A 51227-nucleotide genomic window follows, 5' to 3' on the forward strand; every position below is an offset into this window, starting at 1 on the left:
TGCGACCAAAGCGTTTTTTCTCTTTGGACCGTGCACGGCCCGTTTCTCTTTTGGCAAGACCAAAAGAGAAATGGGGGGTGCATTGCCCAGCTATCAACATAGCTGATTCCCGCGTCCAATGGGACGCACCCCTACCCAGGCGCAGTTCGGCGCCCTCAGAACTCCCTTGAAAGGGATCGGAAAGGAACTCCATTTATGGAAACAAAAGAACTGAAATTCGATGCCAACGGCCTGATCCCCGCCATCGTCCAGGACCACTACACCAAGGAGGTCCTGACCTTGGCCTACATGAACGCCGAGAGCCTGGCCATCACCATCGACGAGGGACGGACCTGCTTCTTCTCCCGCAGCCGCCAGGAGCTCTGGCGCAAAGGCGAGACCAGCGGCAACGTCCAGCATGTGGTGTCCATCACCGCCGACTGCGACGCCGACGCCCTGGTGGTGGAGGTGGTGAAGGACGGCCCTGCCTGCCACACCGGGGCGGAGAGCTGCTTCTTCCAGCCGGTCTACCTGTCTGAAGAGCTGAAAGCCTTCAGCTACGAGGGCCTGTACCGTCTGATCCAGGGCCGCAAGACCGAGCCCAAGGAGGGCAGCTACACCTCCTACCTCTTTGAAAAGGGCCTGGACAAGATCCTGAAAAAGGTGGGCGAGGAGTGCACCGAGGTCATCATCGGCGGCCGCAAGGAAGACAAGGAGGAGACCATCTATGAGATCGCCGACCTGACCTACCACGTCATGGTGCTGATGGTCCAGATGGGCATCTCCCTGGAGGATGTGACCCGGGAGCTGGAGAAGCGCCACGTCATCGACCACAAGGTGAAGCAGGAGCGGATGCAATGAGACTGACACCGGAATGCGGCTCCGTCCACACCCACTCCGTCCTCTGTGACGGCAAGGGGACCCTGGCGGAGATGGCCTCCGCCGCCTTCGGGGCGGGGGTCCGGTACTTCGGCGCCTCCGGCCACAGCCACACGGAGATCCCCCACGACGCGGGCAACGTCCTGCCGGCGGACCTCTCGGACTACCGCAGCCAGCTCCTGGCGCTGCGGGATGCATACGCCGGGCGGATGGAGATTTTGCTGGGCATCGAGCAGGACAGCCGGTCTTCTCAGCCGGTGCCGGACTGGACGGACTACTGGATCGGCTCCGTCCACAATCTGTATGATCCCCGGACGGGAAAGCACCACTGCGTGGACTGGGACCGGGAGAAGCTGTCGGCCTGCCGGGACGAGCTGTTCGGCGGCGACATGCTGGCTTTGACAGAGGGCTATTACCGGGACGTGGCCGCCATGGCGGAGCGGAAGCCTGTCATCCTGGGCCACATCGACCTGGTGACCAAGCTGAACCGGGGGAACGCCCTGTTTGACGAGGAGGCGCCCCGCTACCGGGCGGCGGCGCTGGAGGCTCTGCACCACGCGGACCCGGACGCCACCCTGCTGGAGATCAATACCGGCGCAATTTCCCGGGGCTGCCGGGACACGCCGTATCCGGCGGCGTTCCTCCTGCGGGAGTGGCGGGCCATGGGGGGACAGGTCATCCTCACCGCCGACGCCCACAGCCCGGAGACGGTGATCTTCGGCTACCGCCAGGCGGCGGCGCTGGCAAGGGCGGCGGGATACCGGGAGAGCGTGCTGCTGACGGGCCGGGGCTGGGAGCCCTGCCTGCTGTGAGGGGCGGAGACGCCGGAAAACTTCCATAAAAAAGGCGCGGCAGCTGCCGCGCCTTTCTGTCTGAATGACACTTGTGGGATCCTGTAAAAGTTTGATAAAATATAGGCAAAATACAAGGGAAAACAGGGGAGGAAACCCGCATGTACCAACATGTGATCTTTGACCTGGACGGCACGCTGCTGGACACCATCCAGGATCTGGCGGACGCCGGCAACTGGGTGTGCCGCCGGAACGGCTGGCCGGAGCACTCTGTGGAGGAATTCAAGCGGATGGTGGGCAATGGGATCCCCAATCTGGTGCGGCGATTCTCACCGGAGGGGAGCCGGAGCTCCCTGCTGCTGGCCAGCACCATCGCCCAGTTCTCGGAGTATTACGGCGCCCACAATCTGGACAAGACCCGGCCCTATGCCGGCATCCCGGAGCTCCTGGCCCGCCTGAAGGAACAGGGTGTTACCCTGGCGGTCTACTCCAACAAGGCAGACGGCTTCAGCCGGGAGATCGTGGAGCACTTTTTCCCCGGTGTGTTCCAGCTGGTGCGGGGACAGATCAAGGGGATCCCGGTGAAGCCGGACCCGGCGGGCATCCACGCCCTGCTGCGGGATCTGGCGGTGGAGCCGGCGGAGACGCTGTTCGTAGGGGACAGCGACGTGGACGTGTACACCGGCCACAACGGCGGCCTGAGCGTCTGCGGCGTCACCTGGGGCTTCCGGGGCCGGCAGGAGCTGGAGGCCGCCGGGGCGGACCATCTGGCGGATACGCCGGAGGCGCTGGGAGACTATATCCTGGCATGAGCGCATAAAAGAAGGAGACGGGGCAGCCCGTCTCCTTTTGCATTTACTGGATCTCCAGGGTGCAGCTCTCCGGCAGGGCGGCGGACAGCAGCTGCTCCACACCGGAGACGGCCTTGGCCCGCGCCTCCTCCAGCAGCCCGCTGGACAGGGCCCGCTCCTCCATGGCCGCCTTCTGGTCCGCCTGGAAGGCAGTGAAATCCTCCACCGTGAAGGGGTTGAAGATGGAGGTCTTCTCGTCAAACACCTCCACGCTGTCCTCGTCGATCTCGTGGGAGAGGATCTCCGCCTCCGGCAGCGTGACGGTGACGGTGTCACCGCTGATGAAGACCTCTGCCGCCTCCAGATCTACGCCGGCCTTGATGGTGCCGTCGTAGGTGAGGATGAAGGACTTGGTGGTGAAGGGGATCTTCACGCCGTAAAAGTCGTTGCTGTTCTCGAACTGGGCCATGTTGGTGTAGGCGTATGTAACGGTGGCCAGCTCCCGGATCTCCGTCAGCTGGTTCTGCAGCACCACGGCATCGATTTGCGTGGTGCCGGACTGCCCGGCGGACCAGCGGCCCCCCAGGAAGCAGACGCCGCCCACCAGGGCGCACAGCAGAACGCCCAGCCACAGAGAGCGGGCGGTCTTCAATGGGTGCAGGGGTTCTTTTACAGTGCTCATGGGCCCCCTTTCCGCGGCCGCTGCCGGCTGTGCAGGGCCGCCTGCGGACACGGCGCGCGGACATCCCAGGGGAAGGGGCCGGCGCCGATGTGTTTCCGGTCGATCCCATTGTACCATGTTCTGCTGAAAAGGCAAGGGCCATTCCTGTACAGACCGGAAAGACGGGCAGGGCCGCAGCTTCTGCCGCAGCCCTGCGCATGGAAAAGCTCCCGGCCTGCCGGGAAATCCCGCAGCGCCGCCTTACAGGGCGTCGGGACTGACGGCGTTTTCTCCGTCCTTCAGAAAGCCGTCCGTGTCGTGGACCCGGGCGTTCCGAAGCATCTGCCCGTAGCTCACGCCGATCCGGCCGCTCTGCTTGGTGACGGCATCCTCCACGGTGGGATCTCCACCGGTGAGGGCGTCGTCCTCATGCCGGTCTGCCGGATCCCGGCCGCTGTCGGCGTGATCCTTGTCATTGGGATCCAGGATATCCTCTCCGGCGTCCAGAATGTCGTCGCCGGCGTCCTGAATGGCATCGCCGGCGTCTTCCAGGCTGTCGCCGGCCGTGTTCTGATCACCGCTGTCGTGGCTGGTGTCCTTGTCGTCGCCGCCGCAGGCGGTCAGGGCAAACACCAGCAGGACAGAGGCCAGCAAGAGCCCAAACTGTCTTTTCATGGGTCGACCTCCCTTTGCGCGGTCTTTGATGTGCGATACCCAGGTGCTATTGTCTCCGGCATATGCGGATTTAGCAGCGGAAGTTTCTGCCGGACCACCGCGCAGCTACAGAGAAAAAATGAAAAACCCTCTTGATTTTTCAGGAATACTGTGATATAAAAATAATAATAATTATTATTGTTAAGGAAGAGAGCCTATGCCGCAGCGTTTTTCCCACCAGCGGGAGCGGATCTATCAGGCCGTGCTGGAGAGCCGGGACCACCCCACGGCGGAGATGGTCTACCAGCAGCTGAAGCCGGAGCTGCCCCGCCTGAGCCTGGGGACGGTCTACCGCAATCTCCAGCAGATGGCCCGGGAGGGCCGCCTGGCGGAGCTGGACGGTCCGGCGGCCCGCTATGACGCGGTGACCCGCCCCCACACCCATTTCCGCTGCCGCGGCTGCGGCGCCCTGATGGACCTGGAGACCGTGCCCTATGACGAGACCCTGGACCGGGCAGCCGCAGCCCAGGGCTATGCGGTCGCCGGACATTCCCTGGTATTCACCGGATGCTGTCCCCGCTGTGCGGGGCGGCAGGAGCCGGCCTGAGTATAGACACGCGGAAAAAAGAGAGATCTTGATTATTTTGAAAGGAGCCAGACACATGGAACTGAAAGGCAGCAAGACGGAGGCCAATCTGTGGATCGCATTCGCCGGGGAGTCCCAGGCCCGGAACAAGTATGACTATTTTGCCAGCAAGGCCAAGAAGGAGGGCTACGAGCAGATCGCGGCCATCTTCCAGGAGACCGCGCTGAATGAGAAGGAGCACGCCAAGCTGTGGTTCAAGGCCCTGGACGGCATCGGCTCCACGGAGGAGAACCTGGTGGCCGCCGCCGCAGGGGAGAACGAGGAGTGGACCAAGATGTACGCCGAGATGGCCAAGACCGCCGAGGAGGAGGGCTTCCTGGCCCTGGCGGCCCAGTTCGAGGGCGTGGCCAAGATCGAGAAGACCCATGAGGAGCGGTACTTAAAGCTGCTGGACAACCTGAAGAAGGGCGAGGTCTTCAAAAAGGGCGAGAAGGTCATGTGGTTCTGCCGCAACTGCGGCCACGTGGAGATCGCCGAGAGCGCCCCGGCGGTGTGCCCGGTGTGCAAGCATCCCCAGGCCTATTTTCAGATCAAGGCGGAAAATTACTGAGCCGGTCTGCGGCAGGAGGGACCTCCGAGAGGAGGTCCCTCTTTTCACTGCCCCGCGTCCCGCTCCAGGCGGGCAGCGCTCCGGGCCGCCTGCGCAGAGTTGGAGAAATGGACGAAAAGCCGATGGAAGCTGTTGAAAAATTGTGAAAAATGTGCTAAAAGACGAAAAGACCGTGAACGGTTTCGGTGAAATTTTAAAATGTTTGTGAAAAACGCCGTTGACTGTCTTCCAAAAACCGGGTATGATGATATCAGAAAAATCATCGGTCGTTATCAGAAGCAGTTGGAACTGACTTGGTTGACTTGGTATAGAAAAGGAGAGCTGTATCATGTATACGCAGGAGATCACTGTCAATAATGAGGTGGGTCTGCACGCGCGGCCGGCCACGTTTTTTATCCAGAAGGCAAATGAGTTCAAGAGCGGCATCTGGGTCGAGAAGGAAGACCGCCGTGTCAATGCAAAGAGCCTGCTGGGCGTTCTGTCCCTGGGCATCGTGAAGGGGACCACCATCACCCTGATCGCCGACGGCGCTGATGAGAAAGAGGCTGTCGAGGCTCTGGTGGAGCTGGTCAAGGACAATTTCGGCGAATAAGCGGACATCCGATATGAAGTGACGGACACGGCCCTGCGGCGCGCAAGGCCGTGTATCTTTTATGCAGGGAGGCGGAAGCGGTGACAAGGGAAGAGCTGCGGGAGAAGGCCAACGACCTGCCCCTGGCCCCCGGCGTCTATCTGATGATGGACAAGACGGGCAAGGTCATCTATGTGGGCAAGGCCAAGAAGCTGAAAAACCGGGTGAGCCAGTATTTTCAGGACAGCGCCTCCCACACCGCCAAGACGCGGAACATGGTGTCCCAGGTGGACCGGTTCGACACCATCTTCGTCACCAGCGAGTTCGAGGCCCTGGTGCTGGAGAACTCCCTCATCAAGCGGCACATGCCCCGCTACAACATCCTGCTGAAGGACGACAAGGGCTACCCCTTTGTCCGCCTGTCCAGGGAGGCGTATCCCCGCTTCACCCTGGTGAACAAGATGGCCCAGGACGCCGCCCGGTATTTCGGCCCCTTCGGCGGCCGGTTCGAGACCCGGCAGGCCCTGGACGCGGTGCTGTCCGCCCTGCGGCTGCCCACCTGCAATCGCAAATTCCCCCGGGACATCGGGGCGGAGCGGCCCTGCCTGAACTTCCACATGGGCCGGTGCGACGGGTTCTGCCGCCCGGAGATGACGGCGGAGGAGTACAATCGCCGGATCGAGCAGGCGGTGCAGCTGCTGGAGGGAAAGAGCAAGCAGCTCCTCCGGGACATGACCGCCGAGATGGAGGCGGAGGCGGAGGAACTCCACTTCGAGCAGGCGGCCATGCTCCGGGACCGGATCAATGCCATCGGCGCCCTGGGGAAGAAGCAGACCGTCATCGCCGGCCTCTGCGCGGACACGGACATCTGGGGGCTGTACCGGGGCTCCGGCAAGTGCTGCTACGCCATCCTCCACATGGAGGAGGGCAATCTGGCGGGCCGGGAGACAGAGCTCTTCACCGCTCCCAACGAGGAGACGGAGGCGGAGATGCTCTCCGCCCTGACGGCCCAGTACTACCTGCCCCGGTCCATCCTGCCCCACGAGATCCTGCTGCCCTTTGAGACGGAGGACTGCGCCGAGCTCTCCGAGGTCCTGACCCGCCGGGCGGGCCACAAGGTGTGGGTCCACGTGCCCCAGCGGGGGGAGAAGGCGGAGCTGCGGGCCATGGCGGAGCGGAACGCCCGGGAGGAGGCAGAGCGGGCCACCACCGCCGAGGAGCGGACCGCCTACACCCTGGAGCTGCTGGGGAAGATGCTGAACCTGCCGTCGCCCCCAAAGCGGATGGAGTCCTTCGACATCTCCAACACCGGCAAGAGCGACATCGTGGCCTCCATGGTGGTGTACAGCGGCACCCGGCCGTTGAAATCCGCCTACCGCCGGTTCCGCATCCAGTCCCTGGAGGGGCACCCGGACGACTACGCCTCCATGCAGGAGGTGCTGCGCCGCCGGCTCCAGCGGGCGGCGGACGGGGACGAAAAGTTCCTGCCCCTGCCGGATGTGTTTCTCATCGACGGCGGCGAGACCCACGCCCGGGCGGCCCAGGCGGTGGCCCGGGAGTTCGGGGTGGAGGTGCCCATCTTCGGCATGGTGAAGGACGACCGCCACCGCACCCGGGCCCTGGTGACGCCGGAGGGCCGGGAGATCGGCATCGTCACCCAGCAGGCGGTGTTCTCCCTCATCGGCCAGATCCAGGAGGAGACCCACCGCTTCGCCATCACCTACCACCACGAGAGCCACAGCAAAAGCGCCACCCGCTCCGCCCTGGACGACATCCCCGGCGTGGGCCCCAAGCGTCGGGCGGAGCTGCGGAAGCACTTCGGCACCATCAAGGCCATCCGGGAGGCGGACGTGGAGACCCTTGCCGCCGTGGTGCCCCGCTCCGCCGCCCAGGCGGTGTGGGACCACTTCCACCGGTTGGAGGACCAAAAGAAATAGGCATACCACGGAAAAAAGAACCGCCCGGAGCCATCGGCTCCGGGCGGGTTGCTTGTCAGTAGTTGATTTTACGGAGGACCCAGGCGACAGCAGCCGCCAGGGCCACCCCGAACAGCATTCCCTGGTAACATATGATGAGGTAGAGCAGCAGAAAGCCGATGTACTCACTGTTGTGATAGCCGGTGACCGCCGCCACCAGATGGAAGGTGGTGTTCGAGTTCAGAGCCGAAAGGAGGAGCAGACCCAGCCAGACCGCCAGGACCAGCACCCAGGGCCAAATCCGCCGACCCCGCCGGGCCCACAGGAAAAACGGCACCCCCGTCACCAGGGCCGAGATACAGGCGTAGAGGAACAGGGACAGGAGTGTCGATATGAGGGGAACTGTCCCAAAGAAAAGAAACATCAGATCCCCCCACTAAGGTGCAGCCGGCGCCGCGAAGATCACCAGCACCGCCAGGGCCAGTTCCCGTTTGGACCAGGACTTCACGCAGCTCACATCCTTCCTGATGATGGGGCTTTTTTTCATTGTATCAAGACGGGCCGGGCCCGTCAAGAGCGGAACAGCCCCCGGCGGACCATGGTCCGCCGGGGGCTGGTTTCAGTCGATCTCCTTGTACATCAGCTTGTAGTAGCTCCACTGGCGCCATTTGAGGACCTGTGCCGCCTGCTCCGCTGTCAGCTGGTCCGTCAGGGTGCCGTCCGCCGGCAGATAGGCCTGCTTCTGCACCACCGGCAGCTCCCGCCGCAGCTGGTTCAGGAAGTCGAACCAGGGGCTCTCCTCAGTCCGGCCGGAGAGCTCCAGCACCGCGGCTCCCAGGAAGGCGGCGGAGAGGTCGCCGTCTGCCGGCAGGTCCAGGGACGCCGCAGCGGCCTCCCAGTCCAGAGCCTCCGCCCCGGCGTCGTTGGTCCAGATCACATAGGGCGTCTCATAGGAGGTCAGCGGGTCCCACTCCGGCCGGGCGGTGAAGCCCAGCTCCGCGTAGGCCAGCTGGTTGTCCCCCAGATAGGGCAGGTGGTCCCCGAAGAATACCAGCACCACCGGCTCTGACCGCTGGGAGAAGTAGTCCACCAGGCGGCCCAGCATGGCGTCCGCGTCCCGGGCGCCCTCGACATAGACCTTCAGCAGCGTCTCCACCTCGTCGGACACCGCCGCATTCAGCGGCACCTCCGGGTAGTCGTAGCCCTCGCCGTACTTGTCCGGGGTGTAGGACATGTGGTTCTGGATGGTGGTGGTGTAGTGGAACAGCGTCTCGCCGGCGGCCGCGGCGTCCTCAAATTCCTGTTCGATCAGGCCCGCCATGTAGTCGTCCGTGACCCAGCGGCCCTTGTATTCCAGGTCCTCCATCTGATCGGCGAACACCGTCTCCTCCGCCCCCAGCCAGCGGTAGACGTTCTCCCGGTTATAGAACCAGTCATCTCCGGGGTGGAAGAAGGAGGTGTGGTAGCCGTCGCCGCCGAACACCCGGAACAGGCTGTCCAGGTTCCGGTTCACCACCCGGAAGGAGGACGTGGTGGCGGCGGAGAGGGCGTTGGTCTGCATGCCCGTCAGCACGTCGAACTCCGTGTTGGCGGTGCCCCCGGCAAAGCCGGGCACCACGATATGGCCGGTGACGGCGTGGGGGTCCTCCCGCAGGGCGTGGAGATTGGGCAGGGGGTCATTTTCCTCTGTAAAGGCGAAGGCGGGGTCATCTGTGATGTCGGAGAAGGCCTCGTCCATCACCATGATGACATTCACATCCGCGCCCAGGCCCGTCTCCCCGCCGGAGTCCCAGCGCTCCGCCTCCGCCCGGTCAAAGCCCTCCGGCCGGTCCACCGGATAGGTGGTGAACTGGTGGCAGAAGCAGTAGGGGAATCCCAGCTCGTTGAACACGGAGGGAATGTAATAGGCGTTGGACACCCGGAAGGAGTTGTACAGGTCGTTGGAGGCGTAGACCGTCAGGATCAGCCCCGCCAGGACGGCGAAGCTGGCCGCCGCGCCCAGCAGGCTCCCCAGCCAGCCCCGCAGGCGGGCGACAGGGAAAGGGCGGCTGCCCGCGAAGAGCCCCAGGGCCGCCAGCGCCAGAGAGAACAGCACCACCACAGCGATGGCCGACACCGGGAAACGGATGTCATAGGTCCCCACGGCGCTGCCGACTTCCTTCAGCAGGGCGAAGTCCCGGGGGAACACCGGCTCGTCCCGGACCTCGATCTTGATGCGGTTGGCGATGGACAGGGCGCAGACGGCGAAGTTCACCAGCGCCGCGCCGAAAAAGACGTTTCGGAACAGGCAGGTGAACACCAGCAGCAGCATCCCCACCGGCAGGCAGTTGAGGACGATCAGCAGGGGCTGGCTGCGAAAGACGGCCAGCACGCTCCGCAGGGCGTTGGGCTGGCACCACAATGCCAGCAGGGTGATGGCGCCTGCCAGCAGAACGGCGGCCAGAAGCGTGGCCCACAGGGGCAGGCGGACTTTTGGGAAACGGTCATGGAGCTTCAAGGGCGGACGGTCCTTTCCGGTTGGATTTCCTCACACACAGAATACATCCATTATAAGAGATTTCCGGAAAAAAGCAAGGCTCCTATGGAGCGTAGGGTGCCTTTGGGACAGTTTTGTGGTATGATACGGCTGGAAAAGGAGCGGATGACATGGACGCAAAGGCCACCGGCGGGCTCATCGCCCGGCGCCGGAAGGAACAGAACTGGAGCCAGGGGGACCTGGCGGAGCGGCTCCACGTGACGGACAAGGCCGTCAGCAAATGGGAGACCGGCCGGGGCCTGCCCTCGGTGGACCTGCTGGAGCCCCTGGCGGAGGCTCTGGGCCTGACGGTCAGCGAGCTGCTCAGCGGCCGGGAGCTGACACCAGAGGAGCTGCCCAAAGCGGCGGGGGAGCAGATCATGGAGAGTATGCGGAAAAACCGGAGGCGGATTTGGCAGGGGGTCTTGGCGGCCCTGATGGCCGTGGCCCTGGCCGCTGGGGTGTATGTGGGATACCACTATGCCACTTCTGTATTGGGGCGCTCTGTAACGGAAGCGGACCGGGAAGGGCTCAGACGGCAGGCCATTACCTACTTGAGCAGCCGGCAGGAGCAGTCACATTCGGAATTTGTCTACAATGAACTGACAGTTGTGGACCTGGAGCAAAAAGGAGACTATCTGGCGGCCCTCTGCGTGGACGGTAATGGCCATTGGGAGATCTGCATCTACGAGCGGGACAGCGTGTTCCCGGATCGCTGGCGGGCATATGGCGGCACGTTCGGCACAGAAGCCGGGCAGATCTTTGATATAGACTTTAGAGACCAACAGGGAAACGCCATCATTATCATGGCGGGCTGGGGCCTGCCCCGGGACATCGAAGGCTACTCCTTCAAAATCGATGACGTCACCTACACGTACTCGAAAGTGTTTGCGGGGATGTTTCTGGATCTGTTCATCCTCCCGGACAGCGGCGACGTTGCGTTCACAGGGCTGAAGCTTCTGGATGAAAACGGCAATCCCCTGCCCTATGAAAATCCACGGGAACCCGGTCTCACATAAGACAAAAATCCCCTCTGTTCGACAATAGAGGGGATTTTTCGCATAAGGTTATACAAATCGTATCGAATTTCGAAGAAATTCGGATCCATTTTCGGCAGGACATACGCCTGCCGAAAATACTTTGACCCGTGCGCCTTGGGCGCACACACCAGTCCGCGCCCAAGCCACTGAAAGCGGCGCGGAAGTACCCTTGGGGTGCAGACTGGTGAGGGGGAATCGTGGAGGCAGACCAAAGGTCTGCCGGAGCGTAAAGGGGGGACGAAGTCCCCTCTTTAGAACGTCACGACTTCTTGCTGGGGCTTCTCACACGGACCGATGGAGATCACGTGCAGCACCGGCCCCTTGCCCTTGTAGGCGGCGTGGTTCTCCACCGCCATCCGGCCGGTGACCTCGATCCAGTCCCGGTTCTGGTACTGGTTCAGGTTCATGCCCTTGGCGATGAGGCCCATGAACTGGATGTCGTTCTCACAGCAGGTCATCACAAAGCGGCCGGGGCAGTGGATGCCCGGGTACTTCTTGGAATGGCACATGATGAGCTTCATGTGGACCATCTTGCCCGCCCAGCGGTCCGGGTGGTCCATCACGTCCACGTACCAGACGCCGAAGTCGTCGTCCGGCACGTCGATCAGGTCCTGGTTCAGGTCGAAGGGGCACTCGTCGCCGGTGAGGTAGTCCTCGCTGGTGCCGTCCTCCATCTCCAGGTAGATGTCCGCCCGGCGGTTCACCATCCGCAGGTTCCGCTTGCGCAGGGCGTCCCGCAGCTCCGGGGTGCAGCGGTTGAACACCAGCATGTCCGCGTTGGTGATCTTCTCCATCATCAGCTGGCCCATGTTCTTGGCGTACATCTCAAAGGTGGGGGCGTAGACGAAGGTCATGATCTGATACAGCACCCAGTTGGCGGGCAGCACCTCCCGGTACAGCCGCTCCATCTGCCACATGCCGTTGTACTCGATCAGCACCTGTTTGGGGTGGTATTTCTTCTCCAGCTCCTTCAGGTAGGAGCACTTCAGGTCCTCCTCATCCTCGATGGTGATGACCGTCACATTGTCCAGGGCGTTCTTCTCGTATTCCTCCTCACCCTCCTCACAGCAGAGCAGCAGGGTGGGGTCTTGGCGGGCGAAGCCGTCCTCCAGGATGCCGTTGATGAAATTGGTCTTGCCGGCGTCCAGAAAGCCGGCCACCAAATATACAGGAATATCAGCCATTGTAACGTGCGTTTCCTTTCGGGTAAAATGCGCGGAATGAAGGCCCGGGCAACAGAAGGCCTGTCTTTCGTCACCGGGCACCACGCCTGGCTGACCGCCAGACTCCGCAGCGCGCTAAAGTTCTTTTGGCTCTTTTCTTTCAAGAAAAGAGCTCACAGGCCGAACAGCTCCGCCAGCTTGTCCTCCTTCAGCTCGGCGCCGATGACACACAGCCGGCCGGTGTAGTCGGGATGGCCCGCCCGGACCTCGTGCTCTTCGGGGACGAAGTCGAACTCGATCCACGCTCCGCCCTCGCCGTTGACAATGCCCTTGGCCCGCAGGATCTTGCCGTAGTCGCCGGAGTCCAGGGCCGTCAGGATCCGCTGGATGTCCGCCTGGCTGAACACCTTGGGGGTCTCCCTGCCCCAGGAGGTGAACACCTCGTCGGCGTGGTGGTGATGGTGGTGGCAGGAGCAGTTGGGGTCGTCGCACTCGTGGTCGTGGTCATGGTGGTGATGCTCATGCTCTTCATGGTCGTGATGATGGTCGTGGTCATCATGATCGTGATGGTGCTCGTGTTCCCCGTGGTCATGGTCATGATGGTGCTCATGCGCATCATGGTCATGATGGTGGTGCTCATGCTCGTGCTCCGCCTCGTCGGCGGCGTGCTCGGCCCGCATCTTTTCCAGCAGCTCATCTGCCAGGGACACCTTCTCAATGGCGGAGAGGATGACCTTGCCGTCCAGCTGGTCCCAGGGGGTGGTGAGGATGGCGGCGTCAGGGTTCTTCTCCCGCAGCATGGCCACGGCGGACTCCAGTTTCTCCTGGCTCAGCTTCTGAGTCCGGGAGAGGATGATGGTGCCGGCGGACTCGATCTGGTTGTTGTAGAACTCGCCGAAGTTCTTCATGTAGACCTTCACCTTGGTGGCGTCCGCCACGGTGACGAAGCTGTTCAGCTTCATGTCGTCGGTCTCGTCGGCGGTGTTCTGCACCGCCACGATCACGTCGGACAGCTTCCCCACGCCGGAGGGCTCGATGAGGATGCGGTCCGGGTGGAACTGGGCCTGCACGTCCTTCAGCGCCTTGTGGAAGTCCCCCACCAGGGAGCAGCAGATGCACCCGGCGGACATCTCGCTGATCTGGACGCCGGACTCCTTCAGAAAGCCGCCGTCGATGCTGATCTCGCCGAACTCGTTCTCGATGAGCACCAGCTTCTCGCCGGGGAAGGCCTCCGCCAGCAGCTTCTTGATGAGGGTGGTCTTGCCGGCCCCCAGGAAGCCGGAGACGATGTCGATCTTGGTCATGGTATCAAGTCCTTTGCATGAAAATTTTTTCCGAACCTTATCTTACCACCAAACTGAAAAAAAGCAACTCCCCGGGGAAAAAATTCACGAAATCCGCCTGTTTCCTCATTCTGACAGGGGGAACAGCGACCGTTCGTAGTCCCGGACGAACCACCGCAGCCGGGTCCGCCCCCGGGAGACCACGGTGTGGCCCTCCGCCTCCAGCAGCGCCCGCTGGGCGGGGATGCCGCCGGGGTACTTCTCGTTCAGCTCCCCGCCGGCCTTCAGGGTCCGCCAGTAGGGGGTGTCACGCTCCGGCCGCTGGAAGCTGGCCCAGGCGGCCATGGAGATGAAGATGCCCGCAGTCATGGGGTCGGTGAAGTCCGCCTGATGCCGCCGGGCCAGATGGGCCCGGATCTCCCCCGCCGTGGTGAGCCTGCCGAAGGGGACGGCCCGCATGACGGCGTCATAGGCCAGGGGCGGCGCCAGGAGCATCCGGCTGCCGCCGTATTTTGCGATGGTGCCGGGGTCCGTTACGGTCTGGACCCTGGGCATATCCCGCGGCTGACGCAGCATGGCGTTGAAATCCTTCTGGGCCTCTTGGGTCATGTGCAACACCTCCGCCCCCAGTATAGCGCATCGGGGCCGGTGCCGCAAGGCACGGCTTCAGCGCCTCCGCCGGGCGCGGCGCGCCCGGCGGATCACCGGCTGGAAGGACTCCAGCTCCCGGGCGGCGGTGCCGGAGAGCAGAAGCAGGGAGATCAGATTGGGCACCGCCATCAGGGCATTGAAGATGTCGGAGAGGTCCCAGACCACCTCCAGGCTCTGGGCGGCGCCGAAAAACGCCGCCAGGGCGAAGAGGATCCGGTACAGGGGAATGGCCCGGCCGCCGAAGAGGTATGCAAAGGCCCGCTCTCCATAGAACTCCCACCCCAGGATGGTGGAGAAGGCGAAGAGCACGATGCCCAGGTTCACCAGCAGTGCGCCGAAGGGGCCCAGCACCGTCTCAAAGGCCAGGGCGGTGAGGGCCGTGCCGTTCACCGGCGCGCCGGAGGCGTACGCGGTCCCCAGCACGCCGGAGGCGCAGATGCACAGGCCCGTCACGGTGCAGATCACCGTGGTGTCGAAGAAGACGCCGGTCATGCTCACATAGCCCTGGCGGGCGGGGCTGTCGGTGACGGCGGAGGCGGCGGGGATGGCGGCGGAGCCCATGCCCGCCTCGTGGGAGAAGCAGCCCCGGGCAATGCCCCAGCGGGCGGCTTCCAGAGCGGAGGCGGTCAGCGCCCCTGCCGCTCCGCCTGCCGCCGCCGTCGGGGAGAAGGCCAGGCGGACCATCTCCGCCACGGCCCCCGGCAGGGCCGTCAGGTGCCCCAGCAGCACCGCCAGGCCCGCCAGCAGATAGAGGACCGCCATGGCGGGGACCACCGCCGAGCAGACCCGGGAGATCCGCCCGATGCCGCCCCGGATGATGAAAAAGGCCAGCAGGGCCGTCGCGGCGCCGGAGATCCGGGCCGGGAGGGCAAAGCTGTCCTCCAGGGCCAGAGCGATGGAGTTGGCCTGGGCCATGTCGCCCATCCCCAGGGAGGCCGGGATGGTGAAGAGGGCGAAGCAGAGCGCCAGCGCAGCGCCCAGCCGCTTTGGCCGCAGGCCGTGCCGCATGGTGTACATGGGGCCGCCGCACATCTCGCCCCGGTCGCTGCGGCGGCGGTACTTGACGGCCAGCAGGCACTCCGCACATTTGGAGGAGAGGCCGAAGAGGGCGGAGAGCTCCATCCACACCAGGGCGCCGGGACCGCCTGCCGCCAGGGCCGTGGCCACCCCGGCGATGTTGCCGGTGCCGATGGTGGCGGCCAGGGTGGTCATCAGGGCGGAGAAGGGAGACACATCCCCGGCCCCCCGGGCCCCGGAGCGGGTCTGCCGGCCCAGCACGCTCCGCAGGGCCCACCCCAGGTTCCGCCAGGGGAGAAAGCGGGTGCGCAGAGTGAGAAAGACGCCGGTGCCCATCAGCAGCGCCAGCATCCCGGGGCCCCAGACCAGGCGGTCGATCCGGGCGATCCATGCAGCGACGGTCATGAAAGCAGCTCCTTCCCAGTGGGAGATACTTCCAGCATAGCGGCTTTCCGGCGTTTCATGCCATCAAAAAACCGCGGGCGCCCGGAAGGCGTCCGCGGGTATGGGCGGATTCAGCTCTCCATGTGCCGGCCCAGAAAGGCGGCGATGGTCTGGGCCAGCTTGTACTCCGTGTCGCCGGTGACGGCGGCGCCGTCGCTGGTGATGAACAGCACCAGGCCCAGCAGGTCCCCCTCCGCCAGGATGGGGGCCGCCACGGCGGTCAGCAGGGCGTCACTGCCCTCAGTGACCGGCAGGGGCTGGCCGTCGCCGGTGTACTGGTAGATCTTCCGGCCCTCCATGATCCGCTCCAGCTCCGGCGTGATCCGCTTGCCCATCAGCTCCCGCTTGCTGCCGCCGGCCACGGCGATGACCGTGTCCCGGTCCGTGACGGCGCAGACGCTGCCGGTGGAGCGGCTCATGGTCTCGCAGAGCTCGGTGGCGAAGTCCTCCACGCCGCCCAGCAGCGAGTATTTCTTGAAGATGACCTCGCCCTCCCGGCTGGTGTAGATCTCCAGGGGGTCACCGTCACTGATAACATTGGCATGGAACACCTTGTCCGGATGCTGTTTTGCCTCCTGGACGATGGTGACAGGTGAGATATGTCCCATGCCTGGCTTAAAATTTACGGTACCCTCCGGAACCTCGGCCATGGCGGCCACGGCGGCTTCCTCCGCCGCGCCCTCCGACAGCGTCCCGCTGCGCAGGATGCTGTCCACGTCCGCCTGGAGCTGGATCTCCAGCCGGTCCTCATAGACCTTGATCTTCCGGATGATCAGCTCCAGGTCCCGGCGCTCCAGCCGCTCTTTATTCAGGATGTCCCGGAACACCTCCATGGCCGTGCGGGCCGCCCGGTTCACCCGGATAATGGTGTTGCGCTTGTCGGACAGCAGCTCGATCTGGTGACCGATGCCCTCGATCCTTTTTTGCAGGTCGCCCTCCAGCTCGTCGTAGGTCTGCTCCAGGATGTCCTCCTGGTCCGGGTGCTTCATCAGATCCCGGATGCGCTGGCGCTTGGTGACCTTCAGCTCCTCCTGGAGGTCAGAGAGCACCTCCGCCAGGCGGTCGGCGCTCTGCTCCGTCTCCGCCACGTCCTCCTGCTCCCGGGCCAGGTCCTCGTTGAGCCGCTCCAGCATGTCTGCCGAGTGATCCATCACCTGCCGGACGTAGGCTTTCAGCAGCTCGTCCAGCTTGTCGGCCCGGATGTGGTGGCTGGTGCAGCCCTTCAGGCCCCGGCGGTGGTAGGTGCCGCAGGTGTAGGCGCTCTTCAGGTCGCTACGGCTCAGGGAGAACATGGGGGCTCCACAGTCCCCGCACACCAGGAAGCCAGAGTAGGTGTTGTCATACTTCTTCACCCCTCGGTAGTGGGAGGTGGAGCGCTTTTCCCGCAGGGCCCGGGTGGTGGCGAAGGTGCGGTAGTCGATGATGGCCTGGTGGTGGTTTTCGATGACGATCTGCTCCTCCTCGTCCCGGCGCACATCTTTGCCGTTGATCTTCCTCCGGGTGTACTTCCCCTGCCGCAGGGTGCCGATGTAGAAGTCGTTGTCCAGGATGCCCTGGACCGTCACGATGGCCCAGACGGGCTTCACCGTCCGGCTGTACTCCTCTCCGGCGGCCTCCTTCCGGTCCCGCTCCGCCATGCGGGGGGTGGGGACGCCCTGGTCGGTAAAGTAATTGGCGATCTTCTTATACCCCCAGCCCTCCTCGTTGTAGAGGCGGAAGATGGTGCGCACCACGTCCGCCTCGGTGGGGACGATCTCGAACTCCTGCCTTTTGTTCACGATGTAGCCGTAGGGGGCGGCGCAGATCCATTTTCCGTCCGCCTGCCGCCGTTTGATGACGTTCTTTACCTTTTTGCTGGTGTCGGTGACCGGCATCTCGTTGATGAGGAACTGGAACTGGATCTTCAGCCAGTCGTCGTCATTGGGAAAATCGATGTTGTCCCCAATGGAGATGATCCGCACCCCGGCGTCCCGAAGATCCTCCAGCTCCACCAGCCCCCGGCTGTTGCGCCGGGAGAAGCGGGAGAAGTCCTTCACCACCAGGATGTCGTACTGGTGGGACATGAGACCCCGCCGCATGGCCTGGTAGCCCTCCCGCTGCTCGAAGGTGTAGCCGGAGCGGTCCCGATCCTCGTAGAAGGTGAGGGTGCTGCCGGGGAACTTGTGGGCCACGAAGTCCTGGATGATGGCTTTCTGGTTCTCGATGGACACGTTGTCCCGGTCCAGCTCGTCGTCCACGGAGATTCGGGTGTAGCCGGCGATGTCAAAGGTCTCGGTCATGTGCTGCCGCCCCCTTTCAGATATTTTTCCATGGCCCTGTCAAAGTCGGAGATGTAGTCGGCGTCCTGCTTTTTGCGGAACTCCTCATACACGGCACCCACCTTCTTCATCGCTGCCTCGCGGGAGATGCGGCCCTTGCCCTCCAGCACGTTCCGGCGGTTGTTGGTGAGGAATAGGTCGGTCTCCCGCAACCAGTCCTCCATGGACATGGGCACCTGGTCCTCCGCCATCAGCTCGGCGTAGTCGATGAACATGGTGACAAGACGGTTGAGGCGGGAGATCTCTTTCTCATTCAAGTAGTTCTTGGCCACCAGGGTGTCACTTTTCAGAATCTTCCCGTCCGGCGCTCCCTTCCAGGTGGTCAGACCCATGGTGGGGCTGTCCGGGTTGGCCCGCTCCGAGATCAGCTCCGCCGCCGTCTTGCCGGTGACGGCGAAGTGGAGCTTGTTCTGGACGAAGGCGTAGAAAGCCCGGGTGGTCTCGCTGTTTTTGTCGTAGTCATAGCTACACTGCTCGAACACATCAGCGATCTTCTGATAGGCCCGGCGCTCACTGGCCCGGATTTCCCGGATGCGCTCCAGCAGCTCGTCGAAGTAGTCCCTGCCGAAGGGGCGGCCGTTTTTCAGCATCTCATCGTTGAGGACGAAGCCCTTCTGGATGTATTCCTTCAGCGTTTTGGTGGCCCACTGGCGGAACCGGGTGGCCTTCTTGGAGTTCACCCGGTAGCCCACAGCGATGATGGCGTCCAGGTTGTAGTGCTCCAGGGTGCGGCGGACCTGCCGGGAGCCCTCCTGACGAACCACCGAGATTTTCTCGGTAGTTGCCTCCGGCGTCAGCTCCTCCTCAGCGTAGATGTTTTTCAGATGCAGGGAGATGTTGTCAGTGGAGCAGTCAAACAGCTCCGCCATGCCGCTCTGGGTGAGCCAGAAGGTCTCGTCCTGAAATACCACGCTGACGAACTCCTTCTCGCCTCCGTTTTCATAGAGCAGAATCTCCCCCCTGGGACTTGGCTGTTTCTCCATAGGTTCCTCCTTCCAACAATAAGGTTTTATCTATCGTTCTTATCTCAGATAACATTGTATATGAACTTTCCCGAAATTGCAAGGGGAAACGCAAAAATTTGGGGAGGCAGTTTGGCCGCCTCCCCATTTTTTTACGAACCCATCACCAGCCCGGCCTGCTTCTCCGCCTGGACTTCCTTCTCTGCCAGCCGCCGGCGGTTGTAGAGCAGCAGGTCCCGGGTCTGCTGGTACAGATCCTCCTCCCCGGAGAGAAAGACCGCCACCAGATATTTTTGATCCTTATATTGCTGATAGATAGGCTTCAGCGACTCCCGGAAGGCGGGGTCGTCCCGCTCCTCCCGGGTGAGCCAGAGCTCCACGATCTTGCTCTGCTCCCTGATCTCCATGCGCAATCATCGATCAACCCCTTTCCCATATTTTCCTCTCTGAAAAGGAAAATATTCACATGGACTGCTCCCATTTCTGTTCTTCTTCGTGGTCATCGGCTTTGTGTCCCATGGCAATCTTCTTTTCCCTCTCCTTGCGGAGAGCTTTTTTGTCACCGTGGTGGTGCGTGGTGGTGGCGTCCCTCACGGGATCAGCGTGTGCATCATGTTCCAGAGTTTTTCCCAACTGAACCAGACCGCCCACAGCACGCCCCCAGTCAACGCCAGGGCTGTCAGCCCCAGCAGCAGACTGCTCCAGGAGATGTCTGGCAGGCGCAGTTTGGGAAGTCTGAGCCTGGGCAGAGAAAAATGCCGCTCTCTCTTTTTCCCAGCCTGTTTCAGCTCCGCCCTCATTTGGGCCACATCCCCCGCCAGCGCCTCCAGTTGGGCCTGGGTGGGGAGCTGCCCCACCTGTCGGCCCAACGCCCGAAGTAGGGCCTCCTGTGGGCCAACGCTGGCCTCCAGGCGCTCCAGCCGGTCGCTGTTCGTTTTTTCCAGCCGGTACAGGGCAGTGAGCGCCGCCAGCAGATCGTCCCAGTTCTGCCCCGTGGGGGCATCCGGCGGCGCGGCCGGTGCGGACGGGGCCGGCGGCTGGTTCAGCCGTTTCAGTTCTTCCACGGACAATCTCTGCCCGGATCCGGAATTCACGTTCCATGACCTCCTTGGTGTACTTTTCCTCGTGGAGCCGGTCATCCCGGCACTTCATGCCCTCTGGCGTGGTGTAGGTGATGTTCTTCCGGCTGTCCATCCAGCGCACCTGGTAGCCCTCGCTCTCCATCAGGGAGAGGAACTCGTCTTTGGTAGCAGAGTATCTCATGCACTGGTCGATGGTGTTCATCAGCCGGAACTTCCAGCTCTGGCCCTTGGCGGCAGATCGATACTCGCGGGTGCCCATGCCCTGGGACTGTTTTTTCTTCTGCTGTGGTAGGACAGAGAACCCATGCTCCAGACACAGCTCATCCGACAGCTGTCGCAGGCTGCGAAGGGTATTGGGGCCCTGCCGGAGCATTTTCCCGCTCTCCCAGCACACCGCGTTGACAACAAAGTGAGAGTGGATGTGCTCGGCGTCCAGGTGTGTAGCAATCAACACCTCGCTGTCCGGCCAGGCTTTTGCGGCGAACTCTTTCGCCAGTTGGTGAGCCTGTTCCCCGGTGATCACCTCGTCCGGAGAAAAGGACTGGACGTAGTGGTAGAACCAGACGGGGCTGTCCTTGCGGCAGGCGTCCCGGGTAGCCTGGAACTCCCGGTCGGCCAGCTGTGGCGTGCAGTTCTGCCCGCTGACCAGCTGCCGGCCATTCTCGTCCAGTGTTTTTTCATCCTGCGAGATGTATCGTGTCACGCCGCTCAGCGCACCGGCGGACTGCTTTTTGTACTTGATGAAGTTGACGGTGGCCATCAGCGGTGCTCCTGTTCGGCCAGCTCCCGGAGCTGATGGTAGATCCGCCCCAAGGCCTCCAGAGTCTCACACAACCGGACTTCCTGAATCTTGCCCATGTTGGCCAGCACCACCAGCTGGTTGACGTTTCGGCCGATGCCCTTGAGCTCGTGGGTGAACTCTTTCAGCCCGTCGATCACCATCACCCGGTGCCGCAGGGCGGCGGCGCGGACGTAGGCGCCCGTGGACATGTGGGCCGCCTCCGCCTTGGCCTGGATGGTTTCATATTGCTCCGGTGTCACCCGGAGCGTGATCCGTTTCTCTTTTTTCTGCTTCATTCGCACCTCTCGTTTCCTCGTCTCACCAAACGAGAGCCCAGCGGAGCGGGTCTCGTTTGGAAAGGAGACGCAGTGTAGTGAATTTACTTTCGGCTTTTTGCCGAAAGCAAATGATATGGAACTTGCGTCGACGCAGTGGGTCCGGGCTTCCGCCCGGAATACGCCGGTTTTCCGGCGGCGCCAAGACCGACAAAGTCGGACAGGTGCTCTGCTTGCCCTCCCAAAAGGGAGGAGTCCGTTCCCCGGCGGGGCCACCGTTTTCCTGTGGCAGTGATCCGCAGAGAAGGAAGAATGCAAGGGTGCAAAGCCCTTAGGCCGTTACATCCTTACAGCCTTGCTCCGGCAGATGCCAGTACCACTGGCCGCCCCGCTTCTCCGAAATGACACCCAGGTTTTTCTTGGCGATCATCAGGGTGCGCTCCGACACTCCCAGCTCTCTGGCCCGGCTCAGCACGGCCTCGGCGGGCGTGGTCTCCGTGAGCATCCGCTCCAGCTCCTCCTCCATCTGGGTGGTCTTGGTCTGGAACCTCCCGCCGCCGCTGAGCACATCGTCCACCGACAGGTCGCAGGCTCCCTTCCACTGGAAGCCGTGCTCCCCGTCCAGCAGGAAGGCGATGGACTTTCCCTCGGGAGCAAGGCTGTTCTTGTCCTGGGCGACCACACGCACCGTCGGGTCCTCTTTCAGCCGCCCCACCACCAGCACGCTCCGGGCGGCGGCCCGGAAGTCGATGGATCCCAGGCCCCGGTAACCGGCCTTCAGCCCCTGGGCCTTGTTCATGTGCCCGATGAGGATCACGGCACATCCGGTGCGCTCCGCCATGGCCGCCACTCGTTTCAGAACGGGACGCACCTCGTTGGCCCGGTGCATGTCCACACCGTCCCCCAAGTATGCCTGGATGGGGTCCAGCACGATGAGCTGTGCTTTGGTCTGCTGGACCGCCTGCTCCAGCCGCTGGTCACAGAGGGTCAGCTCCCGCTGGCTCTCGTCGATGACCAGCACCCGGGAACAGTCCGCGCCGGCGGCGTCCAGCCGTGGCTTGATGGTGTCCGCCAGCCCGTCCTCCGCCGTCTGGTAGATCACGTTCAGCGGCTCCAGCGCCTGTTCGCTCTCCGGCAGGGCCTCACCCCGGGTCAGGGCGGCGATGATCGCCAGCACGAAGGTGGTCTTGCCCTCGCCAGGGTCGCCCTGGACGATGGTCAGCTTTCCTCGCGGGAGATACGGATACCAGAGCCATTTCACCTCCTCTGCTCTGATCTCGCCCATGGAAATGAGCTTCAGATCAGGTTTCATTTCCTCACATCCTTTCCTGTGTGTTCGCGAAAGCGACCATTCCCTTCCCGCCGTTTTCATGATAAAATCAGAAAAGGAAAACTTACATGGGAAAGGAACTTCCCGATTTTTTGAAAAAGTCGATGCGACGGAAGGGAGGTAGCTCATGGACAGAAAAAGAAAACCCGGCATCTATCTTCTGACAGATGCCGGGGATGCCGTTGAATTGATCCTGGTTTGGCTGGACGGCCGGGAGACGCGCCTGCGGGGACAGTCACCCGCCGAGGAGTTGGTCTCCTTCGTGAACTTTGATTTCTCCACCTATCGGGCCTCCGTGGAGCGTCTGTGGGAGGAGCACGACGTGTTTGAAGAGCGCGATGAAGTGCCCTACGAGGACTATGTGGACTTCACGCGGCAGGCGCTCCCCCTGGCGGAACAGCTCGCAGAGATCGCGCCCGTGGCGTATTGGGACGTTCTGCACTACCTGGGCCCTGCCACAAAGATGCTGTATGACGGCAAGTCCATCTTCCCATCCCGGAAGGCTTTGGCTGTCCTCAACGCGCTGCGCCATCCATATTTTATCCAGAACCGGCTGAGAAACCTGTTCGAGATCGGCTTCGCGGACTTCGAGCGCGGGACTCAACAAGACCGTTTCCGCATGCTGGAGGATACCTGGCCGGGCCTGATCGATCGGGCGTTCCCCATCCGCTTTTTGCCGGAGCCGTCCGGCGCTCCCGTGGGCACAGTCAGGGAATATGCCCTGGACGATCTGTATGAGCTCTGCCTGGCGGAGCTGTCTCTCTACTTTCAGCAGGATCGGCGGCGGATCGCCCGCTGTGAGAACTGCTGGCGGTATTTTGTGCCCAGGACCGAGGCGGAGTCCCGGTATTGCTACGGGGAGATGGACGGGAAGCCCTGCAAGCAGGAGGGGGCAAAGCGTATGCGCCGGTTCCGAGCAGAAACGGACGAGGCGCTGGCGGCCTATGAGCGTCTGCGACGGCGACTGGAGGAGCGGGCCAACCGGCTGGAGCTGGCGGGTCCGGGAGGGGAAAACCACCTGATCCCCTTCGGCAGAACACAGTATGAGGCGTGGTTGGACGGAGCGCGGGAGGCAAAGAAGGCGTATCAGGCGGGCGGTATCTCCGCCGAGGAATTCCTGCGGCGAATCGACGTGGACGGGGAACTGGACGACTACAAAGCAGCGCGGGACACATTCCCCGCGCCCGGCCAGACGCCCTGGCGGGACTACATCAAAAGAGATATGGACTTCGTTCCCGGCAAGCGGTTCACGGACATGCTGTACCTGGATTTGTCAGCGGATAATCCCGCTTGGACCATGATCACCGCCGAGGAGCAGATCCGAAAGGCACGAGGCGGACATGCCAGCCTCCACGACCGCTACGGCGCGAAGGACCCGGTGGACCCCAAGGCCCACGCCAAGGAACTGGAGGAAATGTTTGCCCCTCGCGAGCCTGATCCACAGGTGGAGCTCATGAAACGTTTGATCGCTGAGGCGGCCAGGATCTCCATGGAGACTGTGTGGCCGGAAGAAGATGGTACCTGAGTAACATCATGACTTTTGAATTGAATTTCTCCAAAGGTTTTTTATGGGAAATCTATCAAATAGTTTTCTCTCATCTTCACTCATCTGCTTATAGATCAGTTCAGCCTCCTGAAAGCTCTCCAGCAAAATACTTGCTGCAAGTTGGTATGGAAGGACTATGCCTGGCCTTTCAAGCATGAAAAGATACTCTTTTTCTTCTGCCGATAGAGCCCGCCGCCGTTTCTCAATCTGAAGACGATTGACTATGATGACTTCTTCAGGAATATCGTGATGTTGCTCAACAAAGGATAACAAGTTAAGACAAATATCTAAAACTTCCGTGCTTTTGGTTTGATCATAAAGTTTTAGAAGTTCTAAGGTAAGGTTAATAATTCTGTCTCCATATAGAGTAGAGTATGGTTGCTTTTCTACTGACCGTACAATTTCATTTAAATCGACATTGTCGAGTTCAGACAACAGAGTTATATCCATTAGGATGTAGGGGCTGATTGCAAAACCGTCATCAGGGGACTGGTCTGCCTCAGCAGTCATTTTGAGATTTTCCATGTCGAAAAAATTCGACAAGTATACGCCTTTACCATCTTCTGATTTCTTTAAGTTAAGCAGAACAGAGATGCCGCCAAACTCAATTTTACCATAAGCCAATGCACCATCAAAGGAAAAAGGAACAGGAACGCCCTTATCAATTCCGATTACCACATTTCGCAGTTTTTGATATTCTTCATCGGTCATCTTTGCCAGATTCAAATCTTTGTTTACGTGAAGTTGCTTTAAAACCCTTGCTATTGTCTGCAACCAGGAAAGTCTCTGCTCCAGTTCTTGTTGAGTATGCCCGGTAAGTTTGAAGTCTGAACAGGGCAGTACCAAAGGGCCTATTTTAACAGGCTCCCCCCGCATTAGAGCTGTCAGCAATCTCAATTGGCGTATTTGCTCATGTAAAGTATCACATGGATGATATTGAAAATTGAGCTTGTTTTGGGAAATCGACCCGACAATCCCCGTCCCCAGTTGAAAGGACTTTATGTTTCCGGGCTTCCGAATAATATCTATCTGGTCATATAACACTTCACCGTTCACTGTGACCCGTATGTTTTGGTGGGTGACAATGACTTCCGGCTGGATGAGATCAACGGCAAAGTTGGCTTCAACTCCTGACGGTTTTGCATAGATGCATATTTGATGCTGTAGCAGCTCATCAACTACATCGTCAAATCTTTTTAAGCCAAACCCTGGCACAGAAAACCCAAAGTGGTCTACTACCATTCCGCTTGTTTCCAAATCGTTGAGGCTTTTCACATTTGGCAGCAGCGTCCACTGCTTTTCACGATTAGTCAGGAAATCAGATAAGATGCGTACAATCCTGCTTTTATCTCCGACCGGGAACGTTTCCAGGGATATCTGTTTGGTTTTTTGATTGCCGGCCTGCTCAAGCAATCTTCGTAACTGAAAACGCAATAATGGCGCATAAAAAATCCTATACTGCTCATCCGTTTTTATTTGAACCACGAAAAAGATGGCGCCGCCATCTCGGAAAAAGTTGCACAGATCAGCTACCTCGACTTGATAAACTGCTTTTTTCTGAAGTTTTCTTACATAGGTTCCCTTCACCTGGACTGGAATCCTGCCGACAAGCTCTCTTTTGGGGAATGATGTCTGTGACGAGTACAGGCGTATTTCACCATCCCAAGATGGCCCTTTATCTTCTGTCGGGATAGTTGGCACAACAAGTCCTGTGTTTAGGAGAGCACTTTCCAATCTATTGACAGCGATTCTTTCAACCCATTCAGTATTGACCGATTCCTCTGCCTTTTGCTTTCTCATATCATATCTCCCACACCGTCTCGTCCCCGCAGATGTTGCGGATCTTCAGCCGCAGGGGTTTCCCTTCACTGCGGATCGTACCGTCCCAGAAGTCCTTGGTTTTCTCGCCGTTTTGGATGACAAAGCCGTTCTTGTCGATCTTGATCTCACTGTCGGAGTGCCACTCGCCCTGGGCGGCGGTGCAGTCCAAACTCAGGTACTCGATCAGCTCCAGGCCGGTGTCGCTGATCTCGATGGGCTTGAAGGGCTTCTTGGCGGTGGCGTTTAAGCGGGCCTTTTGGTTGAACTCGTCGATTTTCTGGAGCACCCGGTCGCTGACGAAGGCGTCCACCGCCACGGCATAGCGGCCGAAAAGGTCGTCCGTCCGCTCCTCTATATGGAACTGTGCCCAGTCGCCGATGACCACGCCGTCCAGCACCGCTTTCAGATCCCGCAGTTCGATCTCCACATCGGTGCTGTCGTCCTGGGCGATAAACTTGCGGATCTCCTCCTCACTGGTGATGTCGATGTAGTAGACAATAACCTTTTTGATGCTGCTGTCCAGATCGGGGATGGCCTGATGGATGATGCGGTTCATGGTTACCACATCCAGCAGCTTGGAGGAGCTGTCCATCAGGTTGGGAACATAGACCGGGATGGTGCCCAGCCTGCTGTCGGTGATGGCACCCTCCCAGAAGGAGTCCAGGGAGTCCTCATTTTTCAGCCCGGGGATCAGGGATTTGATCTTGTCCATAGTCTGGACTGGGTTGCGGTAGAGCTGGACACCGTCTTTGATCTCCAGCACCTCAAACTGGGCGCCGTCCGCCTTCAGCCGATCCCGGGTGGTCTGGATGGAGTTGAGGCCGATGTCACAGTGGATGAACCGGCGGCCCAGTTTACTGGCCGCCGCCGCCGTGACGCCGCTGCCGCCGAAGAAGTCGGCCACCAGCATTCCCTCGTTGGAAGAGGCTTTGATGATGCGCTCTAATAATACCTCAGGCTTTTGAGTAGAGTAATCAACAGATTCTTTTGCAGAATTATTAATCTTATCGATGTCCCAAACATCATCAACAACAACGCCTTCTTTAATGGCTTCGTCTAAATATCGGGCTACTCGTTTCCCTCCGCCAGCGTCTGATAGCACATATCGTCTTCCATTTTCATCTATTAGTGGTTTTTGTTTCCGCTTTTTTATATATTCATCTTCTGATTCCCATTGTTCAAAAAACGAATTGAAGTTTTTACCATTATCATCTAAGCAATAATAGAGTAATGTGTCGTGACGTTTTTCAAAACTGTTTTTTAGTTTCTTATTCCACCCTGAATAATGCCACACAATATCATTTGAAAAGCAGTCTTCCCCAAAAATCTCATCCATCAAAATTTTTACATAATGTACAATGTGCCAATCCAGATGCACATAGATGGACGCCGTCTCACTCATGACACTCTTGATGGCCATGAGGTTTTCATACATCCAGCTGAGGTACTTCTCCTTGTCCCACACATCGCCGTACATCTTCTCCTCAAAGGCCTTCAGCTCGTCCATGTCCAGCTCCTGCTCCGCCTGGGCGATGGCCTCGGCCACCTTGGGGTTGCGGCGGATGTAGACCTTCTTGGCATAGTCGGCGCCGCTGGCAAAAGGCGGATCGATATAGACCAGATCCACCTGGATGCCCTGATCCTTCAGATAGGCACAGGCGGAGACGCACTCCCCCCGGATCACCAGGTTACCGTCCGGATTCCCGCCCACCGTCTCCTGTTGCTCCATCTCATACAGGGGCATCCCCCGCTGGAGCACCATGGACACATCGTCCGCGCCCTTGTACTTGAGGATGCGGTTGAAGTTGCCCAACACAGCCTGTCCCTCGACGGGCTCGGGGATGAAGGGGATATATTTAATCGGCATGGATTATCTTTCCTTTCCCAAGCACACTTCTATAAATTGTTTGCCGTAATCATTTGCCACAACCGCATGATTACTAATTTTAATTTCGATTTCTTTTCCAAATGCTTCAAAGATTTTTTTTCGTGACTGTATATATGGAGCAGATTTTAATGTTTCGTAGTCAGCACTTTGAATAGACCCATCTATAATATTAATCAATCCGAGTCTTCTCAAATTGATAAGTGAGGAAGACACCAGGAATGGATCTGCAATATGACTCAATTCTTCTACGAAATAATCCGGCATCCCATTTATATACATTTGGCTTGAGTCTTTTAGTGCAAATCTTGCTGTTATACAGCGCAATTGTTTATAGCTTGAAATCTCAGAAATCACCCTTGCATCTAAAGAGTTCATTTGTCGTATTGTCTCCACAAAGGCAGGGTGGGCTTTTGAAACGGTTCTATTGTCCATGGAAGATGCGAGTAGATTTTCATACATCTCCCGTAACTCTGCCTCATCGTATGTATATCGTAAAGCCTCAAGCGCGGGACCAGCGACTGATATGGGTGGGGGTTGCAAATTTTCATCCGGAATATCACTTATCTTCGCTTTCAGATCGTCCTCAAAGGCCTCTAACTTATACCGGAAAGTCAGATTGGCTTTTTTGACCGGGTACAGGACAACATGATTGAAAAAGCCCACTACTGCAGATAACGCCCCATCTGCTTGCTTTTCTGTTTCTGGAAGATTCTGATGTATTGCGTTAGAAATAGGCTCTATAGCATCGGGTAAAATAGATGATTTATTATCACTCATAATCAGCCCTCCTCAAAAAATGCACAAATCTTTCTCTGTGTCAGCACAAGCCTCTCCCGCTCCGACATACTGTCCTCCAGATACAGGTACTCAAACCGCTCATAGCCGAAGGCGGCATTGTTCTGGCGGAGGAACTCTGTCTCCATAAAGGTTTTCCGATCCTTAAATTTGGGGTCGTTGGCATATGCCTGGCCCTTGGTCTCGGCAATCAGCACCTTGTGGATCACGCCGCCCTTCCGTTGGAAAATCAGGAAGTCCGGTGTGTACAGCCCTACATACTCCCAGCGGCCCCCGCTGTGCCGGTAGCACTTGATTTTAAACTCGGTCAGCGCCCGGTCGCCGTTATAGTAAACCTCCAGGCCCAAATGCTCCACCTCCGGGAAGGTGAGTACTTCATTCAGAAAGTCCTGTTCAAAGGAGCTGTCGGTGTGGTAGGGAAGATAGTGGAAAGAGCGATCCTTCTGGGGGTGTGAGGTAAACTTCTTCCGGAGCGAGGCCAGGATGTCCTCCTGCCCCAGCTCCTGGGCCAAGTCCATCATTGCCTGGGCTTTCTTGTCCAGTTTCAACTTGCCCCGGTCATCCAGAATGATCTTTTCCACCTGCTCCTGTTTGGGGCAGTAGTCATCCGGATTCGTTGTCTCAACCACCGGTGTGAAGTTCGTAATATTCAACAGGCTGGCCGACTGGGGGATGCACTCCTCCTTTGTCTCAAAGGAGCGGCTGTCGCAGAAGGCTTTTCGGATATTGGCCTCCACCGCAGCCCGGTCATACCTGGAGCTGAAGTAGCGGCCATCGTCCCGCTGGTAGGTGATGGTCTGGAACACCTCCCGCAGGATAGGGTCATAGGGCAGCAGCTGCTCCATGGTGAGGGTCTCCAGGGAGCGGCGAACGATCCCGCAGAGCCAGGGGAAGTAGCTGGCGGGGGTATCGCCGTGCTCCGCGTCGTCCACCGTCCGCTCCAGCACCTCCATGGTGAGGTCGGTGGTCTTGATCACTCCGGCAACTATCTGCGTGTTTTTACAGGCGTCGGGCAGATTTTCCTCTGGCCGGGCCTTCTCTGCGATCAGCGTCTCATAGCGGATCTTCAACTGATAGAAGTCCACCTTGGGGAGCCGAAGGTACTTCGTCCGGTCGTAGCGGTTCAGCTTGGTCTTGTGGTGATCCGCATCGGTAAACTCCTGGAGGGAGATATGGTGCTGTTTCTGCAGTTGGCTGTTGAGCTTGTCCGCATTGCTGCTGTTGAGATAAATGAGAGCGGTCTCCAGGGCGTCCTTCTGCACCTGGCGCAGACAGCGGCAGGCCGTCTGGAGCACCATGTTTTTGGGACAGTCCCCCTCCTGGGAGAGGATGATCCCCGTCAGACTGCGGCAGTCCCAGCCCTCTTTCCCGATTTGCACCAGCAGGATGATGCGAACCTTGGAGAAGGGCTGATCCAGGCTGTCAAATTCCATCTGGCTGTCCGCCGGCTGGGGGTACTGCTTGTTGCCTTTGTGAAATTTCAGGATGCAGTCGGCGGACAGGCCGTATTCCGCCGTGATGCCGGCTACCAGAGGATAGACCAACTCCTCCAGCTTTTCGATGGTTCCGCAGTAGATGCCCAGCTTGGCACAAGTCCCGTCCGGGTAGACCGTGTCTTTATAATTGTCCAGAAACTCCCGAACGCCTCGGTCAATGATCCGTCCGCTGTCAGGCAGCTCCGCGATCTTCACGATGGGTCTTTTGAGAAAATTCCCCACGCCATCGATCAGCGGATAGTAGTAGACGATGTTGGAGATCTCCGCAGAGGAGACGGAGAGGCCATCCGTCACCTGGATCTTTTCCGCTTTTTCCAGATAGGGGGTACCGGAGAAACCGACAACGGAATTGATGGTCTGATTTTCCGCCCACTTGTTGACCACTGCGCGGAGCTTGATCTCATCGCTGACCGCGTGGTGGACCTCGTCAATGAACACGGACAGGGCGGGCAGCTTTCCGATCAGGTTTCGCAGCTCGTTGGCCTGCCGGTCCTTTTCATCGTCGCTCTCCTCAAACATGCTGATCTGTCCGGCCTTTTCCTGGATGCGATCCAGGATCACCTTCTCCGCATTGGTCACAGCTACCAGGCCGAACAGCTCAGACAGCGGCTGGTGGTTAGCAATCTTCTGCACGTTGGGATTTTTCGTTTTATTAGACTTCTTCGCCGTCTTGGACTGATCCAGCACCTCAAAGGACAGTAGCCGCTTGATCTCCGATGCCGCCGGCTCCGGGATCACCCAGGTGGGGTCAAACCGCTGGATGGTCTTCAAACTTGGCACCACGGAGGACTTCAGGCCGGAGGGAGCGAAGATCATAAAGTTATGGGCAAAGGCTGGGTTATTCGGTTCATTTCTGGCAAAATACAGATCCAGGTAGATGAATGCCGCCATCAGATAGGTCTTTCCCGCCCCCATGGGGAGACTGAACAGGTAGTCTGTATAGGACACCCCATAGAAGGCCTTCTGGAAGAATATTTCATAATCAATACTCTCCGGGTCTTTGCGGATCTGCTTTTCCAGCATTTCGGAAACCTGTTCCCCGCTGTCATTTTTTAGACGGGCATATTCAAACAGCGCCGCAGCAGCAGGATGGGTAGCCAGAAAGTCACGGATGCTGGCGGAAATTTCCTCCTGCTCCAAGTCCAGGGTATTGAATGCCCCCTGGCAAAATAACTGCGAGAGCGGCACACATCCACAGGCGATTTTCAGGTACAGATATGTCTTGATGGCATCCACCTGGGCGTCACGCATCTGGTTTGTCTGCTCAATATATTTCACGACCTCCCGCGCAGTACAAGCAGGGGAGGAAAACCAACGGTCCCGTGCATTGGTGATCATTTGATAAAACATCAGCGGTCTCCTTTAAAAACTTCTTTGGCTTGACGAGTTCTTCCATCCAACGGTTTCTGTGCATCTTTTGGGATAGCCCAGACCCGTCCCAAGCGATATGCGCCTGGGATGCGACCATTTCCGCACAGAATCTCAACTCTCCGCTGAGTAAGGCCCCATTCCGCCGCTTTATCTTTTGGTGTCACATAGTCCATATCTAAAAACCCCTTGTTTTTGAACGGCTTTTCTGACATTATACATCGATTTGCCGAATAATACAAATATCGATCACACAGATTTGTTACGAACTTTGTTGTACACTATTTTTTAGTGCAATAGGGTAAAGGAAACCCAGCCTGCATAGATACTTACTCCATGCGGGCTGGGTTTGTGCCTGAGTGCTTAGGCAAGCTATAAGCTCTGCATCTAATTATCCCGATCCTTATCGGAAATTTTGTTATCCTTATGCTGGAGTTCCTCCGTCCCCTCCGCCAGCTCCGCCGCATCCTCCACCACTCCGGTCACCAGCTGCTGGAGGGTTTGGGCGTTCTCCGCCGTCACCACCGGCCGGCCGGTCTCCTGCTCCAGCTCCCTCCGGGCGTTGCCGGCGATGCGGCCGCCCCGCCGGGCCACCTTTCGGTTTTCCTCCAGGCCCTCGGGCTGTTCCGAACGGGAGATGCTGGTGGTAGAGGCCTCGGCCAGCATGTTCAGCACCAGCTCCAGGTCGCTCATGTTGTCCCGCAGGTTTTCCTTTTTCAGCCCTTTGAGCCGCTTATACTGCCGGGTGGTCATGCCGGACCAGGCCCGGCTGATCTCGTCGGTGAGGATGGCGTACTCCCGGCCCCTCTCCACGCCCCGCTTCTGCCACTCATCGGTGAGCTCGTTGCGGATGCGGATGGCCAGCAGCCGCTGGTGAACCCACTCCTCGGAGTAGCCCTTTTTCAGGTAGGTCTCCAGGGCCCGGTCGATGGCCTGCTCTGGGTCGATGGTCTCCTCGATCCGCTCCCGGCCCACCTGGGCCAGCCACAGCTTGAAGGGCTCCGCCTTGGGGGAGGGGATGGACTGGATAATCCGCAGCAGCTGCTCCGTGTCGGCCACGTCGGTGAGCCGCTTTCTGCCGTCGGCGGCGGTCATTTTCAACTGCTTACAATTTGTAAGCAGTTGATCCGCCCCCTCTTCCTTCAGGCGTTTTTTCAGCACCGCCCAATAGGTGCTGGCTCCCCGCGGCGTGGACTGGTCGGTCAATGCCCCCACCACGTCCACCACGGAGAAGTACCACTCCTCCTGTTCCGCATCCCAGGCGGTGCGGATCTTTTGATTTTCAAAGAGTTGGATCTGATCGTTCTGCTTTTTCTCGTCCATGGTATGTACCTCCCGGCTGATCAGCCTCATTTTACCACATCCTGCACTGTAAAGCGAGACAGAAATGGGTCTCTTTGCCTGCCAATGTGGTCTGTTTTCCTCTGATTTTGCTCCTTTACACCCCTCTCGAATATCTACGGTGGAAAGGATGCCATTCGTCAGGATGTACAACTCCACCCGCCCCGTTTTGCCAGATCCAGCATTCCAACGCAGAATTTCTGCCACGGCTCCAATGTAATCAGTGATGGGTCGCCTTCCCGGATCCGCATGGTGCGCCGGATCTCCTTGGGGATCACCACCCGCCCCAGGTCGTCGATCCGCCGCACGATTCCAGTTGCCTTCATATCGAAAACTCTCCTTTGCCATTGAGATTTTTGAGGATGATTCTGCCTGGCAAAAGCTAGTATCCGCAGGATTTGTTTGGCTATGCAGGACCGGCGGGTGGTTTCATTTGGCAATCAGTCCGCCTCCGGCAGATACTCCTGCACCACCAGCCCGTCGGCGGACACCAGGTAGTTGGTGAGATAGGACATGTGGTCCCCGTCCACCAGCCAGGAGACCCGGTAGTTGTAGTAGTCCACGCCGTCTATGGTCACGGTCCCCTCGTACCCGTAGGACATGACATTGCCGGTGGCGGCATCCACGGTGCCCAGCTGTTCTTCCAGAATGGCGGCGCCCTCCTCCGGGGTGATGGAGAGGGAGGCGGCGATCTCTTCCTGCGGCACCTCCGTCTCCGGCGCGGAGCGGCCGCAGGCGGTGAGCAACAGCAGAGCGGACAGGGCCGCACAGAGCACACACGAAATTTTCATGGGGACGCTTCCTTTCGCTTCCGCCTGCCGGGCGGAATGATCTCTTTCTGTTAAGACGAGATCAAAAAGCCGAAAGTTCCTGGAAAAATCCTGGCTCTTCCCACAAAAACCGACAAACATTCTTGTGAAAATGCGGGAAAAATCTGGGAAATCCAACCAATTTGCGGGACCCTTTTTCGACAGGACCATCCTTGACGGTATTTTGCCCAGGAAGTATAATAGAACCAATTCCATGTATATCCAGATCCGGCGCCGACAGCGCCCGGAAAAAAGAAAACAAGGGAGCCTGCCGGCGCTCCGCGGCGGCAGGGAGAGGAGCTGCTGCCATGGCAAAGCAAGGACAGGCGGACCGTTTCCATCAGGGAACGTTGACGGACGGCTGGCGCTGGTTCGGTGCCCATCCGGCCACCAGGCGGGGAAGGCCTGGCTGGACGTTCCGGGTGTGGGCGCCCCATGCGGAGGCGGTGTCCGTCGTGGGCGATTTCAACGACTGGCAGGAGGGGGCGGCGCCCCTGACCCGCAAGGGGGAGATCTGGGAGGGATTCCTGCCGGACCTGCCGGTCTATACCTCCTATAAATATGCGGTCCGCGGGGCGGACGGTCAGGTCCGCCAGAAGGCGGACCCCTACGGCTTCCACACGGAGACCCGGCCGGCGACGGCCAGCAAGCTGTACGACATCAGCGGATTCAAGTGGACGGACGGCACTTTTCGGGAGAAAAAGGCCAAGCACCCAGTCTATACATCGCCGCTGAATATCTATGAGGTCCACCTGGGCTCCTGGCGCAAGCGGGACAACGGGGACTTCATCGACTATAAAGATCTGGCCCGGGAGCTGGCCGCCTACGTGAAGGACATGGGCTACACCGCCATTGAGCTGCTGCCGGTGACGGAACACCCCCTGGACGACTCCTGGGGGTATCAGTGCACCGGATACTTCGCCCCCACCTCCCGGTTCGGGACGCCGAAGGACTTCATGTGGTTCGTGAATCACATGCACAAAAACGGCATCCTGGTGCTGCTGGACTGGGTGCCTGCCCACTTCTGCAAGGACATCCAGGGACTCTACGAGTTCGACGGCACCTGCTGCTACGAGTACAGCGACCCCAACAAGCGGGAGCACGCCGCCTGGGGCACCCGGGTCTTTGACTACGGCCGGCCGGAGGTGAAGAGCTTCCTGTTCTCCTCCGCCCGCTTCTGGCTGGAGGAGTACCACATCGACGGGCTGCGGGTGGACGCGGTGGCCTCCATGCTGTACCTGGACTATGACCGCCAGGGCGGCGCCTGGACGCCGAACCAGTACGGCGGCCACGAGAACCTGGAGGCCATCGAATTCCTGCGGGAGCTGAATGCCATGGCCTTCCAGACGGACCCCGGCGTGCTGATGATCGCCGAGGAGTCCACGGCCTGGCCGCTGGTGACCCGTCCGCCGGACGTGGGGGGCCTGGGCTTCAACCTGAAGTGGAACATGGGCTGGATGAACGACATGTGCCACTACCTGAAGCTGGACCCCTTCTTCCGCCAGTACAACCACAAGGACATCACCTTCTCCATGATGTACGCCTTTTCCGAGAATTTCGTGCTGCCCATCTCCCATGACGAGGTGGTCCACATGAAGGGCTCCATCGTGGGGAAGATGCCCGGCGACTACGACAACCAGCTGCGGTGCCTGAAGGGCTTCTACGCCTATCTCCTGGCCCATCCGGGAAAGAAGCTGCTGTTCATGGGGGCGGAGCTGGGCCAGTGGCACGAGTGGGACTCCAACGGCCAGCTGGACTGGTATCTGCTGGACCGGCCGGAGAACCAGAAGATCCACCGCTTCTTCCGGGAGATCAACGCCTTTTACAAGAAGACCCCCGCCCTGTGGGAGATCGACTTCGACTGGGAGGGTTTCGAGTGGCTGGTGCCGGACGACAACCACAACAATGTGGTGGTGTTTCTGCGGAAGGACCGGAAGGGCCGCGACCTCATGTGCGCGGTGAACTTCTCCCCCAACACCTACACGGACTATCGGATGGGCGTGCCGCCCCACAGGCGGTATGTCCCCGTGTTCAATACCGACGACCCCGCATACGGCGGTGAAGGCTTCGGCGATAGCGGGGCGGTGGCGGTGGAGGCGGTGCCCTCCCACGGAAAGGAATACTCCGCCGCCATCCGGATCCCGGCCTTCGGCGCGGTCTTCCTGCGGGGCGAGGGGACGTTCCCAGGATCCAGGAAGAAACAACAGGCAAAGGAGTTGGAAAAGAAATGAAAAAAGAGTGCATCGCCATGCTGCTGGCCGGCGGCCAGGGAAGCCGGCTGTATGTTCTCACCGGCGACATGGCAAAGCCCGCCGTGCCCTTCGGCGGCAAGTACCGCATCATCGACTTTCCCCTGTCCAACTGCACCAATTCCGGCATCGACACCGTGGGCGTGCTGACCCAGTACCGGCCCCTGGAGCTGAACAGCTACATCGGCAGCGGCGTGCCCTGGGACCTGGACGGCACCACCGGCGGCGTCCACATCCTGCCGCCCTATATGGGCAGCAAGGGCGGCACCTGGTACAAGGGCACCGCCAACGCCATCTATCAGAACATCGGGTTCATCGACCTGTATGACCCGGAGTATGTGGTGGTCCTGTCCGGCGACCACATCTACAAGATGGACTACTCCAAGATGGTGGAGCGCCACAAGGCCACCGGGGCCGCCTGCACCATCTCCGTCATGGAAGTGCCCTGGTCTGAGGCGTCCCGCTTCGGCATCATGAATGTGGACGAGGCCGACATGATCACGGAGTTTGCGGAAAAACCCAAGGAGCCCAAGAGCAATCTGGCCTCCATGGGCATCTATGTCTTTACCTGGCAGACCCTGCGGCGGTATCTGGAGGAGGACGAGGCCGATCCCAACTCGGAGAACGACTTCGGCAAGAACGTCATCCCCGCCATGCTGGGGGACGGAGAGCGGATGGCCGCCTACCGCTTCAGCGGCTACTGGAAGGACGTGGGCACGCTGGAGTCCCTGTGGGACGCCAACATGGACATGCTCTCGCCGGAGTCCGGCCTGGATCTGCTGGACGAGTCCTGGCCCATCTACGCCCGGTCCGTCAACGCGCCGCCGGCATTCCTGGGGCGGCACTGCCAGGTGAGCCACAGCGCCTTCAACCGGGGCAGCGACATCGAGGGGACGGTGGAGAACTCCGTCCTGTCCCCCAATGTCACCATCGGCGAGGGGGCCCGGATCTCCTATTCCGTGCTGTTCCCCGGCGTGACGGTGGAGCCCGGCGCCGTGGTGGAGTATGCCATCCTGGGCGAGGGCTGCCGCATCGGCAGGGGCTGCCGGGTGGGCGGCACGCCGGAGAACACGGCGCCGGACCCCTGGGGCCTGACAGTCCTGGCCCCCGGCTGCACGCTGGAGAGTGACAAGCGGGTGCGGCCCGGCATCATGCTGAACAAGAACGGCGAGGAGGTGTCCAGATGAACGGCATGCACGGGATCATCTTTTCCTATGAAAAGCGCAACGACCTGCGGGAGCTGGGGGAGATCCGCTCCGCGTCGTCCATTCCCTTCGGCGGCCGGTACCGGGCGGTGGACTTCGCCCTGTCCAATCTGGTGAACGCCGGCGTCACGGACGTGGGCGTGGTGCTCCACGGCCACTATCAGAGCCTGCTGGACCACCTGGGCACCGGCAAGGACTGGGACCTGTCCCGCAAGCGGGGCGGCCTGAAGATCCTGCCTCCCTTCGCCTACAAGCAGCACTGGGGCGAGGCGGCGGCCTTCCGGGGCAAGATGGAGGCTCTCGCGGGCGTCCGGTCCTACCTGCAGGAGATCCGCCGGGACTATGTGGCCCTGATGGACGGCGACCTGGTGGTGAACCTGCCCCTGTCCGACATCTATGACCAGCACATCAAGTCCGGGGCGGACATCACCGTGGTCTGCGGCAACGACAGCTTTGAGACGGAGAACGGCACCTATTTCGAGATGGACAGCACCGGCCGCATCACGGACGTGCTGTACCACCTCCACCGGCCCCGGGGCTACCGGGGGCTGGAGGTGTACATCCTCTCCACCAAGCTGCTGCTGGACCTGGTGGACGAGTGCGCCACCCGGGACCAGTTCAGCCTGCGGCGGGACGTGCTCCAGGCCCGGAAGGACAGCCTGAAGCTCCAGAGCTACATCTGGGGCGGCTTCGCGGCTCAGATCCGGTCTGTTCAGGAGTATTACGACCGCAGCATGCAGCTGCTGGACCCGGCCATCCGGGCGGAGCTGTTCTGCGCGGAGCGGCCCATCCGGGCCAAGGCCACCGACAAGTCCTCCGCCTACATCGGGCCGGACGGCTACTGCGAGAATTCCCTGATCGCCGACGGCTGCAACATCGAGGGCGTGGTGGAGAACTCCATCCTCTTCCCCGGCGTGGTGGTGGAGAGCGGCGCGGTGGTGCGCAACTGTGTCCTGTTCAAGGAGACGGCAGTGCGCCGGAACGCGGCGGTGTCCCATCTGATCGCGGACAAAAACGTGGAGGTCCTGCCGGACCGGACGCTGATGGGCCACAGTTCGTATCCCATCGTCCTTGCCAAGGGGAGCAAGGTCTGAACTGCGGGGGAGAGCTTTCAGGAGACCGCGGGAGCGGCCGGGCCGGAGAGAGGACAGACGGCCCCCGTTCCCAGCCATACCGGGGGCACCGGAAGGCGCCCCCACGTCCCGCCCGGCGGGACACGGGAACTGTGAAAGGAGAGGACTTATGAAGATCTTATATGTGGCCAGCGAGGCGGTGCCTTTCTGCAAGACCGGGGGCCTTGCGGATGTGGCGGGTTCCCTGCCGGAGGCCCTTGCGGCCCAGGGCGCGGAGGTGGCGGTGGTGCTGCCCCTGTACCAGAAGGTGCGGGAGCGGTTCGGCAGCCAGCTGACCTTCGAGTGCTATGACTATGTGGACCTGGCCTGGCGCCACAGCTACTGCGGGCTGTTCTCCCTGGAGAAGGACGGCGTCACCTGGTATTTCCTGGACAACGAGCAGTACTTCAACCGCCCGGAGCTGTATGGCTATATGGACGACGGAGAGCGGTTCGGCTTCTTCTCCCGGGCCGTGGTGCGGATGCTGCCCCACTTCCGGTTCTGGCCGGACGTGCTCCACTGCAACGACTGGCAGACCGCCCTGGTGCCCATCTACCTGAAGGACGACGGCGTGCGGGAGGAGCGGTTCCGCAGCATCCGGACGGTGCTGTCCATCCATAACATCGAGTACCAGGGCCGCTATGGCCGGCAGACCCTGGGGGACCTGTTCGGCCTGGACCACGGCTGGGCGGACGACGGCACCATCCTGATGGACGGGGACGTGAATCTGCTGAAGGGCGCCATTTTGTGCGCCGATGCGGTGAACGCCGTCTCCCCCACTTACGCCAACGAGCTGAAGATGCCCTACTTTGCCCACCGGCTGGACGGCATCATGCGCCGCTGCGGCTACAAGCTGTCCGGCGTGCTCAACGGCATCGACGTGAAGCGGTACGATCCCGCCACGGACAGCCACATCGCCGCCAATTACACCGCGGAGGATATGGCGGGCAAGCAGGCGGACAAGGCGGAGCTGCAGAAGCTCATGGGCCTGCGGCAGGAGCCCTATGTGCCCATCGTGGGCATCGTCAGCCGGCTGGTGAGCCACAAGGGCCTGGACCTGGTGTGCGAGGTGCTCCACGACATGATGGAGCTGCCCCTGCAGCTGGTGATCCTGGGCAAGGGCGACCGGAAGTACGAGGAGTTCTTCCAGTGGGCGGCCAACCAGTATCCCGGCCGCATGGCCGTGCGGCTGGACTACAACGAGGAGCTGTCCATGGCCATCTACGCCGGCGCGGACCTGTTCCTGATGCCCTCCCGCAGCGAGCCCTGCGGCCTGAGCCAGATGATCGCCATGCGGTACGGCACCGTGCCCATCGTCCGGGAGACCGGCGGACTGAAGGACACCGTCACCCCCTATGAGGCGTGGCGGGATTCCGGCAACGGATTTACCTTTGCAAATTACGCCAGCAGTGATATGCTGTATGTGATCCGGGAGGCGGTGTACCTGTACAAGGACTATCCCGACGCCTTTGCCCGCCTGCGGGCCCGGGCCATGGCCTGCGATTTCAGCTGGGCCCGGAGCGCGGGGGAGTACCTGCACATCTACAGCGCCGTCACCGGCCAGCCCTGGCCGCCGGCAGGGGAGCCCGCACCGGCGAATGAGGCCGCACCGACAGAGGAGTCCGTACCGGCAGAGGAGACCGCGCCTGCGGCGGAACCCCCCGCTGCGGAGGAGGCAGCGCCGGAGGAAGCAGCCCCTGCGGAAGCGCCCGCAGAGGTGCCCGCTGAGGCAGCCGCCCCGGCGCAAGCGCCTGCCCGGGAGCCCGCACCGGCAGAGGCCCCGGCCGACGCGCCGGAGAAGAAGCCGGCCGCCGGAAAGCGGACGGCGGCCAGAAAGACGGCCGCCAAGAAGCCGGCCGCGAAAAAGACCGCGGCCAAGACCGGCAGGAAGACACCTGCCAAAAAACAGACCACTCCCAAGAAGGGGACTGCCGGGAAAGAGGACCCGGCGGAGTAAGGAGACACATGACACCATTTACCACACAGACCCTGGAGAAAGCCCTGACCGCCAAGCTGATGGTCAGCTTCGGCAAGACGGCGGAGGAGGCCACGGACGGGGAGATGATGCGGGCCAGCGCCCTGGTCCTGCGGGACGTGATGGCCCTGCGGGAGGTGGAGACCCGCCAGAAGGTCCGCCATGACCACGCCCGGCAGGTCCACTACCTGTCCCTGGAGTTTCTGATGGGCCGCAGCCTGATGAAGAACGCCTACAACCTGGGGATCCTGCCCCAGCTGCGGGAGGCGCTGGAGAATATGGGCTTCAAGGCGGCGGACATCTTTGAGATCGAACCGGACGCCGCCCTGGGCAACGGCGGCCTGGGCCGTCTGGCCGCCTGCTATCTGGACTCCCTGACCACCCTGGAGATCCCCGCCACCGGCTACTCCATCTGCTACGAGCTGGGCATCTTCAAGCAGAAGATCGTGGAGGGCCAGCAGGTGGAGCTGCCGGACAACTGGAAGGACCTGGGCGCCGCCTGGCTGATGCCCAAGCCCGCCGAGACCCAGGAGGTCCGCTTCGGCGGCACGGTGCGGGAGTTCTGGGACAACGGCCACCTGCACATCGTCAACGAGGATGCCACCGTGGTCCAGGCCGTGCCCTGCGACATGGAGATCGCCGGCTACGGCACGGAGCACGTGAACGTTCTGCGGCTGTGGGACGCCCGGTCCACCCAGCCGGTGGACATGTCCCTCTTCTCCAGGGGCGAGTATCTGAAGGCTGCGGAGGACGAGGCCATGGCGGAGACCATCGCCAAGGTCCTCTACCCGGAGGACAACCATCTGGAGGGCAAGTCCCTGCGCCTGAAGCAGCAGTATTTCTTCGTGTCCGCCACCATCCAGTCCATTGCCGCCAAGCACACGGAGCTGTACGGCACCATGAAGAACTTCCATGAGAAGAACGTCATCCAGATCAACGACACCCATCCGGCCCTGGTGATCCCGGAGCTGATGCGGATCCTGATCGACGACGCCGGTATGGACTGGGACGAGGCGTGGGAGATCACCACCAAGTCCGTGGCCTACACCAACCACACCGTCCTGGCGGAGGCGCTGGAGCGCTGGCCCCAGAACCTGTTCGAGCACTTCCTGCCCCGGATCTGGCAGATCACCCTGGAGATCTCCCGCCGCTGGCAGAAAAAGGTGGAGGACTTCTACCACGATCCCAAGAAAACGGAGAAGATGGCCATCGTCTGGGGCGGCCAGGTCCGCATGGCCAACCTCTGCATCGCCGGCGGCATGGCGGTCAACGGCGTCAGCGGACTCCACTCCGAGATCCTGAAGAAGGATGTCTTCAAAGAGGCCTACGGCATGGAGCCCTGGAAGTTCCAGAACGTCACCAACGGCATCGACCACCGCCGCTGGCTCAGCGAGATCAACCCCGGCCTGGATGGCCTGATCCGGGACCTGACCGGCGGTGACGACTATCTGCTGCGCCCCCAGGCCTTGAAGAAACTGGACGACTACGCCGACGACGCCTCGGTCCTGGAGACGCTGGGCGCCATCAAGCGGGCCAACAAGGAGTCCTTTACCGCCTACGCCAAAAAGACAAGGGGCGTGGAGCTGAATCCGGACGCCATCTTCGACGTGCAGGTGAAGCGGCTCCACGAGTACAAGCGGCAGCTTTTGAACGTGCTGCACATCATCGCCCTGTACCAGAAGCTGCAGGATGACCCCAATGCTATCACCCAGCCCCACACGTTCCTGTTCGGCGCCAAGGCGGCGCCGGGGTATGCGGTGGCCAAGCGGATTATCCGCCTCATCAACTCCCTGGCGGACCAGATCGACCACGACCCCATCTGCAAGGATAAGCTCCAGGTGGTGTTCCTGGAGAACTACCGGGTCTCCCTGGCGGAGCAGCTGATGCCCGCCAGCGAGGTGAGCCAGCAGATCTCCACCGCCGGCAAGGAGGCCAGCGGCACCGGCAACATGAAGTTCATGATGAACGGCGCCCTGACCGTGGGCACCCTGGACGGGGCCAACGTGGAGATGCACGACCTGCTGGGGGACGAGAACATGTTCCTCTTCGGCCTGCGGGCCGACGAGGTGGAGCAGCTGAAGCGGGAGGGCTATGTGCCCCAGCGGCTGTACAACCGGGACCCGGTGCTCCACCGGTGTCTGGACGCCCTGCGCAGCGGCTTCCGGGACGGTGTCCACTACGACGACCTGTACCAGCGGCTGCTGTTCGGCGCCGGCGGCAGCCCGGCGGACGAGTACTTCCTGCTGGCGGACTTTGCAGCCTACTGCCAGGCGGAGCAGCGCATGGTGGAGACATACCGGGACCAGACTGTCTGGAACCGCATGAGCCTCCACAACATCGCCCGCAGCGGCGTGTTCGCCGCCGACCGGGCCGTGGCGGAGTACGCCGACCACATCTGGCACGTGCCCCACAAGTGATCCTGAGACTGACGCCCCGGGAGCGGCTGGACTGCTGCTCCCGGGGCGTTTTTTCGGACGCCGGTCCCCGCCGGCGCAAAAAAATCTGCATCCTGTGAGATATTTTGCCCCGCTGGGGGATATTCCTGTCAGAAAGGCCTTTCCGGGCGGCGGCGCCGCCCATCCCGACAGTGAGGTGTGATGAGATTGACGGACACGGAGTTTGAGACGGCGGTAGGGCGATACGGCGACACGGTCTTCCGGCTGGCGTACAGCTATCTGAAAAACTGCGCCGACGCGGAGGACGTGATGCAGGAGACGCTGCTGAAGCTCTATCTGGCACGCAAGCCCTTCCAGTCGCCGGAGCATGAACGGCACTGGGTGGTCCGGGTGGCGGTGAACGAGTGCAAAAAGCTCCTCCGCTCTCCCTGGCGGCGGAGGACCGGCCCCCTGGAGGAGGCCGGAGAGCCGGCCTTCGACACGCCGGAGCAGAGCGAGCTCTTCCGGCAGGTCATGGCCCTGCCGCCCAAGTACCGGGCCGCGGTGTATCTCTACTATTACGAGGGCTGCTCCGTGCAGGAGACTGCGGCGGCCATGGGCGCCAATCCCTCCACCGTGCAGACCTGGCTCATGCGGGCCAGGGGGAAACTGAAACTGATCTTACAGGAGGCAGAGCCATGATCGACAAGAGAATGTACCGGGAGACCTTTTCCCAACTCCGTGCCTCCGACCAGGCCAAACAGGAGGTATTGCAGAAGATGCAGGAGATGAAGCAGAGAAAGCGGATGCCCCGGGTGCTGCGGGGCGCGGCTCTGGCGGCGGCCATGGTGATGGCCCTGGCCGTCACCGCCGGGGCGGTGAACGTGGCCACGGACGGGGCGCTCTTCCGGCAGTTCACCATCGTCTGGACGTCCGGAGACCAGTACCTGGCCCGGGATGACCAGGGGAACGCGGTGTCCATCACGCTGGTGGACGGAGACGTGGTGACGGAGGAGGACGGCCGCCTGATCCTCCACGTGGACGGAGAGGACATCGACATCACCGAGGAGCTGGAGACCGAGGGCGTCTATGATTACGCCTACGACATGGAGGTGGTCCGGGAGGACGGCAGCCGGGAGACCCGCACCGTCACCATCGAAGTGACCGGCACCCCGGAGAACTGGACTGTGACCCAGGACAACGGGGACGGCGTGGCCTACGAGACCGCCGGCGGCAGCGGCGCCGCGGGGGACTCCGTCACTGTCACGGAACCGGCGGACGGCGCCGGGGAATTGCCGGAGGCCGGCGATGGCAGCACGGATCTGAAACGGGCCCAGGCCGTCATGCCGGAGGCGTGATACGGGCAAAAAAACGCGGACAGGGAATTCCCTGTCCGCGTTTCAGCGTTCTTTGCTGAGACCCAGAAGATAGTCCGTACTGACCCCATAGTACCTGCTCAATGTGATCAGATGGTGGATCGGGAGCTCGTTTGCACCCCGCTCATAGCGGGCGTACATCGTCTGGGAGGTTCCGAGCACCTCTGCGATCTGGGTCTGGGTCTTGTCAGCATCTTCCCGCAGGTCCCGCAAAATGCGCACATAATCCATTCCGCTGTCCACGTGGCACCTCCGTATCCGCTTGGAAGTCTTTTTGTTCTTACAATGTACCATAAATCCCGCAGATTTTACGGGAGCAATACAAAATTTTACTACAATTATAAGACAAATTTACTGTAAAATTTAAGGAATACGAAAAAATGGGAACAAATCCTCCATATCTGCTCCGGAGGACGGGATCCGGCGGATGGAGCGGGGGGAACGGCGGGCGGACAGGTCCTTTTCCTTGACAGAACTTTACAAATGTGGTTTTACTATATATAATAATACCCGTTTCCGGCGGCGGGGTCCAGAGGCGGCGGAGAAATTTTCCGGCTGCCCGGCGCAGACGCGGAAAAGCGCCCCGAACCCGGCAGGACGGCCTGCCGCGGGTCCGCGGAAAACGAAGGAACGGACAGACGAAAGAGGAAGAGAGTCATGGAATATACAGAAGGCGTCCGGTTCGACAGCCTGCACCTGTCACCGGAGATCATGCGTGCCATCGAAAAGCGCAACATCGAGGTGTCCACCCCGGTCCAGGCGGGCTGCATCCCGCCCATGATGGACTGGCAGGACGTGATCGCCAAGGCCCCCACCGGCACCGGCAAGACCTTTGCCTACGGCATCCCCATCGTGGAGCACGTGGACCCGGAGGACGAGAGCGTCCAGGCGGTGATCCTGGCACCCACCCGGGAGCTGGCCATCCAGATCACCGACGAGATCCGGGACCTGTCGGCCTTCAAGCCCGGCGTGCGGACGGTGTGCCTCTACGGCGGCGCCCCCATCGGCCGGCAGATCGACACCCTGAAGAAGCACCCCCAGATCGTGGTGGCCACGCCGGGGCGGCTCAGCGACCACATGAAGCGCCGCACCGTCCGGGTGGACACCGCCCGGACCGTGGTGCTGGACGAGGCGGACCGGATGCTGGACATGGGCTTCATCCACGACGTGACCCGCCTGCTGGACAAGATGAACAAGCGGAAGAACCTGGGGCTCTTCTCCGCCACCATCTCCCGGGAGGTGATGGACATCGCCTGGGTGTACCAGCGGGACGCGGCGGAGATCACCGTCCGGGAGGACGAGCAGAACAAGCCGGACATCAAGCAGTTCCGCATGGACGTGCCCCACGACGGCAAGGCCGACGCCATCGAGCGGATCCTCAACGAGACGGGCTTCGACCGGTGCATGGCCTTCTGCAACACCAAGGGCTCCACGGAGCGGATCACCAAGTTCCTGCAGATGCGGGGCATCGACGCCGAGTGCATCCACGGCGACATCCCCCAGCGCAAGCGGGAGCAGGTGATGGACAAGTTCCGCCGGGGCGAGCTGCGGGTGTTCGTGTCCACGGACGTGGCGGCCCGGGGCATCGACGTGGACGACGTGGACATCGTGTTCAACTGCGACGTGCCGGACGAGAACCAGGACTACGTCCACCGCATCGGCCGCACCGGCCGGGCCAAACGGCAGGGCGTGGCGGTGACCTTCGTGTCCGACTACCCTGCCAAGATGCGGATCGACGACATCGCCGAAAAGACCCGGAACGAGATCGTGCCGGTGAAGTTCGGCGAGGACGGCCACCTGACCACGGTGTGAGCAGACCCAACACAGGAGATGATCAGGACCGGACGCGGATCGCCGCGTCCGGTTTTTTTGGAGATCTGCCGCCGAAAAAGCCGGGGATCTCCGGGGCGTCCGGGCGGGATTTGTGAACAGAGTCTTAAATTTTGTAATTTTTTGTTACTTTTTAGCGGCTGGCAACTTTACAAGCCGGGGAAAAGCCTTTATAATAAATCAGGTCATTTGACACTTGCGGGCGCCCACGGGCGCCTGTTCTGTACTCCAGAAAAGAGGAGCGATGGTATGAAACACTGGAAGCGGCGGCTGGCGCTGCTCCTGGCCGCGGCGCTGTGTGTCTCCGCACTGGCCGGATGTGCCCGGGGCGGAGATGCGATGTCCCTCTCCGTCTGCGTGGGCGGTGCGCCGGAGGAGCTGGATCCCATTTACGCCACAGAGCCGGCGGACCAGACGATTTTGGTCCATCTGTATGAGAACCTGATGCGCAAGACCGCCGGCGCCTCCGGCGCCACGGTGACCAACGGCGTGGCCAAGAGCGCCACTTCGGAGGAGAACACCGACGGCACGGTCACCTGGACCTTCCAGCTGCGCGGCGCAGAGTGGTCTGACGGGCGGGAGGTCCTGGCGGGCGACTTCGTCTATGCCTGGCAGCGCCTGGCAGACCCGGCCAACGACTCGCCCTTTGCGTCCCTGCTGTCTGTGGTGGCGGGCTATGACGAGGTGCGGGAGACCGGCGACGTCTCCCTCCTGCAGGTCACGGCGGAGGATGACAGCACCCTGGTGGTGGTGCTGAACGGGAAGTACGACTGGTTCCTGGAGGAGGTCTGCACCGCCCCGGCCACCATGCCCCTGCGGCAGGATCTGCTGACCGGGGAGAGCGCGGCCGAAGAGACGGCGGAGGACGGCGCGGAAGCCGCGGAAGCGGCGGAGGCCGCGCCCTGGTGGTCCGACGTGGCGGGCCTGGTGACCAACGGTCCCTATCAGGTGAGCGGCTATGAGGCGGGGGAGAGCCTGACGCTGGAGACCAGCGGGACGTACCACAGCGATATCTCCGGCCCCGGGACGCTGACCTTCCGCTTTGCCGATACGGCGGAGGAGGGACAGGCCCTTTACGACGCCGGGACCGTGGACTTCCTGGGTGTTTTGCCGGAGGAGCAGATGGCATCCCTGGTGGAGGCGGAGAGCCGCGCGCTGACGCCGGAGCTGGGGACATGGGCAGTGGTGTTCAACTGCGCCCAGGACACCCTGATGGACGCCCGGGTCCGCCGGGCGCTGAGCCTGGTGATCGACCGCACCGCCGCGGCGGAGGCTGCGGGCGTCACGGCCCGGGCGGCTGAGGGGCTGATCCCCCCCGGCGTGCCGGAGAGCGATGAGGCGGACTTCCGCACGTCCGGCGGGGACCTGCTGGACAACGATCCCAACCACCGGGCCGACCTGCAGGAAGAGGCACGGGCCCTGCTGACAGAGGCGGGCTATGTCAGTGTCCAGGACCTGGGGGAGCTGGAGTATCTCTACGTGGATGCGGGGAACGGCGCCGCCGTGGCACAGGCCCTGGTGCAGGCGTGGCAGAGCGCTCTGGGGCTTCGGGTGACGGCCCGGGCCGTGACGGAGGAGGAGCTGGCCGCTGCTCTGGAGGAGGGGACCTTCTCCCTGGCGGGAATAGAGATCCGGGCCCTTGGGAACGACGCGGAGTGCTTCCTGAGACAGTGGAGCTCCACCGGCGGAGAGAACGTGTCCCGGTATGCCAACAGCGCCTATGACACGCTGCTGTCGGTCATCGCCGGGGCGGAGGACGAGACGGCCCGGCTGGGCTGCCTCCACGACGCCGAGGCCCTGCTGCTGGAGGAGGGCGCCGTGGCACCCCTGTACACCACCGTGACGGCCTGGACCCTGCGGGACAGCCTCACCGGCCTGGTGCGGGACGGGCGGGGCTGGTTCAGCTTCGCCGGCGTGGTGGCCCGGGAAGCATAGAGAGGAGACGGGACGGCGCACCCTGCGCCGCCCCGTTTTTTCGGGCATGGCCGGCTCCCGCTGATGGCCGCTATTAGCCCATCTAAAATAGACAAAGCGCACCAGAAGTCCGGCTGAAAATAGGGCGGCCAGACAAAAATGGGATATCGGTGCAGAAAGTCATTGCAACCGGCCGCAGAGATGGTATATACTAAACAGAACTGAAAATTCCCGCCTCCCGGCGGAAGTAAGGAGGAACGATTTATGAGCCAAGAATTCAAAAAGGTCCTGGTAGCCAACCGGGGAGAGATCGCCATGCGGATCTTCCGGGCCTGTCACGACCTGGGCCTCCAGACCATCGCCATCTACTCCAACGAGGATATGTACAGCATCTTCCGCACCGCCGCAGACGAGTCCTACCTGATCGGAGAGAATGAGAGCCCCCTGGGGGCCTATCTGGACATCCCCCGCATCATCGAGCTGGCCAAGAAGCACGGGGCCGACGCCATCCATCCCGGCTACGGCTTCCTCAGCGAAAACGCCGACTTTGCCCGGGCCTGCGAGGCCGCCGGCATCAAGTTCATCGGCCCGCCCTCCCGGATCCTGGAGCTGATGGGCGACAAGCTGTCCGCCAAGCAGATCGCCGTGGCCTGCGGCGTGCCCACCACCCCCGGCACCACCGAGCCCCTGAAGAGCCGGGAGGACGCCCAGAAGCTGGCCATGGAGTTCGGCTTCCCCGTGATCCTGAAGGCGGCCGCCGGCGGCGGCGGCCGGGGCATGCGCCGGTGCGACACCGTGGAAGAGGTGGGCGTCAACTTCGACCTGGTGAAGGCGGAGGCCAAGAAGGCCTTCGGCAACGACGACATCTTCATGGAGAAGTTCCTGGTGGAGCCCAAGCACATCGAGGTGCAGGTGCTGGGCGATGAGCACGGCAACGTGGTCCACCTGTTCGAGCGGGACTGCTCCCTCCAGCGGCGCTACCAGAAGGTGGTGGAGTTCACCCCCGCCTTCTCCGTGGCCCCTGAGATCCGGGAGGCCCTGTACGCCGACGCGGTGAAGATCGCCCGGCACGTGGGCTACGTGAACGCCGGCACCCTGGAGTTCCTGGTGGACAAGGAGGGCCATCACTACTTCATCGAGATGAACCCCCGCATCCAGGTGGAGCACACCGTTACCGAGATGGTGACGGGCATCGACCTGGTGCGCTCCCAGATCCTGATCGCCGAGGGCCGGCCCCTCAGCGACCCCGACATCGGCATCCCCAGCCAGGACTCCCTGCACCTGAACGGCTATGCCATCCAGTGCCGCGTCACCACCGAGGACCCGGCCAACAACTTCGCCCCTGACACCGGCAAGATCACCGCCTACCGCTCCGCCGGCGGCTTCGGCATCCGGCTGGACGGCGGCAACGCCTACACCGGCGCCGTGATCTCCCCGTACTATGACTCCCTGCTGGTGAAGATCACCACCTGGGACAACACCTTCCCCGGCGTGTGCCGGAAGGCGGCCCGGGCCATCAACGAGATCCACGTCCGGGGCGTCAAGACCAACATCGCCTTCATCACCAACATTCTGAAGAACCCCACCTTCATCGCCGGCGGCTGCCACACGAAGTTCATCGACGAGACGCCGGAGCTGTTCGAGCTGGACGAGGGCCAGGACCGCGCCACCAAGATGCTGAAGTATATCGGCAACATCGTGGTGAAGGAGCGGGACGAGCACAAGCTGTACGACGAGTGCCGGTTCCCGCCGGTCACAGGCCGCCGGCCCGACGGCCTGAAGCAGATGCTGGACGCCAAGGGCCCCAAGGCCGTGGCGGACTGGGTCAGGGACCAGAAGAAGCTGCTGATCTGCGACACCACCTGCCGCGACGCCCACCAGTCCCTGCTGGCCACCCGGGTCCGCACCCGGGACATCCTCAAGGGCATGGAGGGCACCAGTGAGATCCTGGCGGACGCCTTCTCCCTGGAGTGCTGGGGCGGCGCCACCTTCGACGTGGCCTACCGCTTCCTCCACGAGTCCCCCTGGGAGCGGCTGGACCTGATTCGGGAGAAGGCCCCCAACCTGCTGCTGCAGATGCTGCTGCGGGGCGCCAACGCCGTGGGCTACACCAACTATCCCGACAACGTCATCCGGGAGTTCATCAAGGAGGCCGCCCGCAGCGGCATCGACGTGTTCCGGGTGTTCGACTCCCTGAACTGGATCCCCGGCATGGAAGTGGCCATGGACGAGGTCCTGAAGCAGGACAAGATCTGCCAGGCCACCATCTGCTACACCGGCGACATCCTGGATCCCAAGCGGGACAAGTATCCCCTGGACTACTATGTGAAGCTGGCCAAGGAGCTGGAGCACCGGGGCGCCCACATGCTGTGCATCAAGGACATGTCCGGCGTGCTGAAGCCCTATGCCGCCAAGAAGCTGGTCTCCACCCTGAAGCAGGAGATCGGCATCCCCATCCAGCTCCACACCCACGACACCTCCGGCAACCAGGTGGCCGCCTATCTGCTGGCGGCGGAGGCCGGCGTGGACGTGGTGGACTGCGCCATCAGCTCCATGGCGGGCATGACCAGCCAGCCCTCTCTCAACGCCGTGGTGGCGGCTCTGCAGGGCACGGAGCGGGACACCGGCCTGGACCTGGACCGGCTGCAGTACCTGACCGAGTACTGGGAGGACGTGCGCAAGCGGTACGACTCCTTCGAGGCGGGCCTGCAGTGCAACAACGCCGACATCTACCGCTATGAGATCCCCGGCGGCCAGTATACCAACCTGAAGCCCCAGGTGGAGTCCCTGGGCCTGGGCGACCGGTTCCTGGAGGTCAAGGAGAACTACCGCCGGGTCAACGAGATGCTGGGCGACATCGTGAAGGTGACCCCCTCCAGCAAGATGGTGGGCGACCTGGCCATCTTCATGACCCAGAACGGCCTGACGCCGGAGAACATCGTGGAGAAGGGCGAGGGCCTGGCCTTCCCGGACAGCGCCGTCAGCTACTTCTCCGGCATGATGGGCCAGCCCGCCGGCGGATTCCCCAAGGATCTGCAGCGGGTGGTGCTGAAGGGCAAGGAGCCCATCACCTGCCGCCCCGGCGAGCTGCTGCCCCCCGTGGACTTTGAGGAGAAGAAGCGGGAGATGCTGGCCTTCGACCCGGATCCCTCCTGGCGGGCGGTCCTCAGCTACTGCCTGTATCCCAAGGTGGTGGAGGACTTCGTGAAGAACCAGAAGGAGTACGGCTATATCATGCGGCTGGGCAGCCACGTGTTCTTCCACGGCCTGGCGGTGGGCGAGACCAACAAGGTCAACATCGCAGACGGCAAGACCCTGGTCATCAAGTACCTGGGCCTGGGCGAGGTGGACAAGGAGGGCATGCGCACCGTCAGCTTCGAGCTCAACGGCATCCGCCGGGACGTGCAGGTGCCCGACGAGGAGGCCCAGAAGAGCATCGTCAAGGTGCCCATGGTGGACCCGGAGGACAAGAGCCAGGTGGGCTCCTCCATCCCCGGCGCGGTCAGCAAGATCGCCGTCAAGGTGGGCGACGCTGTGGAGAAGAACCAGACCCTGGCCACCATCGAGGCCATGAAGATGGAGACCGCCATCACCGCCCGGATGTCCGGCACGGTGGCGGAGATCCTGGTGAAGGAGGGCGAGACCGTCAAGGGCGGCCAGCTGCTCCTGGTCATCAAATAACAGCTGCTGGCAGAGGGCCGGTCCGTGAGGACCGGCCCTCAGCTTGTCGAAAAAGTCTTTTCGACAAGCTGCTTGCGATTCTCAGAACTTTGAAAAGTTCTGAGAATCGGTTGATTGGAAACGAAAGACACCCTTCCTGGGTTTCTT

At 61.4% G+C, this 51227-nt stretch carries 41 protein-coding genes and 1 pseudogene; 19 read left to right on the forward strand and 23 right to left on the reverse strand.

Translation table 11 applies throughout. From position 1 onward, the window contains the following. The first annotated feature begins 195 nt into the window (after positions 1–195). The 3 genes from hisIE to H9X91_RS11060 all read left to right on the forward strand — a co-directional run bounded on the left by hisIE (position 196) and on the right by H9X91_RS11060 (position 2461). Positions 196–840 carry a bifunctional phosphoribosyl-AMP cyclohydrolase/phosphoribosyl-ATP diphosphatase HisIE gene (gene hisIE / locus H9X91_RS11050; protein ID WP_204805075.1) on the forward strand — a complete coding sequence of 215 codons (645 nt, stop codon included), beginning with the start codon at positions 196–198 and terminating at the stop codon, positions 838–840. After that, complete coding sequence (locus H9X91_RS11055) at positions 837–1670, forward strand: PHP domain-containing protein (RefSeq protein WP_204805077.1); 834 nt, start codon at positions 837–839, stop codon at positions 1668–1670. Before hisIE ends, H9X91_RS11055 begins: the two co-directional genes overlap by 4 nt. Positions 1671–1810: 140 nt before the next feature. Then, complete coding sequence (locus tag H9X91_RS11060; protein WP_204805079.1) at positions 1811–2461, forward strand: HAD family hydrolase; 651 nt, start codon at positions 1811–1813, stop codon at positions 2459–2461. Positions 2462–2504: 43 nt separating this feature from the next. Here H9X91_RS11060 and H9X91_RS11065 read toward each other — a convergent pair whose 3' ends face one another. Then, positions 2505–3122: a DUF4230 domain-containing protein gene (locus H9X91_RS11065; RefSeq protein WP_204805081.1), complete on the reverse strand. Its 618-nt coding sequence runs from the start codon at positions 3120–3122 to the stop codon at positions 2505–2507. A gap of 240 nt (positions 3123–3362) precedes the next feature. Beyond that, complete coding sequence (locus H9X91_RS11070) at positions 3363–3776, reverse strand: hypothetical protein (protein ID WP_204805082.1); 414 nt, start codon at positions 3774–3776, stop codon at positions 3363–3365. Between the two features lie 196 nt (positions 3777–3972). Between H9X91_RS11070 and H9X91_RS11075 the strand changes: the two genes are divergently transcribed. The 4 genes from H9X91_RS11075 to uvrC all read left to right on the forward strand — a co-directional run bounded on the left by H9X91_RS11075 (position 3973) and on the right by uvrC (position 7459). Next, positions 3973–4362, forward strand: a complete 390-nt coding sequence (locus tag H9X91_RS11075; RefSeq protein WP_204805083.1) for a Fur family transcriptional regulator — start codon at positions 3973–3975, stop codon at positions 4360–4362. A gap of 55 nt (positions 4363–4417) precedes the next feature. Next, positions 4418–4951, forward strand: a complete 534-nt coding sequence (rbr, locus tag H9X91_RS11080; protein ID WP_204805084.1) for a rubrerythrin — start codon at positions 4418–4420, stop codon at positions 4949–4951. A gap of 328 nt (positions 4952–5279) precedes the next feature. Beyond that, positions 5280–5543 carry an HPr family phosphocarrier protein gene (locus H9X91_RS11085; protein ID WP_021748136.1) on the forward strand — a complete coding sequence of 88 codons (264 nt, stop codon included), beginning with the start codon at positions 5280–5282 and terminating at the stop codon, positions 5541–5543. Between the two features lie 80 nt (positions 5544–5623). Further along, positions 5624–7459, forward strand: a complete 1836-nt coding sequence (gene uvrC, locus H9X91_RS11090; RefSeq protein ID WP_204805085.1) for an excinuclease ABC subunit UvrC — start codon at positions 5624–5626, stop codon at positions 7457–7459. 55 nt (positions 7460–7514) lie between these two features. Here uvrC and H9X91_RS11095 read toward each other — a convergent pair whose 3' ends face one another. Together H9X91_RS11095 and H9X91_RS11100 are read right to left on the reverse strand one after the other, a co-directional pair. Next, on the reverse strand, positions 7515–7862 hold the full coding sequence (locus H9X91_RS11095; protein ID WP_204805086.1) for a hypothetical protein: 348 nt from the start codon (positions 7860–7862) through the stop codon (positions 7515–7517). A 195-nt stretch (positions 7863–8057) separates the two neighbouring features. Then, positions 8058–9935 carry an LTA synthase family protein gene (locus H9X91_RS11100; RefSeq protein ID WP_204805087.1) on the reverse strand — a complete coding sequence of 626 codons (1878 nt, stop codon included), beginning with the start codon at positions 9933–9935 and terminating at the stop codon, positions 8058–8060. A 149-nt stretch (positions 9936–10084) separates the two neighbouring features. On the opposite strand from H9X91_RS11100, the gene H9X91_RS11105 reads away from it, so the two are divergent. Beyond that, positions 10085–10972, forward strand: coding sequence for a helix-turn-helix domain-containing protein (locus tag H9X91_RS11105; protein ID WP_204805089.1), 888 nt, complete (start codon positions 10085–10087; stop codon positions 10970–10972). Positions 10973–11244: 272 nt separating this feature from the next. Here H9X91_RS11105 and H9X91_RS11110 read toward each other — a convergent pair whose 3' ends face one another. The 10 genes from H9X91_RS11110 to H9X91_RS11155 form a co-directional block, all read right to left on the reverse strand. Next, entirely contained in the window at positions 11245–12177 is a 933-nt protein-coding gene (locus tag H9X91_RS11110) for a TIGR03943 family putative permease subunit (RefSeq protein WP_204805091.1), read from the reverse strand. 152 nt (positions 12178–12329) lie between these two features. After that, positions 12330–13460: a CobW family GTP-binding protein gene (locus tag H9X91_RS11115; RefSeq protein WP_204805093.1), complete on the reverse strand. Its 1131-nt coding sequence runs from the start codon at positions 13458–13460 to the stop codon at positions 12330–12332. Between the two features lie 105 nt (positions 13461–13565). Beyond that, on the reverse strand, positions 13566–14048 hold the full coding sequence (locus tag H9X91_RS11120) for an MGMT family protein (protein ID WP_204805094.1): 483 nt from the start codon (positions 14046–14048) through the stop codon (positions 13566–13568). Positions 14049–14105: 57 nt separating this feature from the next. Further along, positions 14106–15512 carry an alanine/glycine:cation symporter family protein gene (locus H9X91_RS11125; RefSeq protein WP_204805096.1) on the reverse strand — a complete coding sequence of 469 codons (1407 nt, stop codon included), beginning with the start codon at positions 15510–15512 and terminating at the stop codon, positions 14106–14108. Between the two features lie 110 nt (positions 15513–15622). After that, positions 15623–17830, reverse strand: coding sequence for a stage V sporulation T C-terminal domain-containing protein (locus H9X91_RS11130; protein WP_204805098.1), 2208 nt, complete (start codon positions 17828–17830; stop codon positions 15623–15625). Continuing rightward, on the reverse strand, positions 17827–18852 hold the full coding sequence (locus H9X91_RS11135) for a virulence RhuM family protein (RefSeq protein WP_204805100.1): 1026 nt from the start codon (positions 18850–18852) through the stop codon (positions 17827–17829). The genes H9X91_RS11130 and H9X91_RS11135 overlap by 4 nt, the downstream gene beginning before the upstream one ends. 131 nt (positions 18853–18983) lie before the next feature. Then, positions 18984–19238, reverse strand: coding sequence for a hypothetical protein (locus H9X91_RS11140; protein ID WP_204805102.1), 255 nt, complete (start codon positions 19236–19238; stop codon positions 18984–18986). A gap of 55 nt (positions 19239–19293) precedes the next feature. Beyond that, positions 19294–20673, reverse strand: a complete 1380-nt coding sequence (locus H9X91_RS11145) for a relaxase/mobilization nuclease domain-containing protein (RefSeq protein ID WP_204805104.1) — start codon at positions 20671–20673, stop codon at positions 19294–19296. After that, complete coding sequence (locus H9X91_RS11150) at positions 20673–20990, reverse strand: plasmid mobilization protein (protein ID WP_204805106.1); 318 nt, start codon at positions 20988–20990, stop codon at positions 20673–20675. The genes H9X91_RS11145 and H9X91_RS11150 overlap by 1 nt, the downstream gene beginning before the upstream one ends. 310 nt (positions 20991–21300) lie before the next feature. After that, positions 21301–22281 carry an AAA family ATPase gene (locus tag H9X91_RS11155; RefSeq protein ID WP_204805108.1) on the reverse strand — a complete coding sequence of 327 codons (981 nt, stop codon included), beginning with the start codon at positions 22279–22281 and terminating at the stop codon, positions 21301–21303. Positions 22282–22426: 145 nt separating this feature from the next. On the opposite strand from H9X91_RS11155, the gene H9X91_RS11160 reads away from it, so the two are divergent. After that, positions 22427–23824 (forward strand): DUF6076 domain-containing protein, encoded by a 1398-nt coding sequence (locus tag H9X91_RS11160; RefSeq protein WP_204805110.1) that lies wholly within the window; start codon positions 22427–22429, stop codon positions 23822–23824. 6 nt (positions 23825–23830) lie between these two features. On the opposite strand, the gene H9X91_RS11165 is transcribed toward H9X91_RS11160, so the two are convergent. From H9X91_RS11165 to H9X91_RS11200, 8 genes and pseudogenes are all read right to left on the reverse strand, one after another. Further along, positions 23831–25645 (reverse strand): hypothetical protein, encoded by a 1815-nt coding sequence (locus tag H9X91_RS11165; protein WP_204805112.1) that lies wholly within the window; start codon positions 25643–25645, stop codon positions 23831–23833. A 1-nt stretch (position 25646) separates the two neighbouring features. Beyond that, the gene (locus tag H9X91_RS11170; RefSeq protein ID WP_204805114.1) at positions 25647–27533 is read right to left on the reverse strand and encodes a DNA methyltransferase; all 1887 of its coding nucleotides are present in this window, start codon (positions 27531–27533) and stop codon (positions 25647–25649) included. 3 nt (positions 27534–27536) lie between these two features. Beyond that, positions 27537–28331 carry a DUF4393 domain-containing protein gene (locus tag H9X91_RS11175; protein ID WP_204805116.1) on the reverse strand — a complete coding sequence of 265 codons (795 nt, stop codon included), beginning with the start codon at positions 28329–28331 and terminating at the stop codon, positions 27537–27539. A gap of 2 nt (positions 28332–28333) precedes the next feature. After that, entirely contained in the window at positions 28334–31123 is a 2790-nt protein-coding gene (locus H9X91_RS11180) for a DEAD/DEAH box helicase family protein (protein WP_338111979.1), read from the reverse strand. A 71-nt stretch (positions 31124–31194) separates the two neighbouring features. Then, complete coding sequence (locus H9X91_RS11185; protein ID WP_204805120.1) at positions 31195–31389, reverse strand: DNA-binding protein; 195 nt, start codon at positions 31387–31389, stop codon at positions 31195–31197. A gap of 211 nt (positions 31390–31600) precedes the next feature. After that, complete coding sequence (locus H9X91_RS11190; RefSeq protein ID WP_204805140.1) at positions 31601–32536, reverse strand: BRO-N domain-containing protein; 936 nt, start codon at positions 32534–32536, stop codon at positions 31601–31603. Between the two features lie 245 nt (positions 32537–32781). After that, positions 32782–32880: pseudogene (locus H9X91_RS14455) on the reverse strand (AbrB/MazE/SpoVT family DNA-binding domain-containing protein); the annotation flags it as partial. Positions 32881–32994: 114 nt separating this feature from the next. Further along, positions 32995–33345 (reverse strand): hypothetical protein, encoded by a 351-nt coding sequence (locus H9X91_RS11200; protein ID WP_204805122.1) that lies wholly within the window; start codon positions 33343–33345, stop codon positions 32995–32997. 326 nt (positions 33346–33671) lie between these two features. Between H9X91_RS11200 and glgB the strand changes: the two genes are divergently transcribed. The 7 genes from glgB to H9X91_RS11235 all read left to right on the forward strand — a co-directional run bounded on the left by glgB (position 33672) and on the right by H9X91_RS11235 (position 43637). Next, positions 33672–35594, forward strand: a complete 1923-nt coding sequence (glgB, locus tag H9X91_RS11205) for a 1,4-alpha-glucan branching protein GlgB (RefSeq protein WP_204805123.1) — start codon at positions 33672–33674, stop codon at positions 35592–35594. Beyond that, positions 35591–36799, forward strand: a complete 1209-nt coding sequence (locus H9X91_RS11210; protein WP_204805124.1) for a glucose-1-phosphate adenylyltransferase — start codon at positions 35591–35593, stop codon at positions 36797–36799. The genes glgB and H9X91_RS11210 overlap by 4 nt, the downstream gene beginning before the upstream one ends. Further along, entirely contained in the window at positions 36796–37911 is a 1116-nt protein-coding gene (gene glgD / locus H9X91_RS11215; protein WP_204805125.1) for a glucose-1-phosphate adenylyltransferase subunit GlgD, read from the forward strand. The genes H9X91_RS11210 and glgD overlap by 4 nt, the downstream gene beginning before the upstream one ends. Positions 37912–38059: 148 nt before the next feature. After that, the gene (gene glgA / locus H9X91_RS11220) at positions 38060–39886 is read left to right on the forward strand and encodes a glycogen synthase GlgA (protein ID WP_204805126.1); all 1827 of its coding nucleotides are present in this window, start codon (positions 38060–38062) and stop codon (positions 39884–39886) included. Positions 39887–39894: 8 nt separating this feature from the next. Next, positions 39895–42321, forward strand: coding sequence for a glycogen/starch/alpha-glucan phosphorylase (locus H9X91_RS11225; RefSeq protein WP_204805127.1), 2427 nt, complete (start codon positions 39895–39897; stop codon positions 42319–42321). A gap of 180 nt (positions 42322–42501) precedes the next feature. Continuing rightward, the gene (locus tag H9X91_RS11230; protein WP_204805128.1) at positions 42502–42981 is read left to right on the forward strand and encodes an RNA polymerase sigma factor; all 480 of its coding nucleotides are present in this window, start codon (positions 42502–42504) and stop codon (positions 42979–42981) included. Beyond that, positions 42978–43637 (forward strand): hypothetical protein, encoded by a 660-nt coding sequence (locus H9X91_RS11235; RefSeq protein ID WP_204805130.1) that lies wholly within the window; start codon positions 42978–42980, stop codon positions 43635–43637. Before H9X91_RS11230 ends, H9X91_RS11235 begins: the two co-directional genes overlap by 4 nt. Positions 43638–43679: 42 nt before the next feature. On the opposite strand, the gene H9X91_RS11240 is transcribed toward H9X91_RS11235, so the two are convergent. Next, positions 43680–43886: a helix-turn-helix domain-containing protein gene (locus H9X91_RS11240; protein WP_204805132.1), complete on the reverse strand. Its 207-nt coding sequence runs from the start codon at positions 43884–43886 to the stop codon at positions 43680–43682. Positions 43887–44312: 426 nt separating this feature from the next. Here H9X91_RS11240 and H9X91_RS11245 point away from each other — a divergent pair, with 426 nt between their 5' ends. From H9X91_RS11245 to H9X91_RS11255, 3 genes are all read left to right on the forward strand, one after another. Beyond that, positions 44313–45467: a DEAD/DEAH box helicase gene (locus H9X91_RS11245; RefSeq protein ID WP_204805134.1), complete on the forward strand. Its 1155-nt coding sequence runs from the start codon at positions 44313–44315 to the stop codon at positions 45465–45467. Positions 45468–45734: 267 nt separating this feature from the next. Next, positions 45735–47420, forward strand: coding sequence for a peptide ABC transporter substrate-binding protein (locus tag H9X91_RS11250; RefSeq protein ID WP_204805136.1), 1686 nt, complete (start codon positions 45735–45737; stop codon positions 47418–47420). Between the two features lie 243 nt (positions 47421–47663). After that, a complete protein-coding gene (locus H9X91_RS11255) occupies positions 47664–51080 on the forward strand; it encodes a pyruvate carboxylase (RefSeq protein WP_204805138.1) in 3417 nt (1138 codons plus the stop codon). Positions 51081–51227 lie beyond the last annotated feature (147 nt).

It is taken from the genome of Oscillibacter valericigenes, from assembly GCF_016902445.1.
Lineage (GTDB): Bacteria > Bacillota > Clostridia > Oscillospirales > Oscillospiraceae > Oscillibacter > Oscillibacter avistercoris.

Coding starts and splice junctions, on each gene's coding strand:
- H9X91_RS11235 (WP_204805130.1), top strand. CDS start 42,978: ATGATCGACAAGAGAATGTACCGGGAGACCTTTTCCCAACTCCGTGCC.
- H9X91_RS11250 (WP_204805136.1), top strand. CDS start 45,735: ATGAAACACTGGAAGCGGCGGCTGGCGCTGCTCCTGGCCGCGGCGCTG.
- H9X91_RS11065 (WP_204805081.1), bottom strand. CDS start 3,122: ATGAGCACTGTAAAAGAACCCCTGCACCCATTGAAGACCGCCCGCTCT.
- H9X91_RS11190 (WP_204805140.1), bottom strand. CDS start 32,536: ATGGACGAGAAAAAGCAGAACGATCAGATCCAACTCTTTGAAAATCAA.
- H9X91_RS11155 (WP_204805108.1), bottom strand. CDS start 22,281: ATGAAACCTGATCTGAAGCTCATTTCCATGGGCGAGATCAGAGCAGAG.
- glgA (WP_204805126.1), top strand. CDS start 38,060: ATGAAGATCTTATATGTGGCCAGCGAGGCGGTGCCTTTCTGCAAGACC.
- H9X91_RS11150 (WP_204805106.1), bottom strand. CDS start 20,990: ATGAAGCAGAAAAAAGAGAAACGGATCACGCTCCGGGTGACACCGGAG.
- hisIE (WP_204805075.1), top strand. CDS start 196: ATGGAAACAAAAGAACTGAAATTCGATGCCAACGGCCTGATCCCCGCC.
- H9X91_RS11160 (WP_204805110.1), top strand. CDS start 22,427: ATGGACAGAAAAAGAAAACCCGGCATCTATCTTCTGACAGATGCCGGG.
- H9X91_RS11240 (WP_204805132.1), bottom strand. CDS start 43,886: ATGGATTATGTGCGCATTTTGCGGGACCTGCGGGAAGATGCTGACAAG.
- H9X91_RS11230 (WP_204805128.1), top strand. CDS start 42,502: ATGAGATTGACGGACACGGAGTTTGAGACGGCGGTAGGGCGATACGGC.
- H9X91_RS11135 (WP_204805100.1), bottom strand. CDS start 18,852: ATGGAGAAACAGCCAAGTCCCAGGGGGGAGATTCTGCTCTATGAAAAC.
- H9X91_RS11175 (WP_204805116.1), bottom strand. CDS start 28,331: ATGAGTGATAATAAATCATCTATTTTACCCGATGCTATAGAGCCTATT.
- H9X91_RS11085 (WP_021748136.1), top strand. CDS start 5,280: ATGTATACGCAGGAGATCACTGTCAATAATGAGGTGGGTCTGCACGCG.
- H9X91_RS11245 (WP_204805134.1), top strand. CDS start 44,313: ATGGAATATACAGAAGGCGTCCGGTTCGACAGCCTGCACCTGTCACCG.
- H9X91_RS11115 (WP_204805093.1), bottom strand. CDS start 13,460: ATGACCAAGATCGACATCGTCTCCGGCTTCCTGGGGGCCGGCAAGACC.
- H9X91_RS11165 (WP_204805112.1), bottom strand. CDS start 25,645: ATGAGAAAGCAAAAGGCAGAGGAATCGGTCAATACTGAATGGGTTGAA.
- H9X91_RS11225 (WP_204805127.1), top strand. CDS start 39,895: ATGACACCATTTACCACACAGACCCTGGAGAAAGCCCTGACCGCCAAG.
- H9X91_RS11055 (WP_204805077.1), top strand. CDS start 837: ATGAGACTGACACCGGAATGCGGCTCCGTCCACACCCACTCCGTCCTC.
- H9X91_RS11140 (WP_204805102.1), bottom strand. CDS start 19,238: ATGGAGATCAGGGAGCAGAGCAAGATCGTGGAGCTCTGGCTCACCCGG.
- H9X91_RS11210 (WP_204805124.1), top strand. CDS start 35,591: ATGAAAAAAGAGTGCATCGCCATGCTGCTGGCCGGCGGCCAGGGAAGC.
- H9X91_RS11075 (WP_204805083.1), top strand. CDS start 3,973: ATGCCGCAGCGTTTTTCCCACCAGCGGGAGCGGATCTATCAGGCCGTG.
- H9X91_RS11105 (WP_204805089.1), top strand. CDS start 10,085: ATGGACGCAAAGGCCACCGGCGGGCTCATCGCCCGGCGCCGGAAGGAA.
- glgD (WP_204805125.1), top strand. CDS start 36,796: ATGAACGGCATGCACGGGATCATCTTTTCCTATGAAAAGCGCAACGAC.
- H9X91_RS11110 (WP_204805091.1), bottom strand. CDS start 12,177: ATGGCTGATATTCCTGTATATTTGGTGGCCGGCTTTCTGGACGCCGGC.
- H9X91_RS11200 (WP_204805122.1), bottom strand. CDS start 33,345: ATGAAAATTTCGTGTGTGCTCTGTGCGGCCCTGTCCGCTCTGCTGTTG.
- H9X91_RS11185 (WP_204805120.1), bottom strand. CDS start 31,389: ATGGACTATGTGACACCAAAAGATAAAGCGGCGGAATGGGGCCTTACT.
- H9X91_RS11125 (WP_204805096.1), bottom strand. CDS start 15,512: ATGACCGTCGCTGCATGGATCGCCCGGATCGACCGCCTGGTCTGGGGC.
- H9X91_RS11145 (WP_204805104.1), bottom strand. CDS start 20,673: ATGGCCACCGTCAACTTCATCAAGTACAAAAAGCAGTCCGCCGGTGCG.
- H9X91_RS11070 (WP_204805082.1), bottom strand. CDS start 3,776: ATGAAAAGACAGTTTGGGCTCTTGCTGGCCTCTGTCCTGCTGGTGTTT.
- H9X91_RS11255 (WP_204805138.1), top strand. CDS start 47,664: ATGAGCCAAGAATTCAAAAAGGTCCTGGTAGCCAACCGGGGAGAGATC.
- H9X91_RS11170 (WP_204805114.1), bottom strand. CDS start 27,533: ATGCCGATTAAATATATCCCCTTCATCCCCGAGCCCGTCGAGGGACAG.
- rbr (WP_204805084.1), top strand. CDS start 4,418: ATGGAACTGAAAGGCAGCAAGACGGAGGCCAATCTGTGGATCGCATTC.
- H9X91_RS11120 (WP_204805094.1), bottom strand. CDS start 14,048: ATGACCCAAGAGGCCCAGAAGGATTTCAACGCCATGCTGCGTCAGCCG.
- H9X91_RS11130 (WP_204805098.1), bottom strand. CDS start 17,830: ATGACCGAGACCTTTGACATCGCCGGCTACACCCGAATCTCCGTGGAC.
- glgB (WP_204805123.1), top strand. CDS start 33,672: ATGGCAAAGCAAGGACAGGCGGACCGTTTCCATCAGGGAACGTTGACG.
- H9X91_RS11095 (WP_204805086.1), bottom strand. CDS start 7,862: ATGTTTCTTTTCTTTGGGACAGTTCCCCTCATATCGACACTCCTGTCC.
- H9X91_RS11060 (WP_204805079.1), top strand. CDS start 1,811: ATGTACCAACATGTGATCTTTGACCTGGACGGCACGCTGCTGGACACC.